Source organism: Corynebacterium sp. LaCa_282, from assembly GCF_057198125.1.
In genome coordinates, this window is sequence record NZ_CP191095.1 from 344454 (window position 1) to 402124 (window position 57671).

General features: G+C 62.0%; 49 protein-coding genes, 1 tRNA gene and 4 pseudogenes (2 of these 54 cut by a window edge). 27 read left to right on the forward strand and 27 right to left on the reverse strand.

Translation table 11 applies throughout. The features are described 5' to 3' along the window. The 4 genes and pseudogenes from ACP8KU_RS01540 to ACP8KU_RS01555 form a co-directional block, all read right to left on the reverse strand. A pseudogene (locus ACP8KU_RS01540) lies at nt 1-347 on the reverse strand (ArsA family ATPase); it reaches 596 nt to the left of the window's first position. After that, nucleotides 338-595 carry a cory-CC-star protein gene (locus ACP8KU_RS01545; protein WP_005279519.1) on the reverse strand — a complete coding sequence of 86 codons (258 nt, stop codon included), beginning with the start codon at nt 593-595 and terminating at the stop codon, nt 338-340. Before ACP8KU_RS01545 ends, ACP8KU_RS01540 begins: the two are co-directional and overlap by 10 nt. Beyond that, a complete protein-coding gene (locus ACP8KU_RS01550) occupies nt 579-2291 on the reverse strand; it encodes a carbon starvation CstA family protein (RefSeq protein ID WP_484483874.1) in 1713 nt (570 codons plus the stop codon). Before ACP8KU_RS01550 ends, ACP8KU_RS01545 begins: the two co-directional genes overlap by 17 nt. A 433-nt stretch (nt 2292-2724) precedes the next feature. Next, entirely contained in the window at nt 2725-3435 is a 711-nt protein-coding gene (locus ACP8KU_RS01555; RefSeq protein ID WP_284641858.1) for an ASCH domain-containing protein, read from the reverse strand. 90 nt (nt 3436-3525) lie between these two features. On the opposite strand from ACP8KU_RS01555, the pseudogene ACP8KU_RS01560 reads away from it, so the two are divergent. From ACP8KU_RS01560 to ACP8KU_RS01580, 5 genes and pseudogenes are all read left to right on the forward strand, one after another. Further along, nucleotides 3526-4026 (forward strand): annotated as a pseudogene (locus ACP8KU_RS01560) (IS3 family transposase); the annotation flags it as partial. A gap of 95 nt (nt 4027-4121) precedes the next feature. Next, entirely contained in the window at nt 4122-4994 is an 873-nt protein-coding gene (locus ACP8KU_RS01565; protein ID WP_284641856.1) for an ABC transporter substrate-binding protein, read from the forward strand. Next, a complete protein-coding gene (locus ACP8KU_RS01570) occupies nt 4994-5956 on the forward strand; it encodes a FecCD family ABC transporter permease (RefSeq protein WP_023029239.1) in 963 nt (320 codons plus the stop codon). The genes ACP8KU_RS01565 and ACP8KU_RS01570 overlap by 1 nt, the downstream gene beginning before the upstream one ends. Beyond that, nucleotides 5946-6929, forward strand: a complete 984-nt coding sequence (locus ACP8KU_RS01575; protein WP_284636388.1) for a FecCD family ABC transporter permease — start codon at nt 5946-5948, stop codon at nt 6927-6929. Before ACP8KU_RS01570 ends, ACP8KU_RS01575 begins: the two co-directional genes overlap by 11 nt. A gap of 2 nt (nt 6930-6931) precedes the next feature. Next, a complete protein-coding gene (locus tag ACP8KU_RS01580; RefSeq protein ID WP_284641854.1) occupies nt 6932-7753 on the forward strand; it encodes an ABC transporter ATP-binding protein in 822 nt (273 codons plus the stop codon). Nucleotides 7754-7827: 74 nt separating this feature from the next. Here the strand turns inward: ACP8KU_RS01580 and ACP8KU_RS01585 are convergent. The 3 genes and pseudogenes from ACP8KU_RS01585 to ACP8KU_RS01595 all read right to left on the reverse strand — a co-directional run. Next, nucleotides 7828-8185, reverse strand: a pseudogene (locus ACP8KU_RS01585) (transposase); the annotation flags it as partial. A 366-nt stretch (nt 8186-8551) separates the two neighbouring features. Then, nucleotides 8552-8698, reverse strand: coding sequence for an IS3 family transposase (locus ACP8KU_RS01590; protein WP_484483875.1), 147 nt, complete (start codon nt 8696-8698; stop codon nt 8552-8554). 307 nt (nt 8699-9005) lie between these two features. Next, the gene (locus ACP8KU_RS01595; RefSeq protein WP_232018276.1) at nt 9006-9206 is read right to left on the reverse strand and encodes a hypothetical protein; all 201 of its coding nucleotides are present in this window, start codon (nt 9204-9206) and stop codon (nt 9006-9008) included. Nucleotides 9207-9311: 105 nt separating this feature from the next. Here ACP8KU_RS01595 and lysS point away from each other — a divergent pair, with 105 nt between their 5' ends. Beyond that, nucleotides 9312-10889, forward strand: coding sequence for a lysine--tRNA ligase (gene lysS, locus ACP8KU_RS01600; RefSeq protein WP_284643842.1), 1578 nt, complete (start codon nt 9312-9314; stop codon nt 10887-10889). Between the two features lie 375 nt (nt 10890-11264). Here the strand turns inward: lysS and crtI are convergent, their stop codons facing one another. From crtI to ACP8KU_RS01615, 3 genes are all read right to left on the reverse strand, one after another. Next, nucleotides 11265-12866: a phytoene desaturase family protein gene (crtI, locus tag ACP8KU_RS01605; RefSeq protein WP_484483876.1), complete on the reverse strand. Its 1602-nt coding sequence runs from the start codon at nt 12864-12866 to the stop codon at nt 11265-11267. Nucleotides 12867-12935: 69 nt separating this feature from the next. After that, a complete protein-coding gene (locus ACP8KU_RS01610) occupies nt 12936-13787 on the reverse strand; it encodes a phytoene/squalene synthase family protein (RefSeq protein ID WP_284641846.1) in 852 nt (283 codons plus the stop codon). Nucleotides 13788-13818: 31 nt separating this feature from the next. Next, nucleotides 13819-15255, reverse strand: a complete 1437-nt coding sequence (locus ACP8KU_RS01615; RefSeq protein ID WP_484483877.1) for a GuaB1 family IMP dehydrogenase-related protein — start codon at nt 15253-15255, stop codon at nt 13819-13821. 97 nt (nt 15256-15352) lie between these two features. On the opposite strand from ACP8KU_RS01615, the gene ACP8KU_RS01620 reads away from it, so the two are divergent. Continuing rightward, on the forward strand, nt 15353-16774 hold the full coding sequence (locus tag ACP8KU_RS01620) for an MDR family MFS transporter (protein WP_484483878.1): 1422 nt from the start codon (nt 15353-15355) through the stop codon (nt 16772-16774). An 82-nt stretch (nt 16775-16856) separates the two neighbouring features. Here ACP8KU_RS01620 and ACP8KU_RS01625 read toward each other — a convergent pair whose 3' ends face one another. Beyond that, the gene (locus ACP8KU_RS01625) at nt 16857-18218 is read right to left on the reverse strand and encodes a serine/threonine protein kinase (RefSeq protein WP_484483879.1); all 1362 of its coding nucleotides are present in this window, start codon (nt 18216-18218) and stop codon (nt 16857-16859) included. Between the two features lie 216 nt (nt 18219-18434). On the opposite strand from ACP8KU_RS01625, the gene ACP8KU_RS01630 reads away from it, so the two are divergent. Then, nucleotides 18435-21311 (forward strand): ATP-dependent Clp protease ATP-binding subunit, encoded by a 2877-nt coding sequence (locus tag ACP8KU_RS01630; RefSeq protein ID WP_484483880.1) that lies wholly within the window; start codon nt 18435-18437, stop codon nt 21309-21311. A gap of 278 nt (nt 21312-21589) precedes the next feature. Continuing rightward, on the forward strand, nt 21590-21760 hold the full coding sequence (locus tag ACP8KU_RS01635) for a DUF4236 domain-containing protein (RefSeq protein WP_081443674.1): 171 nt from the start codon (nt 21590-21592) through the stop codon (nt 21758-21760). A 40-nt stretch (nt 21761-21800) separates the two neighbouring features. Here ACP8KU_RS01635 and ACP8KU_RS01640 read toward each other — a convergent pair whose 3' ends face one another. Next, a complete protein-coding gene (locus tag ACP8KU_RS01640) occupies nt 21801-22655 on the reverse strand; it encodes an HhH-GPD family protein (protein ID WP_484483881.1) in 855 nt (284 codons plus the stop codon). A 35-nt stretch (nt 22656-22690) separates the two neighbouring features. On the opposite strand from ACP8KU_RS01640, the gene ACP8KU_RS01645 reads away from it, so the two are divergent. Further along, nucleotides 22691-23350: a carbonic anhydrase gene (locus ACP8KU_RS01645; RefSeq protein ID WP_005284772.1), complete on the forward strand. Its 660-nt coding sequence runs from the start codon at nt 22691-22693 to the stop codon at nt 23348-23350. Nucleotides 23351-23360: 10 nt separating this feature from the next. Continuing rightward, nucleotides 23361-24071, forward strand: coding sequence for a hypothetical protein (locus ACP8KU_RS01650; protein WP_484483882.1), 711 nt, complete (start codon nt 23361-23363; stop codon nt 24069-24071). Nucleotides 24072-24308: 237 nt separating this feature from the next. Here the strand turns inward: ACP8KU_RS01650 and radA are convergent, their stop codons facing one another. Further along, nucleotides 24309-25673, reverse strand: coding sequence for a DNA repair protein RadA (radA, locus tag ACP8KU_RS01655; protein WP_484483883.1), 1365 nt, complete (start codon nt 25671-25673; stop codon nt 24309-24311). A gap of 86 nt (nt 25674-25759) precedes the next feature. Beyond that, nucleotides 25760-26359, reverse strand: coding sequence for a hypothetical protein (locus tag ACP8KU_RS01660; RefSeq protein ID WP_484483884.1), 600 nt, complete (start codon nt 26357-26359; stop codon nt 25760-25762). A gap of 192 nt (nt 26360-26551) precedes the next feature. Between ACP8KU_RS01660 and ACP8KU_RS01665 the strand changes: the two genes are divergently transcribed. The 5 genes from ACP8KU_RS01665 to rlmB are packed head-to-tail and all read left to right on the forward strand — an operon-like array spanning nt 26552 to nt 30790. Then, entirely contained in the window at nt 26552-27136 is a 585-nt protein-coding gene (locus ACP8KU_RS01665) for a CarD family transcriptional regulator (protein ID WP_005279544.1), read from the forward strand. Then, entirely contained in the window at nt 27108-27833 is a 726-nt protein-coding gene (ispD, locus tag ACP8KU_RS01670) for a 2-C-methyl-D-erythritol 4-phosphate cytidylyltransferase (RefSeq protein WP_484483885.1), read from the forward strand. Before ACP8KU_RS01665 ends, ispD begins: the two co-directional genes overlap by 29 nt. Next, nucleotides 27826-28314 (forward strand): 2-C-methyl-D-erythritol 2,4-cyclodiphosphate synthase, encoded by a 489-nt coding sequence (gene ispF, locus ACP8KU_RS01675; RefSeq protein WP_023017957.1) that lies wholly within the window; start codon nt 27826-27828, stop codon nt 28312-28314. Before ispD ends, ispF begins: the two co-directional genes overlap by 8 nt. A 31-nt stretch (nt 28315-28345) precedes the next feature. Continuing rightward, on the forward strand, nt 28346-29779 hold the full coding sequence (cysS, locus tag ACP8KU_RS01680) for a cysteine--tRNA ligase (RefSeq protein WP_484483886.1): 1434 nt from the start codon (nt 28346-28348) through the stop codon (nt 29777-29779). A 60-nt stretch (nt 29780-29839) separates the two neighbouring features. Then, on the forward strand, nt 29840-30790 hold the full coding sequence (gene rlmB, locus ACP8KU_RS01685) for a 23S rRNA (guanosine(2251)-2'-O)-methyltransferase RlmB (RefSeq protein WP_284610562.1): 951 nt from the start codon (nt 29840-29842) through the stop codon (nt 30788-30790). 187 nt (nt 30791-30977) lie between these two features. On the opposite strand, the gene ACP8KU_RS01690 is transcribed toward rlmB, so the two are convergent. The 5 genes from ACP8KU_RS01690 to ACP8KU_RS01710 all read right to left on the reverse strand — a co-directional run bounded on the left by ACP8KU_RS01690 (nt 30978) and on the right by ACP8KU_RS01710 (nt 35716). Next, nucleotides 30978-32192: an HNH endonuclease signature motif containing protein gene (locus tag ACP8KU_RS01690; RefSeq protein WP_484483887.1), complete on the reverse strand. Its 1215-nt coding sequence runs from the start codon at nt 32190-32192 to the stop codon at nt 30978-30980. A gap of 63 nt (nt 32193-32255) precedes the next feature. Beyond that, the gene (locus tag ACP8KU_RS01695; protein WP_484483888.1) at nt 32256-33092 is read right to left on the reverse strand and encodes a CE1 family esterase; all 837 of its coding nucleotides are present in this window, start codon (nt 33090-33092) and stop codon (nt 32256-32258) included. An 11-nt stretch (nt 33093-33103) separates the two neighbouring features. Next, nucleotides 33104-34003: a metal ABC transporter permease gene (locus ACP8KU_RS01700; protein ID WP_023017953.1), complete on the reverse strand. Its 900-nt coding sequence runs from the start codon at nt 34001-34003 to the stop codon at nt 33104-33106. Continuing rightward, on the reverse strand, nt 33996-34697 hold the full coding sequence (locus ACP8KU_RS01705) for a metal ABC transporter ATP-binding protein (protein WP_484483889.1): 702 nt from the start codon (nt 34695-34697) through the stop codon (nt 33996-33998). The genes ACP8KU_RS01700 and ACP8KU_RS01705 overlap by 8 nt, the downstream gene beginning before the upstream one ends. Beyond that, on the reverse strand, nt 34697-35716 hold the full coding sequence (locus ACP8KU_RS01710) for a metal ABC transporter solute-binding protein, Zn/Mn family (RefSeq protein ID WP_034654450.1): 1020 nt from the start codon (nt 35714-35716) through the stop codon (nt 34697-34699). The genes ACP8KU_RS01705 and ACP8KU_RS01710 overlap by 1 nt, the downstream gene beginning before the upstream one ends. Before the next feature lie 39 nt (nt 35717-35755). Here ACP8KU_RS01710 and ACP8KU_RS01715 point away from each other — a divergent pair, with 39 nt between their 5' ends. Continuing rightward, entirely contained in the window at nt 35756-36901 is a 1146-nt protein-coding gene (locus ACP8KU_RS01715) for a LacI family DNA-binding transcriptional regulator (protein ID WP_484483890.1), read from the forward strand. On the opposite strand, the gene otsB is transcribed toward ACP8KU_RS01715, so the two are convergent. The 5 genes and pseudogenes from otsB to thrE all read right to left on the reverse strand — a co-directional run bounded on the left by otsB (nt 36873) and on the right by thrE (nt 41793). Further along, nucleotides 36873-37631 carry a trehalose-phosphatase gene (otsB, locus tag ACP8KU_RS01720; protein ID WP_284831311.1) on the reverse strand — a complete coding sequence of 253 codons (759 nt, stop codon included), beginning with the start codon at nt 37629-37631 and terminating at the stop codon, nt 36873-36875. The two genes, ACP8KU_RS01715 and otsB, sit on opposite strands and share 29 nt — an antisense overlap. A gap of 11 nt (nt 37632-37642) precedes the next feature. After that, on the reverse strand, nt 37643-38161 hold the full coding sequence (locus ACP8KU_RS01725) for an META domain-containing protein (protein WP_237792353.1): 519 nt from the start codon (nt 38159-38161) through the stop codon (nt 37643-37645). Next, the gene (locus ACP8KU_RS01730) at nt 38161-39630 is read right to left on the reverse strand and encodes an alpha,alpha-trehalose-phosphate synthase (UDP-forming) (protein ID WP_284622963.1); all 1470 of its coding nucleotides are present in this window, start codon (nt 39628-39630) and stop codon (nt 38161-38163) included. Before ACP8KU_RS01730 ends, ACP8KU_RS01725 begins: the two co-directional genes overlap by 1 nt. Nucleotides 39631-39644: 14 nt before the next feature. Then, nucleotides 39645-40001: a hypothetical protein gene (locus ACP8KU_RS01735; RefSeq protein ID WP_023017948.1), complete on the reverse strand. Its 357-nt coding sequence runs from the start codon at nt 39999-40001 to the stop codon at nt 39645-39647. A 62-nt stretch (nt 40002-40063) separates the two neighbouring features. Beyond that, nucleotides 40064-41793: pseudogene (gene thrE, locus ACP8KU_RS01740) on the reverse strand (threonine/serine exporter ThrE). Between the two features lie 152 nt (nt 41794-41945). Between thrE and ACP8KU_RS01745 the strand changes: the two are divergent. Continuing rightward, nucleotides 41946-42018, forward strand: a tRNA-Thr gene (locus tag ACP8KU_RS01745). Between the two features lie 68 nt (nt 42019-42086). On the opposite strand, the gene ACP8KU_RS01750 is transcribed toward ACP8KU_RS01745, so the two are convergent. Next, complete coding sequence (locus tag ACP8KU_RS01750) at nt 42087-43613, reverse strand: MFS transporter (protein WP_484483891.1); 1527 nt, start codon at nt 43611-43613, stop codon at nt 42087-42089. A 159-nt stretch (nt 43614-43772) separates the two neighbouring features. Here ACP8KU_RS01750 and ACP8KU_RS01755 point away from each other — a divergent pair, with 159 nt between their 5' ends. The 3 genes from ACP8KU_RS01755 (at nt 43773) to ACP8KU_RS01765 (ending at nt 47979) form a co-directional block, all read left to right on the forward strand. After that, nucleotides 43773-45518, forward strand: a complete 1746-nt coding sequence (locus ACP8KU_RS01755; protein ID WP_023029211.1) for a pyruvate dehydrogenase — start codon at nt 43773-43775, stop codon at nt 45516-45518. Between the two features lie 215 nt (nt 45519-45733). Continuing rightward, nucleotides 45734-46438, forward strand: a complete 705-nt coding sequence (locus tag ACP8KU_RS01760) for a response regulator transcription factor (RefSeq protein ID WP_005279568.1) — start codon at nt 45734-45736, stop codon at nt 46436-46438. Between the two features lie 14 nt (nt 46439-46452). Beyond that, nucleotides 46453-47979 carry a sensor histidine kinase gene (locus tag ACP8KU_RS01765; protein ID WP_284611212.1) on the forward strand — a complete coding sequence of 509 codons (1527 nt, stop codon included), beginning with the start codon at nt 46453-46455 and terminating at the stop codon, nt 47977-47979. Here the strand turns inward: ACP8KU_RS01765 and ACP8KU_RS01770 are convergent. Further along, on the reverse strand, nt 47976-48404 hold the full coding sequence (locus ACP8KU_RS01770) for an HIT family protein (protein WP_005279571.1): 429 nt from the start codon (nt 48402-48404) through the stop codon (nt 47976-47978). The genes ACP8KU_RS01765 and ACP8KU_RS01770 overlap by 4 nt on opposite strands. A gap of 34 nt (nt 48405-48438) precedes the next feature. On the opposite strand from ACP8KU_RS01770, the gene purD reads away from it, so the two are divergent. From purD to ACP8KU_RS01800, 6 genes are all read left to right on the forward strand, one after another. Continuing rightward, the gene (gene purD, locus ACP8KU_RS01775) at nt 48439-49713 is read left to right on the forward strand and encodes a phosphoribosylamine--glycine ligase (protein WP_484483892.1); all 1275 of its coding nucleotides are present in this window, start codon (nt 48439-48441) and stop codon (nt 49711-49713) included. 33 nt (nt 49714-49746) lie between these two features. After that, nucleotides 49747-51186 carry an adenylosuccinate lyase gene (purB, locus tag ACP8KU_RS01780; protein WP_005279575.1) on the forward strand — a complete coding sequence of 480 codons (1440 nt, stop codon included), beginning with the start codon at nt 49747-49749 and terminating at the stop codon, nt 51184-51186. A gap of 53 nt (nt 51187-51239) precedes the next feature. Continuing rightward, a complete protein-coding gene (locus ACP8KU_RS01785; RefSeq protein WP_284610577.1) occupies nt 51240-52133 on the forward strand; it encodes a phosphoribosylaminoimidazolesuccinocarboxamide synthase in 894 nt (297 codons plus the stop codon). A gap of 87 nt (nt 52134-52220) precedes the next feature. Then, on the forward strand, nt 52221-54344 hold the full coding sequence (locus tag ACP8KU_RS01790; RefSeq protein WP_484483893.1) for a S9 family peptidase: 2124 nt from the start codon (nt 52221-52223) through the stop codon (nt 54342-54344). Nucleotides 54345-54433: 89 nt separating this feature from the next. Next, the gene (locus ACP8KU_RS01795) at nt 54434-55117 is read left to right on the forward strand and encodes a DUF2334 domain-containing protein (RefSeq protein ID WP_484483894.1); all 684 of its coding nucleotides are present in this window, start codon (nt 54434-54436) and stop codon (nt 55115-55117) included. Nucleotides 55118-55144: 27 nt separating this feature from the next. Further along, the gene (locus ACP8KU_RS01800; protein ID WP_023017938.1) at nt 55145-55378 is read left to right on the forward strand and encodes a helix-turn-helix domain-containing protein; all 234 of its coding nucleotides are present in this window, start codon (nt 55145-55147) and stop codon (nt 55376-55378) included. A 6-nt stretch (nt 55379-55384) separates the two neighbouring features. On the opposite strand, the gene ACP8KU_RS01805 is transcribed toward ACP8KU_RS01800, so the two are convergent. After that, on the reverse strand, nt 55385-57671 hold the 3' portion of the coding sequence (locus ACP8KU_RS01805) for an ExeM/NucH family extracellular endonuclease (RefSeq protein ID WP_023017937.1). The gene runs 434 nt beyond the window's last position; only the last 2287 of its 2721 coding nucleotides appear in the window; its start codon lies beyond the right edge, outside the window; its stop codon occupies nt 55385-55387.

A 57671-nucleotide genomic window follows, 5' to 3' on the forward strand; every position in this document is an offset into this window, starting at 1 on the left:
CCTCCTGCGTGCCGGGGGATTGCCGGGCCAAATCTAGGTGCTTTGTTACCTCGCCGTGCAAGTGCTCCGGCATGAACCGGCGCATCGAGGCGCCCACGGTCGCGAGGTGTTCCTCGGTGGCGCGGGCCGGATCGAGCTCGATGGCGGAGAGGGAGGGGGTGAGGTGAGAGGGGGGCATCGGAAAGCGTGGCATCAAAGATATGCCCCAGGTTGTGCGCCGGATCCGTGGAGACCAACAACACGTTGTGGTCCTGGGAAAGCGACAGGGCTGTGGCGGTGGCGAGGGTGGTCTTGCCCACGCCGCCCTTGCCGCCAAAGAACATGATGGGCGCGGTTTCTAGCAGCATTGAATATTCTCCAGGGGTGATTTATCCATGCCCATGCGTGTGTGCCAGGCGTGGAAATCTTCGTAGACCAGCGGCAATAGCTCCAGCGTGTAGTAGCTGGCGGGGTTGGGGATGCCGAGCGCCTCCGAGGCCACCAGCATCATAAATAGGTCATCTTCTTGCTGCTTGGCCTTGGCAAAGACGGCGCGGTACGGGGCTTGGTAGAACTCGTTGAGCCCCGCGCCGAAGGCCTTAAGCTTGTCGAGCATGCTGGGGAAGGGGAGCGTCGGTATCGTCGTCGGTCCACTCCAGCGGTGGTTCCTTGCGCGCGTTGGAGATGGCGCCGATCGACTCCACGATGACCCAGATGGAGGCGATGACGATGACGACGTCCATGCCGAAGAGCAGCCAGTTCTGATCCGCAAACAGGGATTTCAGCTGTAGCAGCGCTGCCCACAGCGACATGATGGTGACGAAGATGAGCGGGATGATAACCGGCAGGGTAGGCCGGCGCAGGTGGGTGAGGATGACCACGACGATGGCCAAGGATAGGCTGGCCATGAGCTGGTTGGTGGTACCAAAGAGCGGCCAGATGGTCATACCGCCGGAGCCGTCCGCACCCGCCGAGAAGGTCAGGCCGAAGGCCAGGCCCACCGCGATGATGGTGGAAACCAGCGCCGTGATGCGGATGCCTATGATCTCGCCAATTTCCTGGACCACGATGCGCTGCAGGCGCACGCCGGAGTCCATGGTGGTGGCGGCGAAGAGCACGGCCATCGTCGCCAGGATGGTGGCAGACAGCGAGGTGGGAATGCCTAGGCCCTCGTTCATCAGCGCACCGCCGCCCTGCACGAAGGCGTTGACGCCGCCGGCGTTCCACTCGGCGTAGATTTCCTCCCAATTCGCCAGGGTCTTAAAGCCGGCGGTGGTGGCGATGATGGTGCCGAGCGCCAGCAGACCCTCGCCCACCGCGCCGAAGTAACCCACGAAGCGAACGTCGGTTTCCTTATCAATCTGCTTCGACGAGGTACCGGAGGCCACGATGCCGTGGAAACCAGAGATGGCGCCGCAGGCGATGGTGACAAAAAGCAGCGGGAAAATGCCCGGGGTTCCGTCAGGAACGTTCTCGCGCACGGCAGGGGCGGCAAGCTCCGGACGGGTGATAAGGAAGGAGCCGTACAAGATGATAAGACCGACGAAAAGCTGGAGGCCATTGATATAATCGCGCGGCTGGAGCAGCACCCACACCGGCAGCAGCGAAGCGATGAAGGCGTAGATAAATAGCAAGATGATCCACACGCCGTTGGCCGGGATACCCAAGACCGTCTCTGGCAGCACGACCGGGAAGCGGTCACCCAGGACCATTAGCGAATACAGTGCCACCACGCCCACGAGGGACACCAGCGGCAGGTTCCAGTTCAGGCGGTAGATGGCCTGGCCAATCAGCAGCGCGACGGCGATGGCGCCCCACGTGGGAATGACCGCCGAAGGCGTGGAGATAAGCAGGTTCGAAATCACCACGGCGAAGGCAGCATTGACCATGAGCAGCAGCAAGAAGATCACAATGAGGAAGAGGTTGCGCCCGCGCTTGCCGATGTAGCGCCCCGACAACGTACCAATCGACTGACCCTTGTGCCTTTGCGAGGCCCACAGCGCACCCAGGTCATGCATGCCGGCGATGAAGACGGTGCCGAACGTGACCCACAGGAATGCCGGGAGCCAGCCCCAAATGACGGCTACTGCCGGGCCGATAATCGGTGCCGCACCCGCCACTGAGGTGAAGTGGTGGCCCCACAGCACGTATTTATTGGTGGGAACATAATCCACGCCGTCTTTGAGGCGGTGCGCCGGGGTGGTGTAGTTCTCAGATAACCGGAAGATGCTCTTGCCCAGGAACTTGGAATAGAGCAGGTAGCCGGCCAGCATCATCGCCACGCCGATGATGACAAGGATGAGAGAGTTCATGGCTGTGTCTCCTTGCGCGTCGAAGGTGGGGTGTTGTGTATCACAGGTCTGAACAGTATGTCACGGTTCACACAAATTCTTGCAGTGCGGGTGAATTAAGGGGGTGGTATCCCACTATGTGGACGCGGTGGAGGGGCTTATGCGTTCCTTTGCGCGCTCGGCGTGGCTTGGCGGACATATCTGGGCCAAATCGCGGGTAGCGGGCGGGATTAAAGGACCCTGCTGGCGCGGCATGTAGCCAGTAGTGCCGAAGTACCGTGGTTAACGGCGAAGGCTCAATCGACTGGACTTATGGAGGAGTGGTTATCTCGCTTCCTCCAGTTGGGAGCCCTTTGGTGGCGGCACTTGTAAATCTTGACGAAATATCTCAAAAATTTCCGAACAGCGGCTTTTTGGTTAGGTAGCGAATGGTTCGATTTTCGGTCTGGCTAGTCTACTGGAGCTCGAATTCTACAACGTCAACTTCGTCTGTATCCGCTAATCCGGGGTAGTGAGTATCTAGAGCTTCGTGAAGCTCGGATAGAGAATTGAACCCGTCATTTTTAGCTTGCTTTTCCGACAGCAGCCCGCGCTGGGTAGATACAACGGCTGTGACCTGTGCGGGTAAGCTGACGACTTCCCCGGTTTCCTTCTCAAAGACTATTTGGGCTTTTCCTTCATTGAAGGGATCATCTACTCGGATTGTTTGACGCTTTTCTCCGCTCCGAATGGAATCCTCGTAGCCTTCCCACATGTAGATGCGCTGCTCTTTTTCCAAGTCTTGCAAGTTAAACGCGAATGGAAGAAGTTCTTCCACAGCGGGCGCAACGAGGCCGTTGCTTCCGCGCACAATACACTGGATAGATGGATCGACATCAAAAAGTACCTGGCGGCATTTACCACAGGGTGAAATTACTTGTCCGGTAGGTCCATATATGGCGACTACTGCTTGGATGGGATCCCCTGGATAACTAGCGGCATGGTTTGCTAAAGCAGAGACTTCGCCACAGGGGCCACCAAGGAAATGGTGAGCGTTTAAACCGAGAACGTGTTTTCCTGATTTGGTCAGGAGAGCTGCGGCTACGGTGTGGTCTCCTCCGTCTTGGAAGCGCTGCGCATGGGCGGCTGCTTTGGCTGTTAATTCCCGAAGTTCGTTAGTAATCACGCTCTAATAGTAGTAACTACTAGCAACTTCGATCTGAAGTGTCCCAGATTTTCCCATCTACTCAAACGGAACAAAACCTGGGACACTTCAATGTCGGATATTACCTACCTGCGCACCGGTGAAGGATGGTTGTACTTGTGCGCGGTCCGCGACGGCCATTCCCGCAGGTTACTGGGCTGGGCTATGGATAGCGTGCAAGACACAAGTTTGGCCGAACGGGCCCTGCGGATGGCGTATACATTGCGCGGTGATGTTCCTGACGGGCTGGTGTTTCACGCCGACCGGGGAACACAATTTACCAGCGAACAACTCTGGGAGGCGTGCCGCAATCTGGGCGTTGCTCAATCCGTGGGGCGTACCGGGGTGTGTTTCGATAATGCGATGGCTGAGTCGTTCTGGTCGACGCTTAAGACCGAGTTCTACGACCGGAAGCGCTGGCCCACCCACGATGCTGCGCGTCAGGCTGTGGCTTACTGGATTGAAGTGGTCTACAACCGTCGACGCCGGCACTCCGCCCTCGGGATGGTCAGCCCTATCGATTTCGAGAACCATATCACCCAAACCAGAAACGAAGAAGAAATAGCTGCCTAACCACTAGGTAGCTTGACTACGTGCCCACGATTTGCGGGCAACCCCACTCGCATCTGACACTAGACAGTAAACTCTTATTAATATAAAGTAAGGCTATGCTAAAATCGTTTACAAAAGGGCGTGTAGTTCTCGCGCTCGTATCCGCCTTAGCTCTAGGGGCAGGCCTTGTGGCGTGTTCTTCTGATTCTTCTTCTACGGAAGAGAACGGAGATAAGAAGATCGAGCGAGTTGTGGCGCTCGATTGGCGCTACGAGGAAATTCTCAAGGCCCTCGATGTGGACCCAGTGGGAATCGTGGAAATCGGTAAATCGGAAGCGCCGACCACCTTAAAGGGCCAGCTGGAGCAGGCCACCTCAGTGGGTCAAGCCAAACAACCGAACCTAGAGGTTATCCAATCCTTGGAGCCAGATCTGATCCTGGCTAGCCCTACCCGCCAGGCCAATATCATGCCACAGCTAGAAGAGATTGCGGATACCGAATCCTACTCAGATGAGACTTACTCGGACGTGCTGGATTCGATGGATGAGATCGCGGCCAAGCTTGGCAAAGAGGAAAAGGCCAAAGAGGTCCGTCAGCGCATCGAGGACAAGATCGCTCAGACTAAGGACACGGTAAAGGCAGGCAGCCGTGCTGTTGTGGCCGGTTGGTCCAGCGAGCTGCTCTATACCTGGGTCAATCCTTCCTTCCCCCAGTCCCTGCTGAGTGAGGTGGGCTATGACTACGCCTTTGAAGGTGAGAAGTCATCCATCGAATCCAAGACCGATGTAGCGGAGCTGACTGGAGATAAGCTCCCCGGTATGAAGGCTGACCGGGTCTTTATGTACAAGGACGTCGATGCGTTTAAGAAGACGCCCTACGTCAAAGGAAGCGGTGACATCGTAGAAGTAGACCAAGATATCTGGTCACGCGCCCGCGGGCCGCTTTCTGCTGAGCACATGCTCGATGACATTATTACAGCTGAAAAGTAGTGGCACTACGAACTAAAACCGGTTCCTGCTTGGTCCTTGCCACCGCTGTCGCCGCGTTCGTGTGGTGGTGGCGGCTTCGCCATGTTCGGGTGCCAGTTGATGCCCCGTGGCTGGAAGAAGAGTTACATAGCGTGGCTTTTGACCGCCTCCTTGCTACCACGGTGGTGGGTATCGCTTTAGGTGTGGGTGGGCTATTGCTGCGAACGGCTACCGCGAACCCGCTTGCCGATCCGTCCATTACTGGCGTGAACTCCGGCGCGGCACTCGGTGCAGTCGCGACCGCAATGTTTGTAGGAAGCGAAACCTCGAGCGTCGACCAGCTGCCCGGCGCACTGTTGGGCGCAGGGATTGCTGTGGGGGTGACTGTGGGCGTCGGTAAGAGCGGTGCGATCCAGCGCATGGTACTTGTTGGCGTTGCCGTTTCCACGCTGTGTAGCGCTTTGACCTCCATTTTCCTAGTAATCGATGAGGCTCAACTGGCTACGGTGATGTCATGGCTTTCTGGGCGGCTTGCAGGGGTGCGTCTGGGCGAAATTGTCCCCGCGCTGGTTTCCGTGCTGGTCGTGGTGCCCTTGACCTTAGTCAGTGCGAAAAGATTGGACTTACTCGTAGCTGGCGATGCCGTGGCCGGTGCTGTAGGAGCGAAGCCGGAGCGAATTCGGTTGGCTGCCATTGTGGCGGCGGTAGTGCTCATTGCTCCGGCGGTGGCCGCAACCGGGCCGATTGGTTTCTTGGGGTTAATGGCCGCAGCAGTTGCGTGGCGCGTGTGTGGTCCGCATCACCGCATGGGGTTGTGCGTGGCCGGAATTGTTGGAGCGGCGGTGCTCCTAGTTGCCGATTCGATTGGCCAAGCAATCTGGGCGCCGGCCGAGACCCCAGTGGGCATCGTGACTTCTTTGGCTGGCATGCCACTGGTGCTGTGGTCCGTCCATACGCTGGGGAGGAGCAAGCATGCGGCATAAGAGATTTATTGTGGTGCTAGTAGGACTCACCCTGGCGTTGGTGTGTAGCGCAGTTATCGGCATGGGCGTCGGTGCAGTGATGAAGCCGCCGGCTGAGGTGGTCACCGCTTTCTTTACCGGAGAGCCGCTCATCTGGAAGTACCGCGCCCCGCGGATCTTGGTGGGTATATGCGCAGGCGTTGCCATGGCCGTTTCCGGCTGCCTATTGCAATCCGCGCTGCGCAACCCCTTGGCCGCACCAGATACGGTGGGTATTACCTCCGGCGGTGGACTCGCGGCCGTTGCGGTACTCATGGGAGCAGGCGCCCTGCCGGCCCACCTGTTGACTTTTATTGTCTTTATCGGTGCGTTGGCGGGGACCGCGCTGGTTCTCCTCCTCGCTGGACGTGGGGCGAGTGACCCGGTACGCTTGCCGCTTACCGGGGTAGCGGTATCTTTTGGGCTGGGTGCAATCACCGAACTGCTGCTGGTGCGCGCCGCCCCAGAAGCGGGCGCGGCAATGACATGGCTGAAAGGTTCGCTTTACGCCCGCTCGCTTGGCGATGCCACCATTGTCGCCCCCTTCATCCTTCTCGCCCTAGCCGTTGCGATGGTGGTGGCAAAACACCTGGATATGCTGGCGCTAGATGATGCCACCATGGCTGGTATCGGCGTCAGGACTAGGATGTGGCGCCTCATAGCCATCGCCTTGGCCGTCATCCTCGGCGCCGCAGGGGTCGCTGCGGCTGGGGTCTTGGGGTTCGCCGGGCTTATCGTTCCACATGCTGCCCGTTTGGTGGTCGGTACGAACCTGCGCCGGCAAATACCCGTGGCGGCGCTCGGCGGCGCGGTCCTTGTCACCGCATGCGATTCGTTAGGTCGGTGGGCCTTTGCACCCACGGAAATTCCCGTCGGTGCGCTCATCGCGTTGATTGGCGCACCCTACTTCATTTTCTTATTGACTCGCCTGACCCGAGTGCGAAACGGAGGCTAGACATGACACTGACGTGTAGCGCATTAACCGTGGGCTACGGTGGCCCAGATGTGGTCAAGAATGTAAATCTTCACTTAGCCAGTGGTCAAGTAACTGCCCTTATCGGGCCAAATGGATGTGGCAAGTCGACGCTTCTCAAGACCTTGGGCCGCCAACTTACACCCAGCTCAGGCGCAGCCTACCTCTCGGGCAAAAATATCAGCGAGTATTCCTCGCGGGCTTTCGCCCGCGAAGTTTCTTTCCTGCCACAACACCCCGTGGCTCCGGAAGGGGTAGTAGTGCGCGACGTCATCGGCTACGGCCGCTATCCCTACACGGGGGCGCTAGCAACGATGCGGGCCGGAGATCATGAAGCGGTTGAGCGTGCAGCCAGACGTGCTGGGGTGAGCGAGCTGCTTGATACCCCCGCCGCAGACCTTTCGGGCGGCCAGCGCCAGCGCGTTTTCCTCGCTATGACGTTGGCGCAAGAAACACCAATTACCTTGCTTGATGAGCCAACTACTTACCTCGACCCCGCGCACCAATTGTCCATCTTGGACCTCATCCGAGAGCTTAACCGTGCCGAGACTACGGTGGTCATGGTGGTCCACGATATGGTTCATGCCGCGCGTTACGCCGATCGAATCGTAGCTATGCGTGAGGGGCGCATTGTGGCCGAAGGGCCCACCGAGGAAGTTATGACCGCTGAACTCGTACGCGAAACCTTCCATGTTGAGTGCCTAGAGATGACTGATCCATCTACCGGTCGACGCTTCCCCATACCCATTTCCGTTCACGCTCCTGAACTTTTCGGACCCCAGAAGGAAGAAGATAAATCTCTTTAAAAGAACACGTAGTAATGGAAAACGATCTAGGCCATAAGGTCGACTCGAACCGCACACTTATCTTTTGACAACTCCTTAGGGACCATAGTCAGCAAGAATGTTCCAGCCCGATCTCTCGGCACACCAACGGTCACTGGCCTGTAGTTAGAATCCACGGTTTTCGGGTAGGTGCCGTTGCGGTAATTGTCTGTTCCAGCAGCAGCTTTGCCTTCCCCATCGCCGGGCTCATAGCCAAGGTGGGCATCCATCTCAGCATTTAAACCTCTAGTGATCGAGACTTGCAACATGCCCCGAACCAGGTCGTTGGCATCCGTTGTAGACGTGCCTAGGTCATCAATCAGTTTCGCGATTTCAGGGTTAGCAAGAAGCTTCTTTTCAATCGCATCAATCTTGGCCTTATCAACTTAGATCTCGTCGTGCCACACTAGTCATTCTGGCTTATCTCCTTATGCAGGTTGGGAACCTACACACAAACCATTAGACACTCTCTCAATAGCGGCCACCGAATCCGCATAGGAGACTTTGACATGCGCAAAGCCACCTCCCCAATAGAACCGGACGAATAAAGGAAACAGCCGAGCCGACTCCGTCGGCCCGCCGCAGTACCAACTACCCAGAACACAGCAGTACCGAGTCCCCAGTACACCGGTACCAAAACCTCGCATCTGACAGCGCTATCACCGCACGGTAATCCGTCGTAACCGGAGTCCTTCCGGTACGTGCCGCACCCGAGCGGTGTATCTCCCGGAATGAAGCGTCCCGAGCATTGTGAACTGCTACCGGTTTCACACTCAAGCGCTACCGGATGGTCACGACACTGCTACCAAATAGCCGGTCACAACAGATTCCATCACGGTGAAGTGCATGCCACATTGTCCGCACGCCTAAGACACCGTCATTATCCCGATGAATAGCACTAATGCGTTCAATTAGCACAACCGTCACGAAGGCGACGAGTACTTAAGCCCTCGGGCTTTGGACTGGCGATAACCACGCGAGGTGATAAACCCGCCAGCCCGGTTATTTTTCAACGTCTTGCAGATGAACTCGACAGAGAAACAATTCCGGTATTTATCGATGAACCGGATCATAATCGAGGCTTGGGGCCTGGTCGTGAGGCGAAAAAGCTGACGCGGCCTTCAGCAACTCGTTGGTATCTCGAAGCTGGTGATTTTCGCGGCGTAGCCTGGCATTTTCGGCAGCCACGTCTTCAGGAACAGGTTCTGGGGTTCTTCCTGCACGGCGAGCAGGCTTAAGTCCATTGACGAGCTGTGTGCCATGAAACCCCCAACTTTGGAGCTACTGCCTGGCATGCGGGGCGCATTGACATGTTTTCCGCCACGATGCGGTCCTCTACAAGACGAACCACACGGTCCTTTAAATCCTGATCAAAATTTTTCTTGGCATGTTCCAGATTTTCCCATCTACTCAAACGGAACAAAACCTGGGACACTTCATCATGGTGTGTACTTGCTGTCTGTGCGCTCTTTCGTTGCTTTGGCAGACATGGCTGGGCCAAATCGCGGGTAGCGGGCGGGATCGACTACCCTTGGCTAACGTGAGCGAGCAGAAGAATACTGAAGTAAACGATGTCCCTGAGCAGCTGCGCATCCGCCGCGAAAAGCGCGACCGCCTGCTCGAATCCGGCGTGGAGGCCTACCCGGTATCCGTCGAGCGCACCATCGCGCTTAAGGAACTGCGCCATGATTTCCGCGTAGTGGCCGAGGGCGAAGAGCCGGGCAATGAAGAGGGCGTGACCTACCTGGAGCCCGGCGAGGAAACCGAGGTCACCCACGCCATCGCTGGCCGCCTTATCTTCATGCGCAATACCGGTAAGCTGTGCTTTGCCACCTTGCAGGACGGCGATGGCACCCAGATGCAGGCTATGCTTTCGCAGGCCAAGGTGGGCAAGGAGCGCCTCGATGCCTGGAAGTCCGACGTGGACTTGGGCGACTTCATCTCCGTTAGCGGCCACGTGGTTGCTTCCCGCCGCGGCGAGCTGTCCATCATGGCTGAGGAATGGACCATGGCGGCCAAGTCCCTGCGCCCGCTGCCGGTGTCCTTCGCGGATATGGCTGAAGATACCCGTGTACGCCAGCGCTATAACGACCTCATTATCCGCGAAGAGGCCCGCAAGAACGCCATGGTGCGCGTGAAGGTCATGCGCGCGCTGCGCAATTACCTGGAAAGCCAGGACTTTGTAGAGATCGAAACCCCGATGCTGCAGACCCTGCACGGTGGTGCGGCCGCTCGCCCGTTTATCACCCACTCCAATGCGCTCGATATTGACCTCTACCTGCGCATTGCCCCGGAGCTGTACTTGAAGCGCGCCGTCGTTGGTGGCATCGACCGCGTCTTTGAAATCAACCGCAACTTCCGCAATGAGGGCGTGGACCGCTCCCACTCGCCGGAGTTCGCCATGCTGGAGACCTACGCCGCCTGGGGCGATTACAACGATTGCGCCCGCATGACTCGCGAGTCCATCCAGTCCGTTGCCCGCGAGGTCTTTGGTTCCACCACCGTCACGCTTGCCGACGGCACCGATTTCGACTTCGGCGGCGAGCAATGGCCCGAAATCGAGATGTATCCTTCCCTGAACGAGGCCTTGCAGCGCAAGTTCCCCGGCCAGCCGGAGGTCACCATCGATACCGACGTGGAGACCCTGAAGGGCATTGCCAAGGTCATCGGCCTCGACGTGCCGCAGGGCGAGGGCTGGGGCCACGGCAAGCTGGTGGAGGAAATCTGGGAGGTCCTGTGCGAGGACCAACTGGAAGGCCCCATCTTTGTGAAGAACTTCCCAGTCGAGACCTCCCCGCTGACCCGCCAGCACCGCTCCGAGCCCGGCGTGACCGAAAAGTGGGACCTTTACGTGCGCGGCTTCGAGCTGGCCACCGGCTATTCGGAGCTTGTCGATCCCGTCGTCCAGCGCGAGCGCTTCGAGGATCAGGCCCGCCTTGCCGCCGGCGGCGATGAGGAAGCCATGGTCTTGGACGAGGACTTCCTCGCCGCGATGGAACAGGGCATGCCGCCGACGGCCGGTACCGGCATGGGCATGGACCGCCTGCTCATGGCCCTGACCGGCCTCGGCATCCGCGAGACCGTGCTCTTCCCGCTGGTAAAACCAGAACAGAAGTAGCCATACCCGGCGCCCACTCGGTGCCCGCCCACGCGGGCACACGTTAGCGCCCCGACACCGGCTGCAGCCTCCCTTTGGCTGCAGCCTTTTTCTTTGCCTACCTCTACCTACTTCCGCCTACATCTACGTACTTCTATCGACTTCACAAAAGTGCAACCTCCTCGGTGATATCTGAGTGAAAAATGCTACATTTCAGGGCCGAGTTTGCTCAGTTATCACCGAGGACCTATTGCATAGGAGGATGCGCATCCGAGGTTGCACAAAAGAGGTTGCGCATCAGAGGCTGCACAATCGAGGCCGAACGAGAGGCGTTGCGCATCGGAGGCCGCGCTGCGAGCAGTGAGCGGCAAGCGGAAAACGAGCAGGCGAGCGGTCTCAGGCACCAGCTGTAGGAAGCGGGCCCGCGGAGCGGTCATCGCGCAGGCGCTTGATGATGTTCTCTGCAGAAATCAGGCACATCGGCACGCCGACGCCTGGCACGGTGGTCGCACCAGCGTAGTAAAGGCCGGTCACCTTGCGCGAGGCATTGCGCCCGCGGAAGAATGCGGATTGAAAAAGCGTATGCGCTGGCCCCAAAGCCCCACCTGACCAGGAGTGATAGCGCTCGGCAAAATCGGCGGGGCCAAGGGTGCGGGTGATGGTAATTCGCTCGTGCAGGTCTGGAATCCCGGCGGTGGCCGATAGCTGGTCGATGGCTGCTTGAGCGATCGCCTTAACGCGTGGGGACGCCTCGGGATGGTAGGCATCGCCGTGGCCAAGGTCTTCTGCAGCCGGCACGGGAATGAGGAAGAAGAGGTTTTCGTGGTCCTCGGGTGCCACATCGGCGTCGGTGGCTGAGATTTTGGATATATAGATAGACCGCGAGGCCCCGAGCGGGCGCATAGGTTCTGGTCCAGAAAACACGGCCCGGAAATCCGGGTCCCAGTCCTGGCTGAACAAAAAGGTGTGGTGAGCTAACTGCGGGAGTTTTCCCTGCACACCGGCGAGCACCACCACGGTGCCGAGCCCTGGATTGCGGCGGGCCCAGTAGCGCTCCGGATAGGTGCGCAGCTTCGGCGGTAAGAGGTGGGTTTCGGTATGGTGCAGGTCCGCAGCCGAGACCACAATATCGGCTTCGATGTGCCCGTTTGTTGTGCGGACACCGGTTGCGCGGACGCCGGTGGCGCGGGCGGAGGAACCGCCGGCGGTGGTTATGGCGGTGACCTCTTCGCCCAAGCGGAACGTGGTGCCAAATTTTTGGGCTTGGCGGTAGATGGCCTCGACTACGGCAGCGAATCCACCGCGCGGGTAGCGCACGCCTTCCACCAAATCGGTATGGCTGAGCAGTGAATATAGCGCGGGGGTTGCGGCAGGTTCAGAGGAGAGAAAAACCGCTGGGTAGCTCAGAATCTGGCGCAGGCGCGTATCCGAAAATTTCTCATTGACATAGCGCTGCAGGCTGCTGGTTAAAAGCGCCGCGATTCGCGCTAGCCGATGCCGAATATCACTATGCACCAGGTTCAACGGCGCCGAAAAAGTGGTGTACAAAAAGTGATCGAGCGCTACCTGGTAAGCGTCGCTGGCATCTGCCAAATAGGTGCGCACCTGCTTGCCGGCGTCTGGTTCTATCGACTCGAAGAGTTGGGCCACGTTATCGGTTCCGGAGTGAATATCCACGGGGGTAGGTCGCGAGGCGCTGCCAGGAGTGGATGCGGTGGGGCTGCCGGTATAGACGCGGTAATCGGGCGAGAGCCTCACTAAGTCGAGCTCAGCTTCTGTCGAGGTGCCGCAGAGGGAAAAGAAGTGGTCGAAGGCATCCGGCATGAGGTACCAGGACGGGCCGGTATCCCAGCGGAACCCGGCCTCCTCGTAGCTGCCTGCGCGCCCGCCGACCTCGTCTAGGGAATCTACGACGGTGACCTCGTAGCCCTCTTTGCCCAGTAGGGCAGCGGTAGCCAGGCCGGCGATGCCGGCCCCGATGACAACGGCGCGCATCATATTCTCCTTAGTCTGCAGTCTTCTTCGGGGGTCCTTCATCTACGCGTGAGCCCATCTACGCGCGGTGCACTACCGCACCGCGCGCACCGCACGCACGGCGCGGGCGGCCAGCCACGCCTTGGTGCGATTCGGCACGGATATGCGGGTGGTGTTTAACTCCGCGGCGGGGGTAGCAGCGAGCCGGTTGGTGAGCTCGGCAAAGATATCGGCGGCCGCGCGCACGCCAACGCGGGCGGATAGCGGCAAGAGGTTAATGGCTTCTTCGGCGGCGTCGAGCTCGCGGCGGATTTCGGCGATGAGGGCGGATTTGGCGGCCTCGGAAAGCACGCCACCAGCAGCCTGCGGGAAATAGGCCCGGCCGAGGACCGAGGAGTCCTCGCCCAGGTCCCGCAGGAAGTTAATCTTTTGAAACGCGGAGCCCAAGTGGCGCGCACCGCGGTCCATCGCGGCGCGGTCGGCGGCGGAGACGGTCTCTTCCGCCAGGAAGACCTGTACGCACAATAGGCCGATGACCTCGGCGGAGCCGTAGATATATTCGGTGAGCTCAGTGGCCGAATACTCCCGTTGGGAAAGGTCGGCGCGCATGGAATCGAAAAAAGCCACGAGGTGCTCGCGCTGGAAGCCGCAGCGCCTGGCGGTAATGGCATAGGAGTGCACGACGGGATCGGTGTGCAGCCGTTTCTCGGGCGCTGCCAGGATAGCGGCCTCGTAGGCGTCGAGCGCGGCGGCGGCATCGATGCTGGCTTGGTCAGCGGTGCCATCGACAAGCTCGTCGGCGATGCGCACCACGGCATAAAGGTGGCGGATGTCTTCGCGCACCCGCCCGCGCAAAAGGCGCGTGGCCAGGGAAAAACTGGTGGAATACTGCCCCATAACCTGCGCGGCCGCGCGCGAGGCCGCCTGGTCATAGCGAGTCAACATACTTGCAAAAGTAGCACGCGCCTGAATCACCCTAGCGGTTGGTGGCCCGCGGCTGGCCCTCGGCAAAGCCGGCGGCTGATTGCACGCCCACGGTGGCGCGCTCGTGGAAGCTAGCCAGCGAATCGGCCCCGGCATAAGTACAGGATGAGCGCACGCCGGAGATGATGCGGTCTACCAAGTACTCCACGCCGCCGTGCTCCGGATCGAGGTAGATGCGGGAGGTGGAGATGCCTTCCTCAAACATCTCCCGGCGGGCGCGCTCGAAGGCTTCGGTGGCGGAATTGCGCCCGCGCACCGCCCGGCGCGAGGCCATGCCGAACGATTCCTTGTAGAACGATCCATCGGCATCCTTGTGCAGGTCACCGGGGGATTCGAAGGTACCAGCGAACCAGGAGCCAATCATCACATTGGACGCGCCCGCAGCCAGTGCCAGGGCTACGTCGCGGGGATCGCGCACGCCGCCATCGGCCCACACGTGCGCGCCGACCTCGCGAGCCGCGGCGGCGCACTCCAGCACGGCGGAAAACTGCGGGCGGCCCACGCCGGTTTGCATGCGGGTAGTGCACATCGCGCCGGGGCCCACACCGACCTTGATGATATCCGCGCCCGCTGCGGCCAGCTCGCGCACGCCGGCGGCCGTGACCACGTTGCCAGCAACAATCGGCAGGCCCAGATCCAGGGCCTTGACCTTGCGCAGCGCCGCCAGCATGCTGTCTTGATGGCCGTGGGCGGTATCGATGACGAGGACGTCAGCGCCGGCATCGGCAAGCGCCCGCGCCCTGCCCTCAACGTCGCCATTAATGCCCACCGCGGCACCGATGTGCAGGCGCCCCTGCTTGTCGATGCCCGGCTTATACATCGTCGCCCGCAGCGCACCCTTGCGCGTCAAAATGCCCGCCAGCGTGCCATCCGGATTGACCACTGGGGCGAGCTTGCGCGAGGTTGTGCGCAGGCGGGTAAAAGCCTCTTGCGGGTCGATGCCCACCGGCAAAGTCACCAAATCCGTGGTCATGAGCTCGCCCACGGCGGTGAAATTATCCTGCCCGCGCAGGTCCTTCGGGGTAATGATGCCCACGGGCAGCGCACCGTCGACCACGATGGCCGCGCCGTGGGCGCGCTTGTGCAACAGGTTGCTGGCATAGCCCACCGTGTGGTGCGGCTTGATGGTAATCGGGGTGTCATAGACCAGGTCGGCGGCTTTCACCGAGGCGATCGTTTCCGCCGCGGCCTCCAGGCTGAGGTCTTGGGGCAGGATGGCCATGCCGCCGCGCCGGGCGATGGTCTCTGCCATGCGGCGGCCAGCCACCGCGGTCATATTCGCCACGATGAGCGGGATGGTATTGCCCGTGCCATCGGCTGCGGTGAGGTCGACCGCCTGCCGCGAGCCAACATCCGAGTGATTCGGCACCATAAATACATCCGAGTAGGTCAGCTCGTAGGGTGGGCGGGAATCATTGAGGAAATGCACTGTGGGATTGCCTAACGTGAATCGAGGGTGCAGGAAAAGACATCTAAATCATACGCCCCAAGTTTTGCAGGTTAAGCCAACTCAGTATCCTGATTTGGTGTCTCAGAATCCCGCCCCGAAAATCTCCGCAGAGGTCATAGCCAACCTCACCATCTTGGTGCTCTCCGCGATGGTGATGATTTTGAACGAAACCGCGCTTTCGGTGGCGCTGCCCACCATCATGGCGGATTTCTCCATCCCGGCGACTTCCGCGCAGTGGCTGCTGACCGGCTTCTTGCTCACCATGGGTGTGGTCATTCCCACCACCGGGTTCCTGATGGATAAATTCACCACCCGGCAGATTTTTGGCGCCTCTACCGGCGTTTTCCTCGCGGGCACGGTGCTGGCGGCCCTCGCCCCGGCCTTTGGGCTGCTCCTTGCCGGCCGCGTGCTGCAGGCCGCCGGTACCGCGCTGATGATTCCCACCCTTATGACCGTGGCCATGACGCTGGTTCCACCGCAACGCCGCGGCACCGTCATGGGCATTATCACCGTGGTCATCTCCGTGGCGCCGGCCCTGGGCCCTACCGTCGGCGGGTTTATTTTGAGTATGGCGACCTGGCACGTCATCTTCTGGACCATGGTCCCGCTCATCGCCGCCATTAGCATCGCCGGTTACTTCCGCCTAGTCAACGTGGGTGAGCGCAGGGATACCCCGCTCGATATCCCGTCGGTATTCTTATCCGCCCTGGCCTTCGGCGGGCTTATATATGGCCTATCGTCCATCGAAAAGATGGTGGAGGGCGGCTCGCTTGCCGATGCCCTCGTGCTCCTCCTCGGTATCCTCGCCCTCATCACCTTTACCGTGCGCCAACTCCGGCTGGCCAAGGTAAATCGCGCGCTTTTGGATCTGCGCCCGTTCAAGGTCCGCAATTTCACCCTCGCGGTCATCGCCATGCTGCTCATGTTCGCCCTGCTACTGGGCACGGTGAATATCCTGCCCATTTATCTGCAGACCTCGCTGGCGGTATCCTCGCTGGTCACCGGCCTCGTGGTGATGCCCGGCGGCCTCCTGCAGGGCGGTATTTCCCCGATTGTGGGGCGGATTTATGACGCCCTTGGCCCCCGGCCCCTGTTGATTCCCGGCGCGATCATGTTTTCTACCGGCATTTGGCTGATGACCCTGCTGACAGAAAACAGCGAGGTGTGGATGGTCATCGGCATGCACATCCTGTTCGCCGTGGGCATCGCGCTCATGATGACCCCGCTGATGACGGTCTCGCTGTCCTCGCTTCCCGATGACCTCTACTCCCACGGCTCCGCCATTCTAAATACGCTGCAGCAGCTGGCCGGCGCGGCCGGTACCGCCTTCCTCGTGGCCTTTTTGACCAGCGGCACCAAGTCCGGCCAGGCCGAGGGCATGAGTGAGGCCGCCGCCACCGCCCAAGGCGCTCACTGGGCCTTCCTTTTCGCCGGCGTGCTCTCGCTTTTCGTGCTCGTGCTAGCGCCGCTGCTCAAGCGCGTGCCCGCCGCCGACTAGCGCCGCGCGGACTAGCGCCGCGCGGAGTAACCCCTGCCGGGAGAGCGCGGACCGGTCAGCCTCACCAGCTCTCCTCCGGCGCCTACTGCGCGCACAGCGGCAGCTTGAGCCGCGCGTCTTCTGCATCGTCGCCCCACACCATGAAGATAGACTGGGTACCTTCCACGGCCATGACGTAGGTCATCGGTTCCTTTGAGGCCTCGTAGCTTTGGATGGTGCACTTATCATTAGATAGCTCTACCGGATCGGCATCCGGGAGGACCGCATCGCGTTCTTCCACGCTGGGGTAGTAGGCGGCAGTGTAGCTGAAGCCATCCCCCGAGCAGGTGATCTTCGCTTCTTGCCCGTCCTCTGGGGTGCGGGAGGAACACTCTGCGCCGAGCGCGCCGTCTTGGCCGCTGCGCGAGCCAATCAGGCTCGGATAAGCATCCGCTAGGTTCTTTTCCTTGGCATCCCAGCTGGGGTAGGACAGGAAGAACCACAACGCTCCCGCGGCGGCCACCGCGATGACGGCCAGAACGGAAATGAGCGCGATGAGCCCGCCCTTGCCCTTCTTCTTTGGCGGGGCCGCATTCATCGGTGGCATCGGCTGCTGTTGGTATTGCTGCTGGTATTGCTGTTGATACTGCGGCTGATACTGCGGTCCCGCCTGGTTCTGCGGCGGGAACTGCTGCTGCGGTTGCGGCGGGAAGTGTTGCTGCGGCTGGGGCTCGGGTTCCTCGGCCTGTACCGATGGGAATTGAGAGGTATCGAGATCGCGCTCGGGGCGCAGCGCCGCCACGACCTCTTTAGCGCTCGAATAATCCTCCTCCGGCGTGAAGGAAGGGCACGTGGCGGCAACGAGTTCTTGAAAGGCGCGGACCGCATCGGCACCCGTCGCGCTCTCGGCCTTTTCTGAAGTTTTCTCGGTGGTTTCCTCCGACGATTTCTCCCCATCATTCTCGGCGGATTCCTCCGTCGTTTTCTTCGCGGTGTTGACACCGCCTGGACCCGCGGCGGCGAGGACGGCGACCTTTTTATCCTCATCCACAAACACGCGATCGGCATTGAGCCCGTGGACGGCGAAATCTGCATGGTTGCGGCTAATCAGGAAATCCACAGCGCCTGCCACGGGGGTGAGGATTTCTTGGGCGTGGGGTTTGGCGGGGGCATCGGCAAGCGCGGGTAAAGCGGTACCCGAGCAGGCCTTGCGGACTAAGAATTCCTGGCCATCCGCCGTCGTGCCGGAGCCCACCAGGGCGGCGAGCGCGGGGTGGTGCAGGCCGTGCAGGGCGGTAGAGGCCTTGACGATGCCCTTTGCCTTCGCCGCGAAGATCTCCACCGTAAATTCCTCGTGCGTGGAGCCATCCTCCACGGCAAAAAGGGTGGAATTAGGGCCCTCATCCAGCACTGCCTTTTCGTGCAGGTTGTGCTGGGAGGCAAAGAATTCGGGAAGGTGCGGCACGGCTGTTTTATTCCTTTGTATCTACGAGGCGACAGGGAGAATGAAGAAGATTCTAGGGCAAAAAGGCCCTGTTCGCTACCGGCGTACACCCATGTGAGCTGCGAGTATGGGCGGTTTGGGGCGTTTATAGGCCAATGGGGGCCAAAAAGAGGAAATCCTTTGGGGCGTGCGGCGTTACAGTGGGTACCACATTAGAAGCGAAAGTTTAGGGGAGTCATGTTCGAGAGGTTTACAGACCGTGCTCGTCGCGTCATCGTTTTGGCGCAAGAAGAAGCACGCATGCTTAACCACAACTACATCGGAACCGAGCACATCCTGCTCGGCCTTATCCACGAGGGAGAAGGTGTAGCCGCCAAGGCTCTAGAGTCCATGGGCATTTCCTTGGAGGACGTGCGCCGTGAGGTAGAAGAGATCATCGGCCAGGGCAGCCAGCCGCACACCGGTCACATTCCTTTTACCCCGCGCGCCAAGAAGGTCCTCGAGCTGTCCTTGCGCGAGGGCCTGCAGATGGGGCACAAGTACATCGGCACGGAGTTCCTCCTGCTCGGACTTATCCGTGAGGGTGACGGCGTTGCCGCACAGGTGCTGACGAAGCTCGGCGCGGACCTGCCGCGCGTGCGTCAGCAGGTTATCCAGCTGCTCTCCGGCTACGAGGGTGGCCAGCAAGAAGGCGGTGGCGACTCGAACCAGGGCCCAGGCCCCATTGGTGCGGGCGCAGGCTCCGGTGCCGGCGCCGGCGGGCGCGGTGGTTCCGGCGGCTCGGGCGAGCGCTCCAACTCGCTCGTGCTGGACCAGTTCGGCCGCAACCTCACCCAGGCGGCAAAGGATGGCAAGCTAGACCCCGTTGTTGGCCGCGAGTCCGAGGTCGAGCGCATCATGCAGGTGCTCTCGCGCCGCACCAAGAACAACCCGGTGCTCATCGGTGAGCCCGGCGTTGGTAAGACCGCCGTGGTGGAGGGCCTGGCGCTGGACATCGTCAACGGCAAGGTCCCAGAAACGCTTAAGGACAAGCAGCTGTACTCGCTTGACCTGGGCTCTTTGGTTGCCGGTTCCCGCTACCGCGGTGACTTTGAGGAACGCCTGAAAAAGGTTCTCAAGGAGATTAACCAGCGCGGCGACATCATCTTGTTCATTGATGAGATCCACACCCTCGTCGGTGCAGGTGCTGCCGAGGGCGCCATCGATGCTGCTTCGCTGCTCAAGCCCAAGCTAGCCCGCGGCGAGCTGCAGACCATTGGTGCTACCACCCTGGATGAGTACCGCAAACACATCGAAAAGGATGCCGCGCTGGAGCGTCGTTTCCAGCCGGTGCAGGTCGATGAACCTTCGCTGGATGATACCTTCCTCATCCTGAAGGGCCTGCGCGATAAGTACGAGGCGCACCACCGCGTGTCCTACACCGATGAGGCGCTGCACGCCGCCGCGCAGCTGGCGGACCGCTACATCAATGACCGCTTCTTGCCGGATAAGGCCGTCGACCTCCTCGATGAGGCCGGTGCCCGCATGCGCATCAAGCGCATGACCGCCCCGAAGGGCCTGCGCGAGGTCGATGACCGTATCGCCGAGGTTCGCCGGGAAAAGGAAGCGGCTATCGATGCCCAGGACTTCGAAAAGGCCGCCAGCCTGCGCGATGACGAGCGCAAGCTGGGCGAGGAGCGCTCCGAGAAGGAAAAGCAGTGGCGCTCCGGCGACTTGGAGGAAATCGCCGAGGTGGGCGAGGACCAAATCGCTGAGGTTCTGGCGCACTGGACCGGCATCCCTGTGCTGAAGCTGACGGAGAAGGAATCCTCCCGCCTGCTCAACATGGAAGAAGAGCTGCACAAGCGCATCATTGGCCAGGACGAGGCGGTCAAGTCCGTCTCCCGCGCCATCCGCCGCACCCGCGCGGGCCTGAAGGATCCGCGCCGTCCTTCCGGCTCCTTCATCTTCGCCGGCCCGTCCGGTGTGGGTAAGACCGAGCTGTCGAAGTCGCTGGCTAACTTCCTCTTCGGTTCGGATGATGACCTCATCCAGATCGATATGGGTGAGTTCCACGACCGTTTCACCGCCTCCCGCCTCTTCGGTGCTCCTCCGGGATACGTTGGCTACGAAGAGGGTGGCCAGCTGACCGAGAAGGTTCGCCGCAAGCCGTTCTCCGTGGTGCTTTTTGATGAGATCGAAAAGGCCCACAAGGAGATCTACAACACCTTGCTGCAGGTGCTGGAGGACGGCCGGCTTACCGATGGCCAGGGTCGCGTCGTCGACTTCAAGAACACCGTCCTCATCTTCACCTCGAACCTGGGTACCCAGGACATCTCGAAGCCGGTGGGCTTGGGCTTTACCGGCGCCAGCGAGAATGATTCGGACGCCCAGTACGAGCGGATGAAGGCAAAGGTCAACGACGAGCTGAAGAAGCACTTCCGCCCCGAGTTCCTGAACCGTATCGATGACGTCGTGGTCTTCCACCAGCTCACCCGCGAGCAGATCGTGCAGATGGTTAACCTGCTCATTGACCGCGTGGGTACCCAGCTGGAAGAGCGCGATATGGGCATCGAGCTCACCGATAAGGCCCAAAACCTCCTGGCCCAGCGCGGCTTCGACCCGGTTCTTGGTGCCCGCCCGTTGCGCCGCACCATTCAGCGCGATATCGAGGACCAGCTCTCGGAGAAGATCCTCTTCGGCGAGATTGGCGCCGGCGAGATCATCTCGGTCGACGTCGAAGGCTGGGACGGCGAGTCCAAGGACGACTCCGGCGCTACGTTCACCTTCACCCCACGCCCGAAGCCGCTGCCGGATGACATCGATGAGCCCTCGCTTGCCGATGCCTCCGTGCGCGACAACAACCCCTCCGAAGACGCCGCCGACGGTTCCGATTCGGGTTCCGATTCCGACGGTGACAACGGCGACGGCAACGGCAACGGCGGCCCCGAGGGCGACGATCCGAAGGATGGTGGCCCGAAGGACGGCGGTTCCGGTTCCGGCAATGATGGCATTGACACCAACGGCGAGCCAGATGTCATTTCCCCGGACGTGCCTTCGGAAAAGCCGGGCCTCGGCAACTCCGACGATGATGGCAAGAACCCGCCACCAGCAGGTGCTGGCCAGCCGATGTAACTAATCGGCCAAGCCCCGACCCGGCTCGGGCTCGGCTCGTCCCGCCGCGCCCCAGCCCGGCCCGCGCGTGCCGGCTACGCGCCTACCGGCCGCGCGCGGCGCCACATAACCACCCACGGTTCCACCGCGAACCCTGGGTGGTTTTCGTATGCGCCCACCCATGGTCAATTTGCTCACCAGCCGGGGGGAATATCTCTGTCCGGCGGTATGGCGGTACAGCGGCCCGATGGTTCTGTGGCGCAGCGTCGTGCACGGGGGTATTGCTAGAATGACCCGTTATGGGACTTCAATATCGTTCGCGCAAAAAGACCGGCAAGAATAGCTGGATAAACATTTCCGGATCCGGTGCCTCCATGTCCACGAAGATTGGGCCGGTGACCTTTAATTCCCGCGGTGGCATGTGGGTCAACCTCCCCGGCGGGCTCAACTTCCGCGGCCGCTGGCGGTAGCGAGTCGCTGCGCTTTAACGCTGACAGGCCCGGCGGCCAGTTAGTTCGGCAGGTGGAAGAGGCCGGCGGAGTTTTGCTCGGCGAGGCCATCGTCAAGCAGCGAAGCCAACGCCCGGGAACGCTGCGCGGCATCGGGCCAGACCACGTCGATAGCGGACTGCGGCACTGGGTGATCGGCGGCGCGCAGCACGTCTAGAATCTTGCCTCGCACCTGTCGGTCGGTCCCGGCAAATTTCTGCACGCGCTTTTTCGCGCGGGTTTGTTCCGCGGCGGAAGGCTCGGGACACCCGGCGAGCTGCCAAGCGCAGGTCGCGCGCAAGGGGCAGCGCTTACAATCGGGATTTTTCGCAGTACACACCAGCGCGCCGAGCTCCATGAGCGCGGCGGAAAAACGCGGCCCATTGCGCTCGGGCAAAAGCGCGGCCACAGCGGCGAGCTCGCGCTTGGAAGGCGACGGGGCGAGAAAGTTGCCGTCCTCGGCGCGGGCATAGACGCGGCGCACGTTGGTATCGACCACCGGCACGTTCTGGCCAAAGTGAAAGCACGCCACGGCGCGGGCGGTGTAGTCGCCGATTCCAGGCAGCGCGAGCAGCTCATCCACGTCCGATGGAACCTCGTCCATTACCCCCGCGCACTCCCAGAGCCGCAGCGCGCGCCGCGGGTAGCCGAGCTTGCCCCACGCGCGCAACACCTCGGCGCGGGAGGCCTGGGCGAAGTCCGCGGGGGTGGGCCAGCGCCGCATCCACTCTTCCCAGACGGGGGCGACGCGCGCGACGGGGGTTTGCTGGCTCATGACCTCGGAAAGCAGCACTCCCCAGGCGGAGGTGCCGGGGCGCCGCCAGGGCAAATCGCGTTCATTGGCGTCAAACCAGGAAAGAAGTGCGTGCGTATCCATCTCGCAGGACAGTCTAGGGCATTAAAATATAGTTCATGCCATTAAGTAACGTTGCCCATAATCCGCAGGCGGTCTGGGAGGCCCTCCAGGCCGGAAACCAGCGTGTCATTGACGGCACCATCATGGATCTCAACAAGATTTATGAGCGCGAGGGGCTCACCAAGGGCCAGGATCCCCGCGTGGTGGTGCTTGCTTGCTCGGATTCCCGCGCGCCCATCGAGCACATCTTCAATATCGGCTTTGGCGATGCCTTCGTCATCCGCACCGCCGGCCACATCCTCGACGCCTCCGTGTTGGCTTCCTTGGATTATGCGCTCGACCACCTGCACCCCAACCTGTTGGTGGTCTTGGGCCACCAGTCCTGCGGCGCGGTGGCGGCCGCGGTGGATTTTGTGCGCGGCGGCGAGCTGCCCATCGGCCTGCAGCGGCCCATCATCGAGAAGGTCGCGACGTCGGCCTGGACTGCGGGGCCTGATGCCACGCTTGCCGATGTCGAGCGCCAACACACCCTCCAAACCGTCACCCAGGTCGTGGCCAGCATCCCTAATGTGCGCAAGCAGCTTGACGATGGCTCCTTCGGCATCGTCGGCGCCCGCTACCTCCTCGAGGACTCGCGCGTGGAGCCATTGTACTCTTACGGCGTTGAGTTGACACGCGGAGCGCGCTTAGCGGATCCTGGCGCGTCTACCACTTAAAATTGAGTGCGTGAACCAGAATAAGCCCCTTCCAGAAGAGATCTATAAGCGCCGCCGGGTTGCCGCGCTTATCATCGTGATCGTCCTGGCCGTGGTGCTAATCTGGGCGGCGGTGGCCGCCTTCGGCGGCGAAAGCGACGATTCCGTTGCCGCGTCCTCAGAGTCTTCGGCGGCAACTACCTCCGCAGAAACTACCAGCGAATCCTCCACCACGTCCGCGGATTCGACGAGCGAATTCGAGTCCGAGTCCGAATCTGTCACGGAGTCGGAAGCCAAGGATGGGGCATCGGAAAGCAAGGAGCCTGAGGAATCCGTGCAGGCCGCAAAGGATACTTGCTCGCTTGAGGACTTGGAGGTGCGCACCTCCATGCTCAACTACTCCGTGCCGGACGGTGAGTTGCCGAAGTTCTTTATGACCGTCACCAACCCCACCGCCGCGGATTGCAAGATCGACTTGGACGAGAACTCGCTGCGCTTCGAGGTCTACAAGATGGCCGATAACCAGCGCGTATGGTCCGATACCGATTGCTACGCCTCCGTGCAGACCGGCGAGCAGACCTTCCCCGCGGGCAAGGACCTGAAATTCGAGGCCGAATGGTCCCGCCAGGCCTCCGAACCGGGCAAGTGCACCGACCGCCCCACCGCCGAGCCAGGCGCCTACTTTGCCCACACGGTCATCGGCGATAATTCCTCCCCGCCGCAGGACTTCACCCTCCGCTAAGCGCGCAGCCTCCTTGCAGTCAGCCGCCCGGAACCAACCCGCTCGGAAGCAGCCCGCGCGTGAGCAGGTCGCGCGTTATCTACTCGGGCGGAACCTACTCGGGCGGGAGCAGACCACGCGGAACCAGTTCGGGCGGAAATAGCCCGCGCGGAAGCAGGCAGCGCGGAAGTTTGCGCTGCTGGAGCGCCCGCCCCTCGTCACCAGCCGGGCTAGAACCCGCCACCGGTTACGATTGAACTACGGCTGGACCGCGGCGAGGGCCTCGCCAAGCGTCGCGACTTGGCGCACCTGCATCCCGTCCACGGGGTTGATTTCCCCGCACGGAACAATCGCCCGCTTGTATCCCAGCCGCGCCGCCTCCTGCAGGCGCCGCTCAACATTGGGCACCGGCCGCAGCTCGCCGGCCAAGCCCACCTCGCCGATGACCACCGTCTTTGCCGGCAGTGGCTGCTCGTGTAGCGAGGACCACGTGGCCAGCGCCACCGCGAGGTCGGTGGCGGTTTCGGTAATCCGCATCCCGCCCACCGTGGCCACATACGCATCCTTATCGTTCGTGCGCTGGCCGGCGCGCGCCTGCAACACGGCCAGCACCATGGGCACGCGGTTGGCATCGAGCCCCGTGACCACGCGCCGCGGGTTCTTCGCTACGGGGTCAACGGTCAACGCCTGGACCTCGGCAAGGATGGGCCGCACGCCGTCCATGGCGACGGTCACCGCGGAGCCATCCGGCGTCGTACCCCGGTGGGAAAGGAAGAGCCCCGACGGGTCCGCGACCTCCCGGATACCCCCGGCGGTTTGCTCGAAACAGCCCACCTCATCGGTCGCGCCGAAGCGATTTTTCATCCCACGCAGCATGCGCAGGCTGGACTGGCGGTCGCCCTCGAAGTTTAAGACGACATCGACAAGATGCTCCAAAACCCGCGGTCCCGCCACGTTTCCGTCCTTGGTAACGTGTCCCACCAGCAGTACAGGGATGCCAGTCGATTTCGCCAGCGAGGTCAGCGCCGCGGTCACGGCGCGCGATTGCGCGACGCCGCCGGGAACACCTTCTACCCCCACTGCATGCATGGTCTGCACGGAGTCCACGATGATGAGCCCGGGCTTGATGGCATCGACGTGCCCAAAGACGGCATCCAGGTTGGACTCCGCCGCAAGGTACAGCGATTCTTGCAGCGCCCCGGTGCGCTCGGCGCGGGCGCGGACCTGGCCGGCGGATTCCTCGGCGGTGGCGTAGAGGACGGTGCGGTCGAGCTGGGCCCACCGGGAGGCGACCTCGAGAAGCAACGTGGATTTGCCTACGCCGGGTTCACCGGCCATAAGGACCACGGACCCTGGCACGATACCGGAGCCCAGCACGCGGTCGAGCTCGCCGATGCCCGTGCGTACCGTCTTCGTCGCCTGCGCGCCCACCTGCGTAATGGGCTGTGCCGGGCTCGTGGGTGCCACGCTTGCCTGCCCGCCGCTTGCCGATGCCCCCGCCACCACCGGCGCCTTTTCTTCCATCGTCCCCCACGAACCGCAATCGGGACAGCGCCCGAGCCACTTGGGGGAGACATAACCGCATTCAGAGCAGGTGTGGATGGGGCGAGATTTTTTGGCCATGGTGTAGAGCCTAGAGTGTGGCGGCCAAAACGACGAACGCGCCCGTACTCCGCGGGGAGAGCAGGGCGCGCGTGCGGTGGGGGCTTTTAGTGGTGCGAGTCACCGGTGTTCGCGTCGGTGGTGTAGCCCTCTGGGGATTCCACATCGCGGTCGTACTTACCGGACTCCATCTGGGAGGCAGCGACGGTGGCATCGATCTCGATGGTGCCGTTGGAGAACTCGAAGGTCACCGGGCGGTGGCCGGCGTAGCCAAAGTCATCGTTATCCAGGTGGGTGGCCACGTACTGCACGGTCTCGGAATCGTGCTCCGGGCTAGCATCCAGGTTCTCCTGGGAATCCGCCACGATGGAGTGATCGCGCTGCAGCGGCTGGGTCTGCTTCATCTCGACGGGCTGGCCGTCGACCTTCACGGACTTCAAGGTGATGACATCGGTATCATAGCCCTGGTTGACGGCGTTGAACTTCAAAGCGGCGCCACCGTCTGGCTCAGCCAAGATGGTGACATCGCGGACGGCAATCTTATCGTCATCGGTGCTGGCAGAAGCGCCATCAACCGCAGCTACCTTCTCTGCCGTTTGGGCGATGTGGCCTGCTGAGCAAGAAGCCAGCGCCAGAGCGGAGACGGCGGTAACGGAAATAATGGCACCGCGACGGGCGGCGGACTTCAGGGACTGCACGTTGAGCATCCTCCATCAATTGCGATCTCAGGGCTTATCAAATCTTTAGCCTAGTCCCTTTTGATATAAAGTACACAGTTTCTCGCTAACCTAGCGGGTAATCCGTGGGGGTAATCGGGGGCGTCCGGTGGCAGGCAGGCTGCGCGTGATAAAATGGCGGCCTTAGTTATCGGCTTATTCACGGGATTATAAGGAGTGGCAATGGAATATAAGGTCGGCGAGGTCGTCGTCTACCCGCACCACGGCGCGGCGGTCATCGAGGATATCGAAACCCGCGAAATGGGCGGCGAAGAGCTGGAATACCTCGTGCTGCACATTAACCAGTCCGATCTTGTCGTCCGCGTGCCCAAGAAGAATGCGGATAACGTGGGCGTGCGCGATGTCGTGGGCAAGGAGGGCCTGGAAAAGGTTTTCTCCGTGCTGCGCGATGAAGACGTAGAAGAAGCCGGCAACTGGTCCCGCCGCTACAAAGCCAACCAGGAGCGCTTGGCCTCCGGCGATATCAACAAGGTCGCAGAAGTGGTGCGCGATCTCTGGCGCCGCGACCAAGACCGCGGCCTGTCCGCCGGCGAGAAGCGCATGCTGGGCAAGGCCCGCACCATCTTGGTGGGCGAGCTGGCGCTGGCGCAGCCGGTTGACGATAAGAAGGCCGATACCATGATGGAAGAAATCGACGCCACCATCGAGCGCCACCGCGCCGCCGGCCTAGTCGATGACCAATCCATTACCACCGATATCGACAACGACATCGATCTCGATGACCTCTCCTTCGACGACGAAGACTAATCCCCGCGTTATCGCCTTAATCGCTGCGGCCGGGCAAGGCACCCGCCTCGGCGCGGATGTGCCTAAGGCCTATGTCGAACTTCGCGGCCGCACCCTGCTGGAACGATCCGTTCGCACCATGGCCAACTCTGGCCTCGTGGACGAGGTGATCGTGCTGGTGAGCCCGGCTATGGAGGAGGAAGCTGGGGGCATCGTCAAGCGCGTGGGCGCAAATATCCCGGTACGCCTCGTGCATGGAGGCGGGGAGCGCGCCGATTCCATTTGGGCGGGGCTGCAGGCCATTCCAGACGAGGACGCCGTGGTGCTCATCCACGACGCCGCCCGCGCGCTCACGCCCACCGCGATGGTCGAGCGCGTGGCACGGCGCGTTCTAGCTGGTGCTCCCGCCGTCATCCCGGTGCTTCCCGTGACCGATACGATCAAGGAAGTTACCGGTAACGCCGTGGTTGGCACCCCCGATCGCGCCCGCCTGCGCGCCGTGCAGACCCCGCAGGGGTTCCGCCTCGCCGCGCTGCGCCAGGCCAACCTGGATTATTGGCGTGACCAGCCGGATTTCACCGCCACGGACGATGCCAGCCTCATGGAATGGCACGGCCAGCGCGTGGAGACCGTGCCGGGCGATATCCTCGCTTTCAAAATCACCACCCCCACGGACCTGACCCTGGCCCACGCCCTTGCAGAGGAGCAGCATGACTGAGCCCATCATTCCCCGCGTTGGCATCGCGACCGATGCCCACCAGATAGAAGCCGGCAAGCCCTGCTGGATTGCGGGGCTGCTTTTCGATGATGCCCCCGGCTGCGAAGGCCATTCCGACGGCGATGTTGTATCCCACGCGCTTGTCGATGCCCTCCTCTCCGCCTCCCACCTCGGCGATCTCGGCTCCTTCGTGGGGGTGGGCCGGCCCGAATACGACGGTGTCTCCGGCGCCCAGCTCCTGCGCGAGTGCCGCGAGCTGCTGGAAGCGGAAGGCTTTATCATTGGGAATGCCGCCGCCCAGCTGATTGGCCAGACGCCGAAGATGGGCCCGCGCCGCGAGGAAGCCGAGGCCGTACTTTCGGAAATCCTCGGCGCCGACGTGTCCATTTCTGCCACCACGACCGACCATTTGGGCTTTACCGGCCGCAAAGAGGGCCGCGCGGCGGTGGCAACGGCCGTTGTCTGGCGGCGCCAACACTAACCCCGCGCACGGGTGATTTAGACTGGGTGGCGTGAGTACTTTGCGCATTTTTGACACCGCCACCCGCAGCCAACGCGACTTCGAGCCGATTCGCCCCGGCCACGCCTCCATCTACTTGTGTGGCGCCACCCCGCAGGCGCAGCCGCACATCGGCCACCTGCGCTCCGGTGTGGCTTTCGACATCCTGCGCCGCTGGCTTCTCGCGCAAGGCTATGACGTCGCGCTCGTACGCAATGTCACCGATATCGATGACAAGATCCTCACCAAGGCCGCCGAGAATAATCGCCCCTGGTGGGAGTGGGTGTTCACCTACGAGCGCGAGTTCACCAAGGCCTATAACCTGCTCGGCGTACTCCCGCCGTCCGTGGAGCCCCGCGCGACGGGCTTTGTCACCCAAATGGTCGAGTACATGCAGCGGCTTATTGATGCCGGCTTTGCCTACCCCGTGCCCGCGCCCGGCCAAGACTCCGACGCCGGCGGCGCGGCTGATGCGGCTGGTTCCGTGTACTTTGACGTCGCGGCTTGGACCAAGGCGCAAGGATCTGACTACGGCGCGCTGTCTGGCAACCGCGTCGAAGAGATGGAACAAGGCGAGTCAGACAACGCGGGCAAGCGCAGCCCGCTCGACTTCGCCCTGTGGAAGGCCGCCAAGCCAGGCGAGCCTAGCTGGCCCACCCCGTGGGGCCGCGGCCGCCCGGGCTGGCACCTCGAGTGCTCCGCCATGTCGACGTACTACCTGGGTTCCAATTTCGATATCCACTGCGGCGGCTTGGACCTGCAATTCCCGCACCACGAAAACGAGATCGCGCAATCGCACGCGGCTGGCGATAAGTTCGCCAATTACTGGATGCATAACCACTGGGTGACCATGGCCGGCGAGAAGATGTCGAAATCGCTCGGCAATGTGCTTTCCATCTCCAACATGCTGGAGCTCGTGCGCCCGGTAGAGCTGCGCTACTACCTGGGCTCTGCGCATTACCGCTCCGTGCTGGAATACTCCGAATCCGCCCTGACGGAGGCGGCGGCGGGCTACCGGCGTATTGAGGGCTTCGTCAAGCGCTTTGCAAGCGTCGAGCGCGGCGACTGGACGCCGGACTTCGAGGACGCCATGAACGACGATATCGCCGTGCCCAAGGCGCTGGCCGCCATCCACACCACCGTGCGCGCGGGCAATAAGGACCTGGCCGCCGGGGACGAGGACGCCGCCCGCGCGAAGGCCGCCCAGGTGCGCGGGATGGCGCACGTACTTGGATTTGACCCGCTGGAGTGGGAAGATGGAGGCGAAGCTAGCGGGGCAGACGCGGCGCTGGATGCGCTGGTCCAGGCAGAACTGGAACGGCGCACGCAGGCCCGCGCGGAAAAAGACTTCGCTACTGCCGATGCCGTGCGTGACCGCCTTACCGCCGCCGGCATCACCATTACCGATACCCCAGACGGCCCCACGTGGTCGTTGACCCAGCGCTAAGCAGTATTCTGCTGTTATTTCCGCTGGTTATTGAACGGTTTCCTCGAAAGGACTGAAACGATGGCACGAATCCATGGCCGCGGTGGCGCGGGCATCCGCAAGACGAATAAGAAGGGCGCTACCAAAGGCTCCGGCGGCCAACGCCGCAAGGGCCTAGAAGGCAAGGGCCCCACCCCGAAGGCCGAGGACCGCGTCTACCACGCCAAGCACAAGGCGAAGCTGGAGCGCGAGCGCCGCAATTCTGGCCGCCACCAGAAAGAAACCGCAGAGATGGTGGTGGGCCGCAACCCGGTCATCGAGTGTTTGCACGCCAAGGTGCCGGCCACCACGCTCTACATCGCTGCTGGAACGCGCAACGATAAGCGGCTTTCTGAGGCCGTGTCCATGTGCAATACCCGCAATATCCCCATCATCGAGGTCCAGCGCCACGAGATGGACCGCATGACGGGAAATGGCATGCACCAGGGCATCGGCTTGCAGATACCGCCGTATAAGTACGCCGCGGTGGAGGATTTGATTGCCAACGCCGCCGAGAACCCGCGCCCCGGCATGTTCGTCATCCTGGATAACATCACCGATCCGCGCAACCTGGGCGCCGTCATCCGTTCCGTGGCCGCTTTCGGCGGCGATGGAGTGATCATCCCGGAACGCCGTTCGGCTTCTGTGACCGCGGTGGCCTGGCGCACCTCGGCTGGCACCGCGGCCCGTTTGCCAGTCGCCCGCGCAACGAATATCACCCGCACCGTGAAGGAATTCCAGAAAAACGGCTACCAGGTCGTAGGCCTCGATGCCGGCGGCGATCACACGCTGGATACCTATGAAGGCGGCACGGACCCCGTGGTCATCGTCATCGGCTCCGAGGGCAAGGGCATTTCGCGCTTGGTCAGCGAGACCTGCGATGTCCTCATGTCCATTCCCATGACCGGGTGGGTTGAGTCCCTCAACGCCTCCGTCGCCGCGGGGTCGGTGCTTTCGGAGTTCGCGCGCCAACGCCGCGTCGCCGACAAATAACCCATTCCCGCCGCGCCAGCTCGCCGCGACGGATAAGCGCCACCCGCGTTCGGTGCTGGCAAAGTCGAGCCCGCAGAATCGCCTCCCCAGCCGCCGGTGCGGTTGTCGGCGCAGCTAGCGTCAAAGGCGCGCTAGGTCCTTTGCGGGGCACAACGTTCTCAGTGCGAATCGTTGTGGCCTGCAACAATTAACCATTATTTGCCCAGGGTGGCAGCCATCGGATGGTTCCGTTGACCCGGGCTAAGTGCCCGCGCAGGGGCGGGGCGTTGGGATCATCGTCGTTCACGCCATTGTGGTACGGACAAGCGATGGTTAAGTTTCGAGAGTTGGTCTCGCCACCGTTTTTCCAGGCATTGAGGTGGTGAACCTGGCATTCATCGGCGGGATAACGGCACTCCGGCCATGGGCAGACCGGGTTTTCGGCCGCTGCCATCAGTCGTTGCTTTGCAGAAGCAAAGCGCGAGGTGCGGTAGAGGTTGACCGGACCTTCCACTGGATGAATGAGCGTGACGTATCCGTGCTCGGTAAACGCCCGTCGCACCAGTTCGGCGCCGGTCATCGTGGCGCCATTGGTCAATTGCACTACGACATCGCCGTCGGAGTCAGAACCATGGGTAGAGTCAGCGCCTTGGTCTGCGTCAGGGCCAAGTCCAGGACCAGCAGCGGCGTTGGAGCCGGAAGCGGAATCGGAGCTGGGCTTCGAGTTTGTGCCTGCAGATGAACCGGCTCGGGCGTTGGAGCTCGAGCCAGGCTGAGGACTAGTGCGAGAGCCAGGCTTGGAGCTGGAACCGGCAGGGGAGCCGGAGCCGAAATCGACGATGCGATCGAGCTCGTCGAGGCGAAGCACGACATTGGTTGTCACGCTGGGGCGGCCGGCGGCCTCGCCGTGGAAGATATTCTGCACAGAGGCAAGCGGGGCATCTTTATCAATCGCGGCGTGCATATCGGCGATATCGGCGGACGGGCCGGTAATAGACATGGTCCACGGGCCGTCGGCGCGGCGGTAAATCTTCACGCCGGGCTGGCGCTTGACGGGGCCTTTGAGCTCTTTGACGCGGGCGCGGCCCCGCTTATCAATATCCGAGACCTTCCCCTTCATCCCACACAATTCGCGCCGCAGCGCCCAGGCATCGCGCTTCTTCTTCAGCTTGGCGGCGTGGCGCTCGATGATGAGCAGGGCCGTCAGGCTGTGCCCGTTGGCGCGGCTGGCGGCGATGGATTCGCGTTGTTGGCGGCGGAAGGCGGTGGTGCCGAAGTAGGTCTCGGCAAGCGTGAGCAGGCGGGTGGCGGTGGTATCGGGGCAGCCGGCCGCAATCAGCGCGCGCAGAGAGAGGCCGTGGCAGTCGGCGATGATATCCATGCCGGGTGCCAGCCCGTTCAGAAAAGTCTGCAGCGCGTTCATGCCCCAGAGACTAAGGCGCACCGCAAGCCCGCGCTAGCCGATGCCCCACCTGCCTGTGGACAACTACCCCTCCGCGTCACCTAAGTCGAAGAAATCGCGGACTTTATCCACAGCATTGAAGGAATCCGTATTTGGACCTATACGCGGCGACGTTTCCATGCTAGAGGGAATCACGTGCCCGAGGCCTTCCATGGCCCACAGCTCCACGGGGTAGTCGCCATCGTAGTAAGTAGAGGTTACCCCGGGCAGCGGCTGGGTTTCGCGGGCCGGGCGGCAGCCATTGGCCCGCGCGAAGTACTCCGCGGTGGCGGGAGCAGAGAGCACGCGGCCGCGGGTTTGGTGCGCATCGATGCCGGCCAGCCCGCCATCATATGGCGCGATCGGATCTTCGGTGCCGTGGATAAACAGCAGCGGGGTGGGACGGTAGCCATCTGGATGGGTGGGCGCGTGATTGGAGCCCTCGCCTAGCGTGGAGGAGAAGACGCAGGCGCGGGTGAGGCTAAAGGGGGCATCGAAAAGCAGGCGCAGCACCATCTGCCCGCCATTGGAATAGCCGGCGGCGAAGGTGCGCGCGGTGGCGTACTCGCGCTGCATGGTCTCGATGAGGAAGGTGCTAAAGGCAACGTCGTCCACCCCGAGCTCGCGGGCGCGGACCGGCAGGTTGGCGCGGGTGTCGTTGAAGTGGTGGTCGATGCCGTCGGGGTATACGATGAGGGTATTGGTGGCATCGGCAAGCGCGTCCACCGTGCCGTTGGTAAAGCGGCGGATGACGTTGGCGGACTGGTGGGAGCCGTGGAAAAACAGCAGCAGATCCGGCTGAGGCCCGAGGTGCTCGGGCTCGATGACGATGAAGCGGCGGGTGTGGCCAGCCACATCCGCGGTGCGGCGATGAATATGCATGCCCGCCGAGTTTAGTCGGCGTGGTGGGCCTCTGCGGCGCTGCGGTTATCGGCGTGGAAATGCTTGGCCGCTACCTCATCGCGGATGGCGCGCTTGCCCTGCCGCCAGCCGATGAACCGGCACACCAGGTAGATCACAAAGGAAATGGTGGTCACGAAGACGGAGACCGGCAGGCCTGGGGCGAGGGAAAGGATGAAACCGCCCACGGCGGAGACCTCGGCGAAGATGGTGGACCACAGCACCGCGCGCAGGGGCGAGGAGGTGATCTGTACCGCCGCCGCGCCGGGGGTGATAAGCAGCGCCATGACGAGCAGCGAGCCGACGATTTGCACCGACTGCGCCGCGGCGAGGCCGACGAGGACGGCGAAGGCGACGGAGATGGCGCGGGTGGGCACGCCGGCGGCGCGGGCCATATCAGGATCGGCGGAGGCAAAGAGCATGGGCCGCCAGAGGAAGCCGACGGCGGCGACGATGATGACCGTGGTGGCGGCCAAAAGCCACACCGAGGCGGAGGATACGCCGACGATTTGGCCGGTTAAAAGCGTCATCGCCGTATTGGAATTGCCGGGGTAGAGGTGCAAGAACAGCACCGAGAGGCCCAGGCCAAAGCTCATGACCACGCCGATGGCGCTGTCTTGCTGGCCCTTAAAGCCCAGCATGGCCAGGATGATGGCGGCGACGATGGCGCCGGCGACCGCGCCAAAGCCCAGGTTGAGGCCGAAGAGCAGCGCCGCGGAGGCACCCATGAGAGCCAGTTCAGAGGTGGCGTGGACGGAAAAGGACATCTGGCGCAGTACGATGAGCGAGGTCATCACGCCAGACAGGATGCCCAGCAGCGCGGAGGCGATGAGCGAAGATTGAACGAAATCCACGCTGAGCAAGTATTGGGTATCTTCCCAGAAATTAGACAACGATGAGCCTCCCGTCGACGTTTAAGACATTGACCTTGGAACCGTACAGCTCCGAGAGGACCTCGGAACGCATGACCTCATCGACCGAGCCGAAGGTGTGGCCGTTGGGCGCGATGTAGAGAACCTTATCCGTCACCCCGAGCACGGGGTTGATGCCGTGGGTGACAAAGACGATGGAGGTCCCGCGCTCGCGGCGCAGCGAGTCCAGCTTGTTAACCGTGGCGTTTTGCCGGGCGGGGTCGAGGGAGAGGAGGGGCTCATCGGCAAGAATGAGGTCCGGGTCATTGGCCAAGGCTTGGGCCTGGCGGATGAGCTGTTGCTGGCCGCCGGATAGCTGGCCGACGCGCCGGTCCCGCAGCCCCGTGGCACCCACCTCTTCCAACAGCTCGTCCACCCGTCCACGGGGTGGGTGCCGGTGCCGGAATACCCCGTGTGCCACGGAGAGCGAAACCAAGTCGCGGGCGCGCAGGGGAAGGTCAGCGGGGAACATGCGCTGCTGGGGGATGAAGCCGACCCGGCAGTTGACGTCGACGCGGCCGCTGGTCAGCGTGCGGGTGCCGAGGATGGTGCCCAGCAGGGTGGACTTGCCCACGCCATTGGGGCCTAAAACGGCGATAAACTCGCCGCGGTCCACGGCGAGGTTAAGCTGCGACCACAGCGGATCTACTGCGGCCTCATGGAATTCAACGAGCACTAGTGCTTCCCCAGCTTGCTCGTGACTTCGTCGTAGTATTCCCAGAACTTCTTGCCGTCCGGCGGGGTCTCGCCGATTTCTACGATATCGACGTCGTTGTCCTCTGCGGCGGACTTGATGCGGCTTGCGGTATCGGTTTCGGTCTGGGGGTTGAAGATGAGGAGATCGACCTCGCCATCGTCAATGGCCTTGATGAAGGCGGCGACATCGGCAGTAGCGGGCTCGCCCTCGGAGATGGTGGCCTTGCGGAAGCCCTCGGGGGTGACGTCCTTGGTATCGGTGTACTTCATGAGGTAATCGGCGATGGGCTCGGTTTGCGCGTAATTCAGGCCATCAGGAAGCTGCTTGAGCTTATCGCGCAGCTGGTCCACGTGGGAGTCGATCTTCTCGGTGGTGGCGCCGGCGTCGGAGTATTCCTCGTTGATTTGGTCCGCGATGGATCCGGCGACCTCCTCCAGGGCGGCGGGGTCGTACCAGATGTGCTCGTTGCCCTCGATATTGGTGACCTTGTCCGGGTCATCCTTGGCGGTGGCCTTCGCGGCGTCGATGGTCATGACATCGGGGTCCTCGTCCAGCTTGCCGTGGTCCGTCAGCGGCAGAGCGGAGATGATGTTGTCTTGATCAGAAACGGCCTGGTAAATCCAGGCATCGTAGCCGCCGCCGTTGACCACGAGCATGTCGGCGTCGTTGGCCTTGGCTATATCGGCCGCGGTGGGTTCGAAGTGGTGGGGGTCGGTGTCGTTGCCTTTCACGATGGGCTTTACCTCGATGTCGACGCCGGAGGCGGTATCGGCCACGGCCTGGGCAACATCGGCCCAGATGGAGGTGGAGGCGACGATGGAAAGCTTCTTTTCGCCGGAGTCGCCGGAGCCAGAGTCGGAGCCGGAGCCGGAATCGGAGGAGCACGCGGCGGTAAAAAGGAGGCCACTTGCTGCGAGTAGGGCTGTTGTTGCGCGTAGTGACGTGTGCATACCCTCCAGTGTGCGTTTGCTGGCAATCGTTGTCAATTGAACATGCATTGAAAATCGGGCGGCGGGGCGCAGGGTAAGGTAACAGGCATGGTTAAACGCAGCCCCACCCGGAAGACACTGGCCTCCCTCGCCGCGGAGTTGGGGGTTTCGCGCACAACCGTATCCAACGCCTATAGCCGCCCTGACCAGCTCTCGCCGGCAACGCGGGAGCGCATTTTGGCGGCGGCCAAGGCGCGCGGTTACCCGGGGCCCGATCCTACGGCCCGCAGCCTGCGCACCCGCCGCGCCGGGTCGGTGGGCGTGCTGCTGACAGAGCACCTGTCCTATGCCTTCGAGGACATGGCGTCGGTGGATTTCTTGGCGGGCATGGCGGAGGCATCGGCAGGCGCGCAGACCACGCTGACGCTGATTCCCGCCGGCCCGGAAGGCGAGGCGGAGGCGACTAGCCTGGTGGGTTCGGCCGCGGTCGATGGCTTCGTGGTCTATTCGGTCGCCGCGGGCGATGCCTACCTCGCGGCCGCGCGGGGCCGGGGCCTGCCGCTGGTGGTCTGCGATCAGCCCACCGATGCGGGGCTGCCGTTCGTGGGCATTGACGATCGCGCGGCGATTGCCCCGGCGGCGCGTGCGCTTGTCGATGCCGGGCACCGCCACATCGGCATCCTCGCCATCCGCCTGCGCCTGCAGCGCCACGACGGCCCGATTTCCTGGCAGGAAGTCCAGGACGCGGAGATGCACGTGCAGCGCTCGCGGGTGATGGGCGCGCTCGATGTCTTCGCCGAGGCTGGTATCGCGCCCGAGTCCGTGCCCGTGATTACGCAGCACATTAACGATGCCCATACCACCCGCGCCGCCGCCGAGCTCCTGCTCGAGGCGCACCCGGAGCTGACGGCCGTGTTGTGCACGACCGACTCCATGGCGCTCGGCGTGCTGGCCTATGCCCGCGAGCGCGGGCTGAGCGTGCCAGAAGATTTATCAGTGACCGGCTTTGACGGCATCGATGCGGCGCAGCGCCTCGACCTGGCCACCGTCATCCAGCCCAATAAGGCCAAGGGGGCTGCGGCCGGGCACATGCTGGAAAAGCTCATCGCCGGCGCGACAGATACGGCGGGATCGGCTAGCGCGAAAGCGGCGTCACGCGGTGTTGACGAGGCGCAGGCGGTGCCGCGGCGAGTGTTGCAGACGCGGTTCGCGCCGGGCAAGTCGGTTACTGCACCGCGGCCGCGCGGGCGGTAGCGAGCTCGGTGAGGAAGTGGGCGACGGCGTCGACATCGGCAAGCTGCACGGCTGCGATGGAATCGCCCTCGCCCACCTTGACGCCCACGTCCGGCGGCTGGTGGAGGGCGCGGAAGCCGTCCTCATCGGTGACATCATCGCCCAAGAAAACCATGGCGGTGGCGCCGGTGCGCTCGCGGAGGGTTTCAAGCCACGTGCCCTTGGTGGCGGTGGTGGCGGAAAACTCGATGACGGATTTGCCGGCAGTGCGCGGGAAACCGGCGGTATCTAGCGCCAAGCCCGCCGCATAGGCGGCCGCGGCCTGCTCCGGGTTCTCCAGCTCGAGCGAGCGCAGGTGCAGCACGCGCTGGAAGGGCTTGACCTCCAGCTCCGCGCCGGGGAAGCGGTCTATGATGCCGCGGATTTCTTCCTCCTTGCGCGCAAGGTGCTCGCGCATGGCGGGGGTGAGCTCGGTCTGCTGCCAGGAGGACTCGGCGCCGTGGGACCCGCCGAAGAGGACGGGGTATTGCAGGGGGCACACGCGCTGCAGGCCCTCCAGGTGGCGCCCGGACAGCACCGCGGCCGTGGTGCGCGGCAGGTGGGCCAAGTGGTTCAGGGCGCGGGCGGCATCGGCGTTGATTTCCACGTCATAAATGGCGGTGGCAAACGGCGACAGCGTGCCGTCAAAATCAGAGACCACGGCGAGCTCTTCTGCCGCGGCCAAGGCCTTAATGGTGGTAGAAAGCGTCATGGCATCACATGCTACCCGCGGGAGACCAGCTTGATGGAGGGCGAATCTACCTCATCGGTATCCAATTCCAGGATGAGCTGGTTATTGCTGTTGACGGTGTAGATAAAATCATTATCCGAGCTAATCAGGTTGCGCAGCAGGTTATCGGCCCATACGGAACCGCCCTCGCAGTCCTCATCGGTGTCGTCGTACTTGACCTCATCGAAGTGCAGCTTGTTGCCATCGCGGATATTTTCGCGCTCGTCATCGGCGGTGTAGCTCAGCCGGGCCGCAAGGCGGGTGCAGCCGGTGGTGCCCACCATGGTGGATTCGCCGAAGCTAAATTCCGGCGCGTGGGGAATCGACTCCGGGATGGTGGATGCCGCATCCGGCGCGATATTGATGGAGACGACCTGCCACTGCTTGTCCACAATCCGGTCATCGCCCGCAGGCTGCGGGGCGTCGTCCTCGGATCCGCAGGCGGTAAGCAGCGTAACGGCGCCCAGCGCGGCCGCTGCAGCGGCGCGTGCGCGGGGGTGGGAAGGAAGCATTAGGAGTCCTTTCCGTGCGGGTCGGTAGCTTGCGAAGCGGTTTCGGTCCGGGTAGTACGCAGGCAGCCCAAAAAGGACTGCGACCACAGCCGCACATCGTGGCTCATGACCTGTTCGTGCATGGTGAGCATGCGCTGGGTCATGGTGAAGGGGGCATCGGAAAGCGCCCGCACGGCGTTGAGCAGGGCGCGTTTGACGGATTCGATGTCGAAGGGATTGCACAGGTAGGCCTCATCGAGCTCCGCGGCCGCGCCGGCGAATTCCGAGAGCACCAGGGCGCCGGAACCGTCATCGTGGCAGGCCACGAACTCCTTGGCCACGAGGTTCATGCCGTCCTTAAAAGGCGTGACCAGCATGATATCGGCCATGCGGTAGTAGCAGCGCAGCACGTCCTTGGGCACGCCGCGGTGCTGGTAGTGCACCACGGGGTGGCCCATGCGGGAAAAGCGGCCGTTGATGCGGCCGACGGCCTCCTCCACCTGGGAGCGGGTGGCCTTGTAGTGGTCGAGGCGCTCGCGCGAGGGCGTGGCCAGCTGCACCAAGGTGACCTCTTCCGGATCCAGGGCGCCGGTTTCCAGGAGCTCCTCGAAGGCGGTCAGGCGCTGCAGGATGCCCTTGGTATAATCGAGGCGATCCACGCCCAAAATGATGCGCTTGGGGCTGCCCAAATCCTTGCGTAATTGGGCCACGCGGCGTTTATCCTCGTCGCTAAATTGGCCGAAATCCTGCGCAGCGATGGAAATGGGGAACGCGCCCACGCCTACGGTGCGGCCGCCGGGGAGGCGAATATGGGCGGTGACGTCGCGGGTGGTGGCCTCCCCGCGCACCTCGAGGCCCTGGCGGCGGGCCAATTCCAAGAAATTGCGGGCATTAGCCTCCAAGTGGAAGCCAATGAGATCGGCACCCAAGATGCCGCGCACCGTTTCCTCGCGCCAGGGCAGCTGCCGGAAGAGATCGGGGGAGGGGAAGGGGATGTGCAGGAAGAACCCGATGGTGAGATCGGGGCGCATTTGGCGCAGGATGCCCGGCAATAATTGCAGCTGATAGTCCTGCACCCAGACCGTCGCGCCCTCTGCGGCCACGTGGGCTACCTCGTCCGCGAAGCGGAGGTTGACCTCGCGGTAGGCATCCCACCAGTCGCGCTCATAGGTCGGGGTGACGATGAGATCGTGGTAGAGCGGCCACAGCGTGGCATTGGAAAAGCCCTCGTAGAAGGCCTCAAAGTCGGCCTCGGTCAGCCTGACCGGGTGCAATAGCACTCCGGCCTCGGTGCGGAAGGGCTCGGGCGCGGCATCGGCGACGCCGGGCCACCCCACCCAGCAGCCCTGGTGCGCTTCCAGCACCGGCGAGAGCGCGGTGACCAGGCCGCCGGGCGAGGGCGTCCACGCCTGGCTGCCATCGGCCGCGGTAGTTAAATCTACCGGCAGGCGGTTTGCCACTACTACGAAGTCATTGCCGCGCTCACTCATAGCCCAAGACTAGCTTAAGACTTCTTGGTCGACTTCTTCGTTGCTTTCTTCGTCGACTTCTTGGTGGACTTTTTAGCAGCCTTAGTGGTCTTCTTGGTCGACTTTTTAGTGGACTTCTTTGAAGCCTTGGAGGTCGACTTCTTGGTGGCCTTCTTCGTCGACTTCTTTGGCGCGGCATCGGCCTGTTCTGCCAATACCTTCTTGTGTACCAGGCCCTTGGGCTCGACACCCAGCATGGACATCAAGGTCACGCCGTCCAAGAAGTCTTGGGAGTAGGTGGCCACCACGCGGCGGGCGGCGCGGGCAGTTTCCTCTGCCAGGGCAATATCTTGTTCTGCCTGTGGGTGCGTGTCTTGGACCTTGGGTGGCACGGCGAGTCCTCCTGAATGTTGGGAAAGCTATCAGGCTAAATATTGTACGCTACCGGCGGCGTTTAGGGCTCCTTGGGTTCCTCCCCGCTGGGCTTGGTGGATTCGGACTCCTCCGGCGCGGGCGATTTCTGGCCGGGCACCGTGTAGGTGGTGCGCTCGGTATCCTGCGGCTGGGCCGGCCACTGGGAGCCCGCTGGCCACAACTCCTCCGCTGGCGTGGTCCCCGGCGCGTGCTGTTGCGCGCGCGCCTGCTGCGGTGGCTTTGGCCCCAGCGTGGGCGGCAATTCGGGGCGGTTGACGCGCGGGGCGAAGGGGGACATCGGCACGCGCGGGATGCGCGGGGCCTTGCGCGCCAGGTTCGTTGCCTTGTGGAAGGAGAACCGGCCGATGCGCTTGAAGGCGGAGTACGGGCGGAAGTACTTCGGGCGGCGCAGGCGGCGGGCGACGCGCTCGCCAAAGACGACGCCGGCTGCCAGCGCGCCGGAGATGGCCAGCGCGGTGGCCAGGTTGGTAAAGCCGGTAATCATCTGCTCGTTGATGGCGGCATACATGCCGCGGTAGAGCATGAGGCCCGGCAGCATGGGCGTATAGCCCACGATCATCGTGATGAGTGGCGGGATGCCCCACCGGCGGGACATCAAGCCGCCGGCCAGGCCCACCACGATGGCGGATATGCCGGAGGCAATCACCGGGCCGACGCCGAAGGGCACGACCACGAAGTAGTAGAAGACCATACCGGCGGCCGCCGTGAGGCCTGAGAGGGTAATTTCTATCCAATTAGCCCCGCAGGCCAGCGCGAATGCGGCCGAACCCGTGCCGCCGAGCAGCACCAAGAGGGGAATCTTGTGATAAACCGGCGGCGCGAGGGTACCCATCGGCGGCAAATCAAAGCCCATGGCAGAGGCCAGCTGGATGCCCACACCCACGCCGGCGATGATCGCGCCCGTTGACAACAGCGCAGAGAAAAACGCGCGGAAGCGGTGACGGGAGAGCGGGTAATGCCATCGACAAGCGATTGCACCAACGTCAGCCCCGCCACCAGCACGATGATTCCGGAGGCAATAATCTGTGCCGGCGACATATTAATGCCGAAGGCGGCGGCAACGTTATACAAAATCGCGGCCGGGAAGACGGCCAAGAAGCCACCGACGACGTTTTGATAAAAGGGCGGCAGGCGGTAATTGGCCAACCAATCATTAAGCCCCATAATCAGCGCGGAAACCACGAAGGCAATGAGGCCAACGAGGAGATCGCCGCCAAGCATCATGGAAATCAGGCCACCCATGCCGCCCCAGCCGAGCATCACCGTGGACGGCTTATACGGCGCCGGCATTCGGTCGATGTCATCCAGGCGCTTTTCCGCCATCGCGGGCGGCACCCTACCGGAGTGGATATCGCGGATGAGCCGGTCTACTTCCGAAAGCTTGGAAAAGTTCACGCCCACATCCGGCACCACGCGAAAGACGTGGAGGTTCTGGCGCTTATCGCCCGTGCCGATCGCGGTGTGGATGGTGATGGTATTCATCAAGATATCCACGTGGCAGTAGTGCAAACCGTACGACGACGCCGCCAGGTGCACCTGCGCGCGTGCATCCGAGTTCGCGGATCCTGCGCTAATGAGCAGCTCGCCGATGCGCGCGGCAATCTCCATCACGCCCGTGACCTGGGCGGCATCGGTCAGATCGACCGGGGCGAGTGGCGATGGTGGGGGTGCGGCTTTGGCCGCGTCAATGATGGCGACTTGGCCTGCGGATACGCGCAGACGCTCCCGCATAGCGGACAGTAGTGACACGAAAATAACCCTCGAAAAAGCGGTGGGACACTAGTAATAATTTCAGCCTGAACTTTAACCCTTGTGGGGCGCAAATGCATACAAGGGGGACCGGCTTTCCACTTGGGCGAGGTCCTCGGGTACCATGCAACGAGCGGAAGAAATTCCGCGGTGCTGGAGTGGCGCAATTGGTAGCGCAACGCACTTGTAATGCGTAGGTTGCGAGTTCAAGTCTCGTCTCCAGCTCAAAAAACTACCCCCTAGCTGCATAAACAGTTAGGGGGTAAAAGTTTACAAGTTAGCCAGGTGGCTATTTATCGGCTACTTTGCGCAGACAGCGCCCCAGACTTCGGGTTACCGCGGAAGCACCAGGCGGTAAGCACCGCGAAGATGAAGGTGGTGCAGGCAAGCCCGCCGACGGTGAGGAAATACGCGGAGTCATACGCCGCCGCGGCGGTGTCGTGCGTGGCGGGCGATAGGAGGGCATCGGTGCCTTGCGGGGCGAGGGCATCGGGAAGCTTGTGCGTCATCAGTAGTGGCACGAGGGAGCCGGTAATGGCGATGGAGAGCAGCGTGCCGAATTCGTAGGAGACGGCTTCCACGCCAGAGGCCATGCCCGCGCGGTGGGAGGGGGCGGCATTGATGATGGCGGTGGAAGAAACGGACATCGAGGAGCCGGCGCCTAAGCCGGTGAGGATGAGGCCGGTAATAAAGACTGCGAGGTTATCGGCGCGGTCGGCCCAGATGATGCTCAGCATGCCGATGGACATGCTGAGGAAACCGCCGCTGATGATGGGCAAAAAGCCCACGCGGTGCAAGACGCTGCCGCCCACAATGGCGGTGGGGATGGCCGCAACCGCCATGGCGGAGATGAAAAGGCCGGCGTCGAGGGGCGAGAGGGCATCGACAAGCTGCAGCTTTTGGGTGGTAAGTAATTCAAGCCCCGTAAGGCCAAACATGGCGCCACCGGCGGTGAGCACGCCGCCGGTAAAGGTGGGCGAGTAGAAGATGTCAAAGGTCAAAAGCGGATCATTTAGCCGGGTTTGCCGGTGGGCAAAGGCTGCGGCGCCGAGCAAGAAAGCGGCAATGGAACAGACTAGCAGCGCGACATTGATCTGGGTGGCCGCCGCCGTTTTGATGGCCAGGACCAGGCTGGACAGGGTGATTAGCGCATAGAACGAGGAGGGGAAATCCCAGTGCTTGTGCGGGTTCGGTAGGTTGGGCGGGCCAAGGAGGAAGGTAAGAATAATGGCGATGGCCACGATGGGTACGTTGATCAAAAAGACCGAGCCCCACCAGAAATGCTCTAAGAGGAATCCGCCCACGGTGGGCCCTGCGGCAGCGCCCACGACGGCGACGGAACTCCAGATACCGATGGCTTTATTGCGCTCTACCTCATTGGGAAAGGTCAGGCGGATAAGCGCCAGGGTGGAAGGCAGCATGATGGCAGCGCCCAGACCCAATAAGGCGCGGCCGGAAATGAGCAGCCAGGCATTGGGCGAATAAGCCGCCACGAGGGAGGCGGTGCCGAAGGTGGCCAGGCCAATAAGGAACATCAGGCGGTGGCCAATGCGATCGCCCAATGTGCCGGTACCGAGGAGCAAGCCCGATAGAACCAGCGTATAGGCATTGATGATCCACAATTGCTGCATGTCAGTGGCGTGTAGCTGCTGTGTGAGCTGCGGCAGCGCCGTATAAAGGATGGAATTATCCAAGCCCACCATGAGTAGACCCAGGGACACCACGGCAAAGAAGGACCACCGCTGCGCCGGGGTGGAAGAGGATTCCGCGGCCGCGCGGTGCGGGGGCTTAGTGGCGGTATCAGGTGACTCGATGCTCATCGCTAGGAACCGTAGCGAATACGCCTGTGATATTTCAGGTTAGTATTGCCTTCCTCACAAGTAGGCGGGTGGTGTGAGTATGTAGGAATTGCTGGACTTTCCTGCACGTTTAGTAGCACAGTGGTACTAGAACAGTTAAAGAGTTAAGGGTGATGTTTAATGGCACGCAATTACGCAGAACAACTTGTTGAGACGCTAGAAAAGCAGGGCGTCGAGCATATTTATGGCCTCGTGGGAGACTCCCTCAACCCGATCGTGGACGCGGTGCGCCGCTCCTCCATCGAGTGGATCCACGTGCGCAATGAGGAAGCCGCGGCCTTTGCCGCCGAGGCGGACTCGCTAACCACCGGCAAGCTCGCCGTGTGTGCGGCCTCTTGTGGCCCGGGCAATACCCACCTCATCCAGGGCCTTTATGATGCCAACCGCAATGGTGCCAAGGTGCTGGCCCTGGCATCGCACATTCCTTCCCGCCAGATTGGCTCCCACTTCTTCCAGGAAACCCACCCGGAGCAGATCTTCCAGGAGTGCTCCGGCTACTGCGAAATGGTCATGTCCGGTGACCAGGGAGGGGTAGTGCTGCACCACGCCATCCAGTCCACCATGGCCGGCAATGGCGTATCCGTGCTGGTTATCCCCGGCGACGTTTCTACCGAAGAGGTTGATGATGACACCTTCGTAGAATCCAAGATCTCCACCGGCCGCCCCGTGGTCTACCCGGACCCGGCCGAGGCCGCAGCCCTGACCCAGGCCATCAACGAGGCCGATTCCGTCGCCTTCTTCGTGGGCGCCGGTGTGAAAGATGCCCGCGAGCAGGTGCTGAAGCTGGCAGAAAAGGTCAAGGCCCCCATTGGCCACGCGCTCGGCGGCAAGATGTACATCCAGTACGATAACCCGTTTGACGTGGGCATGTCCGGCCTGCTTGGCTACGGCGCCGCGCACGAGGCCACCCACGAGGCGGACCTGTTGATCCTCTTGGGCACGGACTTCCCGTATAACGACTTCCTGCCTAAGGGCAATGTGGCCCAGGTCGATATCAACGGCTCCCACATCGGCCGCCGCACCAAGATCTCCTACCCCGTGACCGGTGACGTTGCCGCCACCATCGACAACATCCTGCCGCACGTGGAGGAGAAGAAGGACCGCTCCTTCTTGGATAAGATGCTGAAGAAGCACTACGACAAGCTGGAGCACGTCGTGGAGGCTTATACCTCCAACGTGGAAAAGCACACCCCGATCCACCCCGAGTACATTGCGGATCTCATTGACCAAGAGGCCGACGATGACGCCATCTTCACCGTCGATACCGGCATGTGCAATGTCTGGGGCGCGCGCTACATCACCCCGAATGGCAAGCGCGAGCAGATCGGCTCCTTCCGCCACGGCACGATGGCAAACGCCCTGCCGCAGGCCATCGGTGCGCAGCAGGCTAATCCTGGCCGCCAGGTCATTACTTTCTCTGGCGACGGCGGGCTGTCCATGCTCATGGGCGAGCTGCTGACGGTTAAGCTGCACCAGCTGCCGGTCAAGATGTTCGTGTTCAATAACTCCTCGCTGGGCATGGTCAAGCTGGAGATGCTGGTTGGCGGCATTCCGGAGCACGAGACCGACCACGAGTCCGTGGACTTTTCCAAGATCGCAGAAGCCGCAGGCATCAAGACCTTCCGCATCGAGGATCCAAAGCAGGCTCCAAAGCAGATCAAGAAGGCCTTGGCGTATAACGGCCCTGCGCTTATCGATGTCGTCACTGACCCCAACGCCCTGTCCCTGCCACCGACGCTGACCTTCGATCAGCTCCTGGGCTTCTCCAAGGCCGCTACCCGCACCGTCTTCGGCGGCGGTGTGGGCTCCATGCTGTCCATGGCCAAGTCCAACCTGCGCAATATCCCGCGCCCGCAGGACTTCTAAGCTGTAACTGCCCAATAGCGCGCTAGCCACGCTTCCTTTTTCCACCGCGGATTTCTTTCCATGGTTGGAAAGGGGGAAGCGTGGCTTTTTGCTTTCACAGGTTTCAATCAGAAACTTATCAGTAGGCTAGAAACTGGGTTTGCCATGATGGCTTAGTGAAGCTTGCACGCACGCAGGTGTGCAGATAACAGGAAGTAATAGGAGCTACAGGACGCATGGAAGACAATAAACTTGCCAAAGTCCTCGTCGTTGATGACGAGCCGAATATCGTGGAACTACTGACGGTATCGTTGAAGTTCCAAAATTTTGAGGTCTACAGCGCTAACTCGGGCAATGAGGCGCTGCGCGTGGCGCGCGAGGTCAACCCGGATGCCTATATTTTGGACGTCATGATGCCGGGCATGGACGGCTTTGAGCTCTTGGGCAAGCTGCGCCAGGAGGGCCTGGATGGCCCAGTGCTGTACCTGACCGCTAAGGACGGCGTGGATCAGCGCATCCACGGCCTGACCATCGGCGCGGACGATTACGTCACCAAGCCCTTTAGCCTTGAAGAGGTCATTACCCGCCTGCGCGTGATCATGCGCCGCGGCGGTGCCGCCGAGGAGTCTTCTAATGACGCCACCATGAGCTATGCCGATCTGACCTTGAATGACGATACCCACGAGGTCACCAAGGGCGGCGAGCTCATTGAGCTTTCTCCCACGGAATTCAACCTCCTGCGCTACCTCATGCAAAACAAGGAAGTGGTGCTCTCTAAGTCCAAGATCCTGGACAACGTCTGGCACTACGATTTCGGCGGCGACGGCAACGTCGTGGAATCTTATATTTCTTACCTGCGCCGCAAGATCGATACCGGCGATACGCAGCTTATCCACACCGTGCGCGGTGTTGGCTATGTGCTGCGCACCCCTCGGTCCTAAACTGACGTTTTATAATGGCAGATTCACAGGAGAACCCCGCTGCGGGCAGGCCCGTGCAGGCTAAGCCCCAGCAAACCCAGCAGCCGCCCAAGAAATGGCATGAGCAGCTGGACCAGCTGCCGCAGCAGGGGCAGGGAAAGAAGAAGCGCTCCAAGCGCGACTACATCAAGCAGATTCCGCAGGCGATGCCGCTTCGCACCTGGCTTGTGGTTCTCCTCGTGGTTATCTCCGGCCTCGGGTTAACGGGCTCGTCCTTTGCCGTGAACTCGATCATGCGCAACGTGCTCTATAACAACGTCGATAGCGAACTGCGCTCGGCGTCGTCCTCCTGGGCCCGCGATGTGGGCAATGACTTCTTCCTAGGGGATCACACCAAGCGCCCGCCCACGGAATACGTGGTGCTCAATTACCTTCCAGATGGCACCATTCGCTATTCCGGGCCCACGTCTACCACCCCAGATGTAGAGGGCGTTCCCTTGGGCGGGTACCCCACGACGGTGGGCTCGATTGAAAATAATACCAAGTGGCGCGCGCTGGCCTTTGCGGATTCCAATGGCGTTATCACCGTTATTGCCAAGGATATGACCCATGAAAAGGAAATCCTGCACGGCCTGGCCATGGTGCAGGTATCCATTGCGGCGATCGCCTTGGCTGCCATGGCCGGCGTGGGCTTCTGGTTTATCCGCAGGGCGTTGCGGCCGCTGCGGGTGGTGGAATCGACGGCATCGGAAATCGCGGCAGGCGACTTGGACAAGCGCGTGCCCGAATGGCCGCTGCATACGGAGGTCGGCCAATTGGCCGCCGCGCTCAATATCATGCTGGGCCACCTGCAGCGCTCTGTCGTTACGGCGCAGGAAAAAGAGGAACAGATGCGCCGCTTCGTCGGCGATGCCTCCCACGAGCTGCGCACCCCGCTGACCAGCCTGCGCGGTTACACGGAGCTCTACCGCTCTGGGGCGACAAACGATGTCGATCTGGTCTTTTCCAAGATCGATAAGGAATCCAAGCGCATGTCGCTGCTGGTAGAGGACCTGCTGGCGCTGACCCGCGCGGAAGGTACGCGCCTGGACCTGCGGCCGGTGGATCTTCTGGAGCTTTCCCTTTCGGTGGGCTCGTCCGCGCGCGCTGCCTTCCCCGAGCGCGAGGTCAAGGTGGTTAATAATGCGCAGTCCATCCCCGTGGTCAATGGCGATGCAGACCGCCTCCACCAGGTGCTGCTCAACCTGATTTCCAATGGCTTGCGCCACGGCGGCGAGGATGCCACGGTCACCCTGCAGCTGCGCCGCGACAACAAGGACATCCTGGTAGACGTCATCGATGACGGCAAGGGAATGTCGTCTGAGGATGCCGCCCACATCTTCGAGCGTTTCTACCGCGCGGATTCCTCGCGCACGCGCGATACCGGCGGATCTGGGTTGGGCCTTGCCATCGTGCATTCCCTAGTGGAACAGCACGGCGGCAGCATCAGCGTGGACTCCAAGCTCGGCCACGGCACCACCTTTACGGTGCGCCTGCCCGCGCTGGAGGAACCGGAGGATTAGTCCTCGCGGTAGCCATCCTCGTTGGTGCCCAGGTGCTGGCGGATGCGCGCGGCCGCCTCATCCATGGCGGCATCGTCGGTGTCCTCGGCGGCATAGGCCTTGGAAAAGTCGTACTCTTCCATCTTTTCGGTGGGGAAGAGGTGGATATGGGTGTGCGGTACATCGAAGCCGGCGATGACGTAGCCGGTGCGCGGGGTATCGTACGCGTTCTTGATGGCCTCACCGATTTCTAGGGCCACCTCGTTCAGGTGCGTCCAGGTCTGTGGATCCAGGTCGGTCCACTTATCCACTTCCTCTACGGGCACGACCAGGGTGTGGCCGTAGCGCAGCGGCTCGATGGATAAGAAAGCCACGCAGGTCTTATCGCGGTAGACAAAGCGGGCGGGTAGGTCACCAGTGATGATTTTGCTAAATACAGAAGCCATAGCTGCCAGGCTACCCCCAGCTATGATGGTGGGCATGCGCATTCTCGTAATTGGTTCGGGCGGCCGTGAACACGCCCTCGTGAAAGGACTGCACGCTGATCCACAGGCTGCGGAGATCCACGTCGCGCCGGGCAGCGCGGCCATGGCACCGCTGGCTACCCTGCACCCGGAATACTCCCAGGTAGATGATCCAGAACGCATGGTGCAACTCGCTCAGGAGATCAATGCCGAGCTCGTGGTCATCGGCCCCGAGGTGCCGCTGGTCGCCGGTGTGGCGGATGCGCTGCGGGCAGAAGGCATCGCCGTGTTCGGGCCGAATAAGGACGCGGCCCAAATTGAAGGCTCCAAGGCCTTTGCCAAGGAAGTCATGGAGGCCGCTGGGGTCAAGACGGCCCGCGCGCAGCAGCTGCGCCCAGGCGCTAGCGAGGCCGATATTGAGGCCGCGCTGGATAATTTCGGGCCGCAGTTCGTGGTCAAGGACGATGGCCTGGCAGGCGGCAAGGGCGTCGTGGTCACCGGCGAGCGCGCCGCCGCCCTCGCCCATGTGGATGCGGTCTTAGGTGCCGGCAACCCCGTGCTCTTGGAATCGTTCCTGGACGGGCCTGAGGTATCGCTATTTTGCCTTGTCGATGGCGAGACCGTCGTGCCGCTGTTGCCCGCCCAGGACCACAAACGCGCCTACGATAACGACGAGGGCCCCAATACCGGCGGCATGGGCGCGTACACACCGCTGCCGTGGCTTGGCAGGGACGACGTGCAGCGCATCGTCGACGAGGTATGTACCCCGGTTGCCAAGGAAATGGTGCGCCGTGGCACCCCCTATTCCGGCCTGCTCTATGCCGGGCTGGCTTGGGGCGAAGAGGGCCCGGCGGTGGTGGAATTTAACTGCCGCTTTGGTGACCCGGAGACCCAAGCGGTGCTCTCGCTCCTACAGTCCCCGCTGGCGCAGGCGCTCAACGCCACCGCCACCGGCACGCTGGCAGAACTCGAGCCGCTGCAGTGGGAGGACGGCTTTGCCATCACCGTGGTCATGGCGGCAGAGGGATACCCCGCTTCTCCCCGCAAGGGCGATGCCATTACGGGCGAGGGCCTCGAGGATCCAGAGCGCGTGCTGCACGCCGGCACGAAGCGCTCCAATGGGGTATTCCAGAGCAATGGTGGCCGCGTGCTCAACGTGCTGGGCAAGGGCGACACGCTAGACGCCGCGCGCGAGAATGCCTACGCCACCGCCCAGGGCATTGAGTTTGCGGGCGGGTTTGTTCGGGGGGACATCGGCAAGCGCGCGGCAGCCGGGGAAATTTCTATCTAGCAAGTAGCCACGGGGGAGGGCAGGCATGGAATAATGAGCCACGTGGCTGAGAAGAAGAATATCCCCAACGTCCTGTCCTCCCGTTATGCTTCTGCGGAGCTTGCCAATATCTGGAGCGCGGAGCATAAAATCATCCTCGAGCGCAAGCTATGGATCGCCGTGATGCACGCCCAGAAGAACCTGGGCGTGGACATCCCCGCCAAGGCCATTAGCGCGTACGAGGCCGTTATCGAGGACGTAAACCTCGAATCCATTGCTGAGCGCGAGCGCGTCACCCGCCACGATGTGAAGGCCCGCATCGAAGAATTCAATGCGCTGGCCGGCTACGAGCACATCCACAAGGGTATGACCAGCCGCGATCTCACCGAGAACGTGGAGCAGCTGCAGATCCACACCTCGCTGGAAATCATCCGCGATAAGGCCATCGCCGTGGTCTCGCGCATTGGCCGTCACGCCGCCGAGTACCAATCCCTAGTTATGGCTGGGCGCTCGCACAACGTGGCCGCGCAGGCCACCACGCTGGGCAAGCGCTTTGCCACCGCCGGCGATGAAATGCTGCTGGCCATCGAGCGCGTGGAAGACCTGCTGTCGCACTACCCGCTGCGCGGCATCAAGGGGCCCATGGGTACCTCGCAGGACATGTTGGATCTCATGGGCGGTTCCGAGGATAAGCTCGCCTCCCTAGAGACCAATATTGCGGATTACCTTGGCTTCCGCCGCATCTTCAACTCCGTGGGCCAGGTGTACCCGCGCTCGCTGGATTTCGATGCCATCTCCTGCCTCGTCTCCCTGGGCACCGCCCCGGCATCGCTTGCCACCACCATCCGCCTGATGGCCGGCAACGAGACCGTCACCGAGGGCTTCAAGGAAGGCCAGGTGGGCTCGTCCGCCATGCCGCACAAGATGAACGCCCGCTCCTGCGAGCGCGTGACCGGCCTGCAGGTCATCCTGCGCGGCTACCTCACCATGGCCGCAGACCTCGCCGGCAGCCAGTGGAACGAGGGCGATGTCTCCTGCTCTGTGGTGCGACGCGTGGCGCTTCCCGATGCCTTCTTTGCCATCGATGGACAATTCGAAACCTTCCTCACCGTGCTCGATGAATTCGGCGCCTTCCCGGCCATGATCGACCGCGAGCTGGAGCGCTACCTGCCCTTCCTCGCCACCACCCGCATTCTCATGGCGGCGGTGCGCGCCGGGGTGGGCCGCGAGACCGCCCACGAGGTCATCAAGGAGAACGCCGTGGCCGTGGCCCTGAACATGCGCGAAAACGGTGGCAACCAGGACCTAGTCCAGCGCCTCGCGGCAGACGACCGCCTGCCCATGGACGAGGCCGAGTTAGAAAGGGTCCTCGAGGATAAGCACGCCTTCATCGGCGCCGCCGAATCCCAGGTTTCCCAGGTCCTGCACCGCATCAAGGCCCTCGTGGGCGAGCACCCCAAGGCCGCTGCCTATACGCCGGGCGAAATCCTCTAGCGCCGTGCGCGGGCTTATGTGCCCGCGCACGCCCGCGCGTTATGATGAGGACCATGCGTTCTGAGCTTTCTTCTTATACCCATGTAGCCTCTGGCAAGGTCCGCGATATTTACGATGTGGACGACAACACCCTGCTGATGGTGGTCTCTGACCGCATCTCCGCCTACGACTTTGCCTTGGAACCTGCCATCCCGGATAAGGGCCGGGTTCTCACGGCCACCTCGAAGTTTTTCTTCGATGCCATCGATTTTCCCAACCACCTCGCCGGACCGCTCGATGATGAGCGCATTCCGGAAGAGTGCTTGGGTCGCGCCATGGTAGTCAAGAAGCTGGATATGCTGCCCTTCGAGTGCGTGGCGCGCGGTTTCCTTACCGGCTCCGGCTTGAAGGAATACCAGGCAGACGGCACCGTGTGCGGCATCGAGCTGCCCGCAGGCCTTGTCGAGGCCTCCCGCCTGCCCGAGCCCATTTTCACCCCAGCCACCAAGGCTGAGCAGGGCGATCACGATGAGAACGTGTCCTTCGCGCACGTGGCGGACAAGCTCGGCCGCGAGCGCGCCGAAGAGCTGCGCGCGGCCACCTTGCGCATTTACGCCAAGGCCGCCCAGCTTGCAGAAGAGAAGGGCATCATCTTGGCCGATACCAAGTTCGAGTTCGGCCTTGATGAAGACGGCACGCTCGTGCTTGCCGATGAAGTCCTCACCCCCGATTCCTCCCGCTACTGGCCCGCCGATTCCTACGTGGAAGGCGAGGTACAGCCCTCCTTTGATAAGCAGTACGTGCGCGATTGGCTGACTTCTGCTGCCTCCGGCTGGGATAAGTCCTCTGAGACCACCCCGCCCGCGCTTCCCGATGACGTCGTTTCCGCCACCCGCCTGCGCTACATCGAGGCCTACGAAAGGCTATCGGGTGAGCGCTTCGCGGACTTCCTCGCGCCGAGTTCCTAGCCGGGGCGAACCAGACCGGCTCGGGCAACCGCGGTAGCTGGTTGCCCGCCGCTGGGGCAAGGCAGCTGACGCGTACAGTGGTAGGGCATGAGTGATGAAAAGACGACCGCACCGGTAGCTCCAGTCCACCCCATCAAGCGCGAATTTCACGGCCGCGAATTCGTGGATAATTACGAGTGGCTGCGCGATAAGCAATCGCAGGAAACCCTGGATTACCTCAACGCCGAAAACGATTACACGGCGGCGCATACCGGGCACTTGGATGCGATGACGGAAAATATCTTCCAAGAGATTAAATCCCGCATTAAACAAACCGATATGTCCGTGCCCGCCCGCCGCGGTAAGTACTGGTACTACGGACGCTCCGAAGAGGGCAAGAACTACGGCTATTCCTGCCGCATCCCGGTAGAAGAGGGTAGCGATCCGTGGACCGCACCGGTGATTCCGGAAGAAGGCAGCCCAGAGGGCGAAGAAATTATCCTGGACGCCAACGCCTTGGCAGAGGGCAAGGACTTCTTCGCCCTTGGTGCAGCCTCCATCTCAGATTCCGGCCGCTACCTGGCCTATTCCGTGGATTTTGCCGGCGATGAGCGCTTTGAGCTATCCATTAAGGACCTTGACACGGGAGATCTTCTAGAAGATCACCTCACCGGTATTTTCTACGGCGCTACCTGGGCAGGCGATGGCTACATCTTCTACACCACCGTGGATGATGCCTGGCGCCCGGATGCGGTGTGGCGCCATAAGGTAGGCACCGAGCAGTCCGCGGATGTGCGCGTCTTCCATGAGGCGGATGAGCACTTTAATGTGGGCATCGGCAGTGCTCGCTCCGATAAATACCTCTTCATTGGCGTGGGATCGAAGATTACCTCGGAAGCCTGGGTATTGGATACGGAGAACCCCGAAGGCGAATTCCGCCCGCTGTGGAAACGCGAGACCGGCGTGGATTATGACGTAGACCATGCCGTAGTGGGCGGCGAGGACTATTGGATTGTCACCCACAACGCCACCGGCCCGAACTTCGCGGTGGGCTATGCCAAGGTCGGTGAGGAACTTCCCGCCCTGCGCGATCTGCCGGAGCTGCTGGCACACGATGACACCACCCGCATCGAGGGCGTGGATACCTACCGCGACCACATGGTGGTGGGCTATCGCCGCGGCGGCACCGGCAGGGCCGCCATTATGCGCGTGGGCGATGACTTCGGGGAATTCGAAGAACTCAACTTCAACGAGGAGCTTTTTACCGTCGCCGTGGCCGGTAACCCGGAATGGGACGCGCCGGTAGTCCGCGTGAATTACGTGTCCTATATCCAGCCCGCGCAGCTTTTCGATTACCGCGTGGATACCGGCGAGTACACGCTGCTGAAGGAACAAGAAGTCCCCGGCGGCTATGACCCGGATGATTATGTGGCCTATCGCATCTGGTCTACCGCTAATGATGGCACCAAGATCCCGGTCTCCGTGGTGCACCGTTCCGATTTGGACCGCACCAAGCCCAACCCGACGCTGCTGTATGGCTACGGCTCCTACGAGGCCAGCATGGACCCGTACTTCTCCGCGTCCCGGCTATCGCTCATGGATCGCGGCATGATTTATGCGGTTGCCCATGTGCGCGGTGGCGGTGAGATGGGCCGTCAGTGGTATGACGATGGCAAGATGCTGCAGAAGAAAAACACCTTCACCGATTTCATCGCTGTGGCCGATGACCTCATCGAGCGCCGCGTGACCACCCCTGACCAAATGGTGGCCGAAGGCGGATCCGCCGGCGGCATGCTCATGGGCGCCGTGGCGAATATGGCCCCCGACCGCTTTACCGCCATTCAGGCCGTCGTCCCCTTCGTGGATCCGCTGACCTCGATGCTCATGCCGGAGCTTCCCCTCACGGTTCCCGAGTGGGAAGAGTGGGGCGATCCGTACCACGATCCTGAGTACTACGACTACATGAAGTCCTACTCGCCCTACGAGAATGTCGAGGCCAAGGACTATCCGGATATCTTAGCTATCACCTCGCTGAACGATACCCGCGTGTTGTACGTGGAACCTGCGAAGTGGGTTGCGCAGCTGCGCGCTACCGCCACCGGCGGCGAGTTCCTGCTTAAGACGGAGATGGCCGCCGGGCACGGTGGTGTATCCGGCCGCTACGATAAGTGGCGCCAAAACGCCTTCGAATACGCCTGGACCATCAATAAGGCCACCGGCCTGACGGAGTAATGCCGCAACGAAATCGCGCGCTGGCCGGCACCCCGGCAGGCGTTCTGGCCAGCGCGCGGATCTGGCGGTACTGTGCGATAATTTGAGCTATGACTAGCCACCTTCTGGTTTCTATCTCCAGTATTTTTGAGGACACTCGGAAGCAGGCTACAAGCTTCCTGTCGGTTCTGGACCGGGAGGAAATTCCCGTCTCCCTGCTTATCGCCCCGCATATCGATGGCAATTGGCACCTGGCCAAGGACAAGGACACCCAACAGTGGCTCAAGGATCAGGCGGCCGCTGGCCGTCCGCTTATCCTCAATGGCTTTGACCAAGCAGTCCAAGGCCGCCGCGCGGAGTTTGCCAATCTCAATTCCCACGAGGCGAAGCTGCGCCTAGCCGGTGCGACCCGGCAGATGGCGCAGATTGGTTTCGAACCCACCATCTTCGCGCCCCCGCGCTGGCGCATGTCTCCCGGAACTTTGCAGGTCCTGCCCAAATTCCCCTTTGAAGTGGCAGCTTCCACGCGGGGCATCCTGGAAGTACCGACCGGGAAATTCCACCAAGCCCGCAACCTTTCTTTTGGTGAGGGCTTTGGTTCCGCCAAATGGTGGCGCAAAAACATTATCCGCGCGGCAGAGCGCTCCGCCCAGCGCGGCAATCCCGTGCGCCTTTCCATCTCTGCCCGCAACCTGGATGACCGCAAGGTCATTAAGGACTTTGTCAAGGCAGCTCGCCGTGCCCTCGACGCGGGCGCTACTCCCGCTGATTACAGTATTTACCTGCCGCGTTAGTTCGGTTGACGCCTTATAGTAGATCACATGAAACGAACAGATGAACTAACAACGCAACAGGCGGCAGACTTCTTGAATGTCTCTCGGCCGCGTGTCATCGAGCTCATGGATGAGGGAACCTTGAAGGGGCATACAGAAGGTGCCTACCGCCATCTGTATGCCTCCAGCGTGCAGGACTTTAAACGCCAGAGAGACCTTAAGCAGCGTGCTGCTGCAGACGAGCTCGCGGTGCTTTCTGACGAGATGGGCCTGTACGAGTAGGCGCTCCTACTGGCTTAGGCCGTTAATGAAGTCCTTAGCCTGCTGCGGGAGCATGCCCCAGATTCCAGCGGGGATGATCTTTTGCAGGTTGCCGGTGGCCGCCATGAAGCCGGGGATGGCGAGCAGGCCAGCTAGGATGGCGAAGCCGATAATGGCGCCGGTGCCAAGTGAGCTAGAGCCGAATCCGAAGCCTGGGCCATCGGTGTTGTCATCGTCGCCTTGGTCGTCGCCACTTGGGGCGTCGGTGGATTCATCCTCGCCGAGCGTGAAACCGACCTTGACGGGATCGTGGTCGGAGGCGCGGAAGGGGGAATCGTCGTAGAAATCCACGGCGTTGTAGTTGCGGCGGGAGTATTCAAAGGCGACGGGTTCGTCGGCATTGATGTTCCACACTTGGGCATCGGCAAGCGCGCCCGAAGCAACCGCATTGGCTAGGACGTGGTCTAAGGTGCCGAGCAGGCCGTCGAACTGGTAGGAGGTATCGGCGCCGTATTTTTCCGCAGGCATGGTAAAGCCGTCGTTGCGGAAGACATCGAGCGCGGTTTCGTGGGTGTAGGTATTGAAATCACCCAGGGCGAAAAGCGGCTTATCCTTCCAATCGTCCTGCTTGTGCAGGGCATCGAGCACGGCCTGGGCCTGGGCGTTGCGGACGTTGGGGTTATTGCCCTGGCCGTCGCCGGAATCCTCATCGCCCTTGGCCACCGAGCCCTTGGACTTGAAGTGGTTGGCCACGGCGACGAAGGACTCGTCATCGCTATTGATCGGCTGGAATTCCTGGGCCAGCGGCTCGCGGGCGGTGCCGGAAAAGCGGGGATCCTGGAAGATGCGGGATTCGCCCACGGGCTTGACCACGTCCTTGTGATAAATGAACGCGGTGCGGATGACATCGGGGTGCGCAGGGACCTGATCCTTGGACGGGGAGGGCACGAAGGCCCACTTCTCGGAGCCCGCGGCTTCGTTGAGTTTTTCGGTCAGGCGTTTCAGCGCCTTATCGCGCTGGTCAAAGTCTCCGGTTACCGCGTAGCCATCTTCGATTTCGGAAAGACCAATGACATCTGCATCCAGGCCATTGATGGCCGCGACGATCTTGCGCTCTTGGTCCTCTAAGGCGGATTCGGTATAGGCGCCGCGGGTCTTGCCGCGGTTGACGGTGACCTTATTGCCCGCGCGGTCGGTATAGGCGCTGCCGCCGAATTCCTCGCCCAAAGAGGTGAAGTAATTCAGCACGTTGAAGGCGCCGATGGTGTATTCGCCCTTGACATCATCAACGGCGTGTAGCTCCGCATCGCGGGATTCTTCCCAGGAGATGGGGAGATCGGCGCCGGCGGTTTCACCGGTGACCGGCTCGGTGGGCTGGAAGCGCCACTGCTCGTGGGAATAGCCCACGATGACCGGATGTTGGAATTCCACGGTATCGGTGGTGCGCAGGGACTTGATGGTCTTGCCGCCATCTTGGGCGATATAGGGCAGCGGGGTGTCCTTATCGGTCCTTAGATAATCGCGGGTGCGGCCATCATCCAGGGTGACGAGCTTTTCTGCGTTATCTTTGGCCAGTTTTTGCAGCTCGGAATTGGGGTCGGTGGAAGGGGAGTGGACATCGGAAGGCTGGCGGAAGGCCTCATCGCCCGGGGCGAGGCCGACCTCGCCGTATTGGTTGAGCGAGTAGTTATTGGTCACGGTGTGCTTGCCGGGCTGGATGAGCATGTGCTCAAAGGGCTCGCGGGCGGAATCGCCTTGGGGCAGCTCGTCCACGGCGAGCGGGGTGACCTCCTCCAGCGCGGTATCGAGCTGCTTGAGGGAAGAAGCGCTTACCTGGGTGGCGCCGTAATACTCGGAGACCTGGCCGGTGACCTCAACGGAATCGCCGATGCTGGGGTATTTATCGGCGCCCTTTTTGCCCATGTGGACAAATAGCGCCTGCGAGGCATCGGTGGCTTCTTGGCCGGTGCCGCCGGTCTGGATGGTAAAGCCGTTTAAGCCACCTTCGCTCCACACGCCGGTGACAACGCCCTGGGTAGCAATATTTTGGCCCTCGAGAGGGGAGGTATTGCCGGTGCCCTGGATTTCCGCAATCGGGGTTATGCCTTCGGGGGCGGGAAGATTCTCGGAGCCACCCGAGCCACCCGGCTGTGGGGCCGGGGACTCGTTGCCGGAATTGGTGGGAGAAGGCGTGCCGACGGTGAAGTCCGCGGAGTTGTCATCGGTATCGGCGCCCGCCGCGTTGCGGGAGGCGGAGGTGTCATTGGATAGCGCACCGGTGGCAGCGCCTTCAAACTTGGAAGCGGCGCCGTAA

What these genes read in the sequence shown, in the direction of transcription:
- purD (WP_484483892.1), top strand. Translation starts at nt 48,439, where the DNA reads ATGCGCATTCTCGTAATTGGTTCGGGCGGCCGTGAACACGCCCTCGTG.
- ACP8KU_RS01575 (WP_284636388.1), top strand. Translation starts at nt 5,946, where the DNA reads ATGCGGCATAAGAGATTTATTGTGGTGCTAGTAGGACTCACCCTGGCG.
- radA (WP_484483883.1), bottom strand. Translation starts at nt 25,673, where the DNA reads ATGGCCAAAAAATCTCGCCCCATCCACACCTGCTCTGAATGCGGTTAT.
- crtI (WP_484483876.1), bottom strand. Translation starts at nt 12,866, where the DNA reads ATGATGCGCGCCGTTGTCATCGGGGCCGGCATCGCCGGCCTGGCTACC.
- ACP8KU_RS01750 (WP_484483891.1), bottom strand. Translation starts at nt 43,613, where the DNA reads ATGAGCATCGAGTCACCTGATACCGCCACTAAGCCCCCGCACCGCGCG.
- ACP8KU_RS01695 (WP_484483888.1), bottom strand. Translation starts at nt 33,092, where the DNA reads ATGCATATTCATCGCCGCACCGCGGATGTGGCTGGCCACACCCGCCGC.
- ACP8KU_RS01790 (WP_484483893.1), top strand. Translation starts at nt 52,221, where the DNA reads ATGAGTGATGAAAAGACGACCGCACCGGTAGCTCCAGTCCACCCCATC.
- ACP8KU_RS01565 (WP_284641856.1), top strand. Translation starts at nt 4,122, where the DNA reads ATGCTAAAATCGTTTACAAAAGGGCGTGTAGTTCTCGCGCTCGTATCC.
- ACP8KU_RS01630 (WP_484483880.1), top strand. Translation starts at nt 18,435, where the DNA reads ATGTTCGAGAGGTTTACAGACCGTGCTCGTCGCGTCATCGTTTTGGCG.
- ACP8KU_RS01635 (WP_081443674.1), top strand. Translation starts at nt 21,590, where the DNA reads ATGGGACTTCAATATCGTTCGCGCAAAAAGACCGGCAAGAATAGCTGG.
- ACP8KU_RS01690 (WP_484483887.1), bottom strand. Translation starts at nt 32,192, where the DNA reads ATGAACGCGCTGCAGACTTTTCTGAACGGGCTGGCACCCGGCATGGAT.
- purB (WP_005279575.1), top strand. Translation starts at nt 49,747, where the DNA reads ATGAGCCACGTGGCTGAGAAGAAGAATATCCCCAACGTCCTGTCCTCC.
- ACP8KU_RS01755 (WP_023029211.1), top strand. Translation starts at nt 43,773, where the DNA reads ATGGCACGCAATTACGCAGAACAACTTGTTGAGACGCTAGAAAAGCAG.
- ACP8KU_RS01795 (WP_484483894.1), top strand. Translation starts at nt 54,434, where the DNA reads ATGACTAGCCACCTTCTGGTTTCTATCTCCAGTATTTTTGAGGACACT.
- ACP8KU_RS01550 (WP_484483874.1), bottom strand. Translation starts at nt 2,291, where the DNA reads ATGAACTCTCTCATCCTTGTCATCATCGGCGTGGCGATGATGCTGGCC.
- ACP8KU_RS01725 (WP_237792353.1), bottom strand. Translation starts at nt 38,161, where the DNA reads ATGCTTCCTTCCCACCCCCGCGCACGCGCCGCTGCAGCGGCCGCGCTG.
- ispD (WP_484483885.1), top strand. Translation starts at nt 27,108, where the DNA reads ATGACCTCTCCTTCGACGACGAAGACTAATCCCCGCGTTATCGCCTTA.
- ACP8KU_RS01580 (WP_284641854.1), top strand. Translation starts at nt 6,932, where the DNA reads ATGACACTGACGTGTAGCGCATTAACCGTGGGCTACGGTGGCCCAGAT.
- ACP8KU_RS01800 (WP_023017938.1), top strand. Translation starts at nt 55,145, where the DNA reads ATGAAACGAACAGATGAACTAACAACGCAACAGGCGGCAGACTTCTTG.
- ACP8KU_RS01730 (WP_284622963.1), bottom strand. Translation starts at nt 39,630, where the DNA reads ATGAGTGAGCGCGGCAATGACTTCGTAGTAGTGGCAAACCGCCTGCCG.
- ACP8KU_RS01710 (WP_034654450.1), bottom strand. Translation starts at nt 35,716, where the DNA reads ATGCATGTTCAATTGACAACGATTGCCAGCAAACGCACACTGGAGGGT.
- ACP8KU_RS01770 (WP_005279571.1), bottom strand. Translation starts at nt 48,404, where the DNA reads ATGGCTTCTGTATTTAGCAAAATCATCACTGGTGACCTACCCGCCCGC.
- ACP8KU_RS01610 (WP_284641846.1), bottom strand. Translation starts at nt 13,787, where the DNA reads ATGTTGACTCGCTATGACCAGGCGGCCTCGCGCGCGGCCGCGCAGGTT.
- otsB (WP_284831311.1), bottom strand. Translation starts at nt 37,631, where the DNA reads ATGACGCTTTCTACCACCATTAAGGCCTTGGCCGCGGCAGAAGAGCTC.
- ACP8KU_RS01665 (WP_005279544.1), top strand. Translation starts at nt 26,552, where the DNA reads ATGGAATATAAGGTCGGCGAGGTCGTCGTCTACCCGCACCACGGCGCG.
- ACP8KU_RS01765 (WP_284611212.1), top strand. Translation starts at nt 46,453, where the DNA reads ATGGCAGATTCACAGGAGAACCCCGCTGCGGGCAGGCCCGTGCAGGCT.
- ispF (WP_023017957.1), top strand. Translation starts at nt 27,826, where the DNA reads ATGACTGAGCCCATCATTCCCCGCGTTGGCATCGCGACCGATGCCCAC.
- ACP8KU_RS01645 (WP_005284772.1), top strand. Translation starts at nt 22,691, where the DNA reads ATGCCATTAAGTAACGTTGCCCATAATCCGCAGGCGGTCTGGGAGGCC.
- ACP8KU_RS01660 (WP_484483884.1), bottom strand. Translation starts at nt 26,359, where the DNA reads ATGCTCAACGTGCAGTCCCTGAAGTCCGCCGCCCGTCGCGGTGCCATT.
- ACP8KU_RS01640 (WP_484483881.1), bottom strand. Translation starts at nt 22,655, where the DNA reads ATGGATACGCACGCACTTCTTTCCTGGTTTGACGCCAATGAACGCGAT.
- ACP8KU_RS01785 (WP_284610577.1), top strand. Translation starts at nt 51,240, where the DNA reads ATGCGTTCTGAGCTTTCTTCTTATACCCATGTAGCCTCTGGCAAGGTC.
- ACP8KU_RS01715 (WP_484483890.1), top strand. Translation starts at nt 35,756, where the DNA reads ATGGTTAAACGCAGCCCCACCCGGAAGACACTGGCCTCCCTCGCCGCG.
- ACP8KU_RS01760 (WP_005279568.1), top strand. Translation starts at nt 45,734, where the DNA reads ATGGAAGACAATAAACTTGCCAAAGTCCTCGTCGTTGATGACGAGCCG.
- ACP8KU_RS01545 (WP_005279519.1), bottom strand. Translation starts at nt 595, where the DNA reads ATGCTCGACAAGCTTAAGGCCTTCGGCGCGGGGCTCAACGAGTTCTAC.
- rlmB (WP_284610562.1), top strand. Translation starts at nt 29,840, where the DNA reads ATGGCACGAATCCATGGCCGCGGTGGCGCGGGCATCCGCAAGACGAAT.